The sequence below is a fragment of the Paraburkholderia sp. BL17N1 genome (assembly GCF_003634175.1).
GTDB lineage: Bacteria > Pseudomonadota > Gammaproteobacteria > Burkholderiales > Burkholderiaceae > Paraburkholderia.
This window is the reverse complement of record NZ_RBIW01000001.1, coordinates 1,609,886-1,665,738: the sequence shown is the minus strand read 5'-3', so window position 1 is coordinate 1,665,738 and position 55,853 is coordinate 1,609,886. Positions and strand designations below refer to the sequence as shown.

At 62.9% G+C, this 55,853-nt stretch carries 56 protein-coding genes and 1 pseudogene (2 of these 57 running past the window's edge); 24 read left to right on the top strand and 33 right to left on the bottom strand.

Annotation, left to right across the window (positions count from 1 at the left end):
* Positions 1–1,755: the 5' portion of an NADP-dependent malic enzyme gene (locus B0G82_RS07310; RefSeq protein WP_106286048.1), read on the bottom strand. It extends 528 nt beyond the left edge of the window; the window shows 1,755 of its 2,283 coding nt (coding positions 1–1,755); its start codon is at positions 1,753–1,755; its stop codon lies off the left edge, out of view.
* A 313-nt stretch (positions 1,756–2,068) separates the two neighbouring features.
* On the bottom strand, positions 2,069–3,301 hold the full coding sequence (locus B0G82_RS07305; protein ID WP_121307061.1) for an MFS transporter: 1,233 nt from the start codon (positions 3,299–3,301) through the stop codon (positions 2,069–2,071).
* A 375-nt stretch (positions 3,302–3,676) separates the two neighbouring features.
* On the opposite strand from B0G82_RS07305, the gene B0G82_RS07300 reads away from it, so the two are divergent.
* Positions 3,677–4,363: an orotate phosphoribosyltransferase gene (locus B0G82_RS07300; RefSeq protein ID WP_007179868.1), complete on the top strand. Its 687-nt coding sequence runs from the start codon at positions 3,677–3,679 to the stop codon at positions 4,361–4,363.
* A 92-nt stretch (positions 4,364–4,455) separates the two neighbouring features.
* Here the strand turns inward: B0G82_RS07300 and B0G82_RS07295 are convergent, their stop codons facing one another.
* Positions 4,456–5,145, bottom strand: coding sequence for a response regulator (locus B0G82_RS07295; RefSeq protein WP_106286050.1), 690 nt, complete (start codon positions 5,143–5,145; stop codon positions 4,456–4,458).
* A 265-nt stretch (positions 5,146–5,410) separates the two neighbouring features.
* On the opposite strand from B0G82_RS07295, the gene B0G82_RS07290 reads away from it, so the two are divergent.
* The 6 genes from B0G82_RS07290 (at position 5,411) to B0G82_RS07265 (ending at position 12,222) form a co-directional block, all read left to right on the top strand.
* Positions 5,411–6,013, top strand: a complete 603-nt coding sequence (locus B0G82_RS07290; protein WP_121307060.1) for a YbhB/YbcL family Raf kinase inhibitor-like protein — start codon at positions 5,411–5,413, stop codon at positions 6,011–6,013.
* 214 nt (positions 6,014–6,227) lie between these two features.
* Positions 6,228–6,800, top strand: a complete 573-nt coding sequence (locus B0G82_RS07285; RefSeq protein WP_116143809.1) for a flavodoxin family protein — start codon at positions 6,228–6,230, stop codon at positions 6,798–6,800.
* Positions 6,801–6,984: 184 nt separating this feature from the next.
* Positions 6,985–7,932, top strand: coding sequence for an N-acetyl-gamma-glutamyl-phosphate reductase (argC, locus tag B0G82_RS07280; RefSeq protein ID WP_121308636.1), 948 nt, complete (start codon positions 6,985–6,987; stop codon positions 7,930–7,932).
* 492 nt (positions 7,933–8,424) lie between these two features.
* Entirely contained in the window at positions 8,425–9,855 is a 1,431-nt protein-coding gene (locus tag B0G82_RS07275; protein WP_116143807.1) for a DUF2957 domain-containing protein, read from the top strand.
* A gap of 125 nt (positions 9,856–9,980) precedes the next feature.
* Complete coding sequence (locus B0G82_RS07270) at positions 9,981–11,225, top strand: DUF2957 domain-containing protein (RefSeq protein WP_121307059.1); 1,245 nt, start codon at positions 9,981–9,983, stop codon at positions 11,223–11,225.
* Positions 11,226–11,397: 172 nt separating this feature from the next.
* Positions 11,398–12,222: an OmpW family outer membrane protein gene (locus B0G82_RS07265; protein ID WP_121307058.1), complete on the top strand. Its 825-nt coding sequence runs from the start codon at positions 11,398–11,400 to the stop codon at positions 12,220–12,222.
* 271 nt (positions 12,223–12,493) lie between these two features.
* Here the strand turns inward: B0G82_RS07265 and B0G82_RS07260 are convergent, their stop codons facing one another.
* Positions 12,494–13,129, bottom strand: coding sequence for a LysE family translocator (locus B0G82_RS07260; RefSeq protein WP_116118461.1), 636 nt, complete (start codon positions 13,127–13,129; stop codon positions 12,494–12,496).
* Between the two features lie 82 nt (positions 13,130–13,211).
* The gene (locus B0G82_RS07255; protein ID WP_121307057.1) at positions 13,212–14,081 is read right to left on the bottom strand and encodes an NAD(P)-dependent oxidoreductase; all 870 of its coding nucleotides are present in this window, start codon (positions 14,079–14,081) and stop codon (positions 13,212–13,214) included.
* A 94-nt stretch (positions 14,082–14,175) separates the two neighbouring features.
* On the opposite strand from B0G82_RS07255, the gene B0G82_RS07250 reads away from it, so the two are divergent.
* Together B0G82_RS07250 and B0G82_RS07245 are read left to right on the top strand one after the other, a co-directional pair.
* Positions 14,176–14,931: a Mut7-C RNAse domain-containing protein gene (locus tag B0G82_RS07250; RefSeq protein ID WP_116143801.1), complete on the top strand. Its 756-nt coding sequence runs from the start codon at positions 14,176–14,178 to the stop codon at positions 14,929–14,931.
* Between the two features lie 134 nt (positions 14,932–15,065).
* Positions 15,066–15,344: a hypothetical protein gene (locus tag B0G82_RS07245; RefSeq protein WP_106286058.1), complete on the top strand. Its 279-nt coding sequence runs from the start codon at positions 15,066–15,068 to the stop codon at positions 15,342–15,344.
* Positions 15,345–15,498: 154 nt separating this feature from the next.
* Here B0G82_RS07245 and B0G82_RS07240 read toward each other — a convergent pair whose 3' ends face one another.
* A complete protein-coding gene (locus B0G82_RS07240) occupies positions 15,499–15,708 on the bottom strand; it encodes a hypothetical protein (RefSeq protein WP_106286059.1) in 210 nt (69 codons plus the stop codon).
* A 371-nt stretch (positions 15,709–16,079) separates the two neighbouring features.
* On the opposite strand from B0G82_RS07240, the gene B0G82_RS07235 reads away from it, so the two are divergent.
* A complete protein-coding gene (locus tag B0G82_RS07235; protein ID WP_121307056.1) occupies positions 16,080–17,012 on the top strand; it encodes a DMT family transporter in 933 nt (310 codons plus the stop codon).
* Positions 17,013–17,100: 88 nt separating this feature from the next.
* Here B0G82_RS07235 and B0G82_RS07230 read toward each other — a convergent pair whose 3' ends face one another.
* The 7 genes from B0G82_RS07230 to B0G82_RS07200 form a co-directional block, all read right to left on the bottom strand.
* Positions 17,101–17,352, bottom strand: coding sequence for a hypothetical protein (locus tag B0G82_RS07230; protein ID WP_116143796.1), 252 nt, complete (start codon positions 17,350–17,352; stop codon positions 17,101–17,103).
* Entirely contained in the window at positions 17,349–17,555 is a 207-nt protein-coding gene (locus B0G82_RS07225) for a hypothetical protein (RefSeq protein WP_116143794.1), read from the bottom strand. The genes B0G82_RS07230 and B0G82_RS07225 overlap by 4 nt, the downstream gene beginning before the upstream one ends.
* A gap of 588 nt (positions 17,556–18,143) precedes the next feature.
* Positions 18,144–18,830: a DUF2242 domain-containing protein gene (locus B0G82_RS07220; protein ID WP_121308635.1), complete on the bottom strand. Its 687-nt coding sequence runs from the start codon at positions 18,828–18,830 to the stop codon at positions 18,144–18,146.
* A 156-nt stretch (positions 18,831–18,986) separates the two neighbouring features.
* Entirely contained in the window at positions 18,987–19,640 is a 654-nt protein-coding gene (locus B0G82_RS07215) for a transglycosylase SLT domain-containing protein (protein ID WP_116143792.1), read from the bottom strand.
* Positions 19,641–19,753: 113 nt separating this feature from the next.
* Entirely contained in the window at positions 19,754–20,824 is a 1,071-nt protein-coding gene (locus B0G82_RS07210) for a cytochrome c peroxidase (RefSeq protein WP_241974661.1), read from the bottom strand.
* Positions 20,825–21,027: 203 nt separating this feature from the next.
* A complete protein-coding gene (locus B0G82_RS07205) occupies positions 21,028–22,257 on the bottom strand; it encodes an alkaline phosphatase family protein (protein ID WP_241974513.1) in 1,230 nt (409 codons plus the stop codon).
* A 146-nt stretch (positions 22,258–22,403) separates the two neighbouring features.
* The gene (locus tag B0G82_RS07200; protein WP_241974512.1) at positions 22,404–23,387 is read right to left on the bottom strand and encodes a YafY family protein; all 984 of its coding nucleotides are present in this window, start codon (positions 23,385–23,387) and stop codon (positions 22,404–22,406) included.
* Positions 23,388–23,501: 114 nt separating this feature from the next.
* Between B0G82_RS07200 and B0G82_RS07195 the strand changes: the two genes are divergently transcribed.
* The 3 genes from B0G82_RS07195 to B0G82_RS07185 all read left to right on the top strand — a co-directional run bounded on the left by B0G82_RS07195 (position 23,502) and on the right by B0G82_RS07185 (position 25,252).
* Positions 23,502–24,149, top strand: a complete 648-nt coding sequence (locus B0G82_RS07195; RefSeq protein ID WP_121307052.1) for a glutathione S-transferase family protein — start codon at positions 23,502–23,504, stop codon at positions 24,147–24,149.
* Positions 24,150–24,328: 179 nt separating this feature from the next.
* Positions 24,329–24,589, top strand: a complete 261-nt coding sequence (locus tag B0G82_RS07190; RefSeq protein WP_121308634.1) for a DUF6723 family protein — start codon at positions 24,329–24,331, stop codon at positions 24,587–24,589.
* A gap of 60 nt (positions 24,590–24,649) precedes the next feature.
* Complete coding sequence (locus B0G82_RS07185) at positions 24,650–25,252, top strand: copper-binding protein (protein WP_121307051.1); 603 nt, start codon at positions 24,650–24,652, stop codon at positions 25,250–25,252.
* A 4-nt stretch (positions 25,253–25,256) separates the two neighbouring features.
* On the opposite strand, the gene B0G82_RS07180 is transcribed toward B0G82_RS07185, so the two are convergent.
* The 6 genes from B0G82_RS07180 to B0G82_RS07150 form a co-directional block, all read right to left on the bottom strand.
* Entirely contained in the window at positions 25,257–25,634 is a 378-nt protein-coding gene (locus tag B0G82_RS07180; RefSeq protein WP_106286077.1) for a response regulator, read from the bottom strand.
* 418 nt (positions 25,635–26,052) lie between these two features.
* The gene (gene glmS, locus B0G82_RS07170; protein WP_116143782.1) at positions 26,053–27,870 is read right to left on the bottom strand and encodes a glutamine--fructose-6-phosphate transaminase (isomerizing); all 1,818 of its coding nucleotides are present in this window, start codon (positions 27,868–27,870) and stop codon (positions 26,053–26,055) included.
* A 69-nt stretch (positions 27,871–27,939) separates the two neighbouring features.
* Positions 27,940–29,301, bottom strand: coding sequence for a bifunctional UDP-N-acetylglucosamine diphosphorylase/glucosamine-1-phosphate N-acetyltransferase GlmU (glmU, locus tag B0G82_RS07165; RefSeq protein WP_121307050.1), 1,362 nt, complete (start codon positions 29,299–29,301; stop codon positions 27,940–27,942).
* A gap of 126 nt (positions 29,302–29,427) precedes the next feature.
* Positions 29,428–30,447 (bottom strand): tRNA 2-thiocytidine(32) synthetase TtcA, encoded by a 1,020-nt coding sequence (gene ttcA / locus B0G82_RS07160; protein ID WP_121307049.1) that lies wholly within the window; start codon positions 30,445–30,447, stop codon positions 29,428–29,430.
* A gap of 3 nt (positions 30,448–30,450) precedes the next feature.
* On the bottom strand, positions 30,451–30,846 hold the full coding sequence (locus B0G82_RS07155) for a dihydroneopterin aldolase (protein WP_012434647.1): 396 nt from the start codon (positions 30,844–30,846) through the stop codon (positions 30,451–30,453).
* A 90-nt stretch (positions 30,847–30,936) separates the two neighbouring features.
* On the bottom strand, positions 30,937–31,755 hold the full coding sequence (locus B0G82_RS07150) for an SDR family oxidoreductase (protein WP_116118472.1): 819 nt from the start codon (positions 31,753–31,755) through the stop codon (positions 30,937–30,939).
* A 13-nt stretch (positions 31,756–31,768) separates the two neighbouring features.
* Here B0G82_RS07150 and B0G82_RS07145 point away from each other — a divergent pair, with 13 nt between their 5' ends.
* The 3 genes and pseudogenes from B0G82_RS07145 to B0G82_RS07135 form a co-directional block, all read left to right on the top strand.
* Positions 31,769–32,959: a class I SAM-dependent methyltransferase gene (locus tag B0G82_RS07145; RefSeq protein ID WP_121307048.1), complete on the top strand. Its 1,191-nt coding sequence runs from the start codon at positions 31,769–31,771 to the stop codon at positions 32,957–32,959.
* Between the two features lie 22 nt (positions 32,960–32,981).
* Positions 32,982–33,176, top strand: coding sequence for a DUF2905 domain-containing protein (locus tag B0G82_RS07140; protein ID WP_012434650.1), 195 nt, complete (start codon positions 32,982–32,984; stop codon positions 33,174–33,176).
* A gap of 210 nt (positions 33,177–33,386) precedes the next feature.
* Positions 33,387–34,349 (top strand): annotated as a pseudogene (locus tag B0G82_RS07135) (IS4 family transposase); the annotation flags it as partial.
* Positions 34,350–34,376: 27 nt separating this feature from the next.
* On the opposite strand, the gene B0G82_RS07130 reads toward B0G82_RS07135, so the two are convergent.
* On the bottom strand, positions 34,377–35,642 hold the full coding sequence (locus tag B0G82_RS07130; RefSeq protein WP_116148735.1) for an IS256 family transposase: 1,266 nt from the start codon (positions 35,640–35,642) through the stop codon (positions 34,377–34,379).
* Between the two features lie 26 nt (positions 35,643–35,668).
* Here B0G82_RS07130 and B0G82_RS07125 point away from each other — a divergent pair, with 26 nt between their 5' ends.
* Entirely contained in the window at positions 35,669–36,001 is a 333-nt protein-coding gene (locus tag B0G82_RS07125; protein WP_241974511.1) for a hypothetical protein, read from the top strand.
* Positions 36,002–36,123: 122 nt separating this feature from the next.
* On the opposite strand, the gene B0G82_RS07120 is transcribed toward B0G82_RS07125, so the two are convergent.
* The 4 genes from B0G82_RS07120 to B0G82_RS07105 form a co-directional block, all read right to left on the bottom strand.
* Positions 36,124–37,356, bottom strand: a complete 1,233-nt coding sequence (locus B0G82_RS07120) for a multifunctional CCA addition/repair protein (protein WP_121307047.1) — start codon at positions 37,354–37,356, stop codon at positions 36,124–36,126.
* The gene (locus B0G82_RS07115; RefSeq protein WP_106284852.1) at positions 37,353–38,006 is read right to left on the bottom strand and encodes a glutathione S-transferase family protein; all 654 of its coding nucleotides are present in this window, start codon (positions 38,004–38,006) and stop codon (positions 37,353–37,355) included. The genes B0G82_RS07120 and B0G82_RS07115 overlap by 4 nt, the downstream gene beginning before the upstream one ends.
* A gap of 26 nt (positions 38,007–38,032) precedes the next feature.
* Positions 38,033–38,986, bottom strand: coding sequence for a complex I NDUFA9 subunit family protein (locus B0G82_RS07110; protein WP_116143768.1), 954 nt, complete (start codon positions 38,984–38,986; stop codon positions 38,033–38,035).
* 82 nt (positions 38,987–39,068) lie between these two features.
* The gene (locus B0G82_RS07105) at positions 39,069–41,036 is read right to left on the bottom strand and encodes a lytic transglycosylase domain-containing protein (RefSeq protein ID WP_121307046.1); all 1,968 of its coding nucleotides are present in this window, start codon (positions 41,034–41,036) and stop codon (positions 39,069–39,071) included.
* 77 nt (positions 41,037–41,113) lie between these two features.
* Between B0G82_RS07105 and B0G82_RS07100 the strand changes: the two genes are divergently transcribed.
* Entirely contained in the window at positions 41,114–41,656 is a 543-nt protein-coding gene (locus B0G82_RS07100; protein WP_241974510.1) for a 5-formyltetrahydrofolate cyclo-ligase, read from the top strand.
* A gap of 43 nt (positions 41,657–41,699) precedes the next feature.
* On the opposite strand, the gene B0G82_RS07095 is transcribed toward B0G82_RS07100, so the two are convergent.
* On the bottom strand, positions 41,700–42,212 hold the full coding sequence (locus B0G82_RS07095; protein ID WP_106284849.1) for a winged helix DNA-binding protein: 513 nt from the start codon (positions 42,210–42,212) through the stop codon (positions 41,700–41,702).
* A gap of 207 nt (positions 42,213–42,419) precedes the next feature.
* Here B0G82_RS07095 and pxpB point away from each other — a divergent pair, with 207 nt between their 5' ends.
* The 6 genes from pxpB (at position 42,420) to B0G82_RS07065 (ending at position 48,985) form a co-directional block, all read left to right on the top strand.
* Positions 42,420–43,073, top strand: coding sequence for a 5-oxoprolinase subunit PxpB (gene pxpB, locus B0G82_RS07090; protein ID WP_106284848.1), 654 nt, complete (start codon positions 42,420–42,422; stop codon positions 43,071–43,073).
* The gene (locus B0G82_RS07085) at positions 43,070–44,122 is read left to right on the top strand and encodes a biotin-dependent carboxyltransferase family protein (RefSeq protein ID WP_116118478.1); all 1,053 of its coding nucleotides are present in this window, start codon (positions 43,070–43,072) and stop codon (positions 44,120–44,122) included. The genes pxpB and B0G82_RS07085 overlap by 4 nt, the downstream gene beginning before the upstream one ends.
* Positions 44,123–44,220: 98 nt before the next feature.
* The gene (pxpA, locus tag B0G82_RS07080) at positions 44,221–44,973 is read left to right on the top strand and encodes a 5-oxoprolinase subunit PxpA (protein WP_106284846.1); all 753 of its coding nucleotides are present in this window, start codon (positions 44,221–44,223) and stop codon (positions 44,971–44,973) included.
* Positions 44,974–45,261: 288 nt separating this feature from the next.
* Positions 45,262–46,011, top strand: a complete 750-nt coding sequence (locus B0G82_RS07075) for a DUF969 domain-containing protein (protein WP_121307045.1) — start codon at positions 45,262–45,264, stop codon at positions 46,009–46,011.
* Positions 46,008–46,964 carry a DUF979 domain-containing protein gene (locus B0G82_RS07070; protein WP_121307044.1) on the top strand — a complete coding sequence of 319 codons (957 nt, stop codon included), beginning with the start codon at positions 46,008–46,010 and terminating at the stop codon, positions 46,962–46,964. Before B0G82_RS07075 ends, B0G82_RS07070 begins: the two co-directional genes overlap by 4 nt.
* A 215-nt stretch (positions 46,965–47,179) precedes the next feature.
* On the top strand, positions 47,180–48,985 hold the full coding sequence (locus B0G82_RS07065; protein ID WP_121307043.1) for a tetratricopeptide repeat protein: 1,806 nt from the start codon (positions 47,180–47,182) through the stop codon (positions 48,983–48,985).
* 70 nt (positions 48,986–49,055) lie between these two features.
* On the opposite strand, the gene B0G82_RS07060 is transcribed toward B0G82_RS07065, so the two are convergent.
* The 8 genes from B0G82_RS07060 to B0G82_RS07025 all read right to left on the bottom strand — a co-directional run.
* Positions 49,056–49,313 (bottom strand): BrnA antitoxin family protein, encoded by a 258-nt coding sequence (locus tag B0G82_RS07060; RefSeq protein ID WP_106284858.1) that lies wholly within the window; start codon positions 49,311–49,313, stop codon positions 49,056–49,058.
* 14 nt (positions 49,314–49,327) lie between these two features.
* A complete protein-coding gene (locus B0G82_RS07055) occupies positions 49,328–49,660 on the bottom strand; it encodes a BrnT family toxin (RefSeq protein ID WP_241974508.1) in 333 nt (110 codons plus the stop codon).
* A 172-nt stretch (positions 49,661–49,832) separates the two neighbouring features.
* Positions 49,833–50,996 (bottom strand): TraB/GumN family protein, encoded by a 1,164-nt coding sequence (locus tag B0G82_RS07050; protein ID WP_121307042.1) that lies wholly within the window; start codon positions 50,994–50,996, stop codon positions 49,833–49,835.
* On the bottom strand, positions 50,989–52,008 hold the full coding sequence (locus B0G82_RS07045) for a peptide ABC transporter ATP-binding protein (protein ID WP_012434666.1): 1,020 nt from the start codon (positions 52,006–52,008) through the stop codon (positions 50,989–50,991). Before B0G82_RS07045 ends, B0G82_RS07050 begins: the two co-directional genes overlap by 8 nt.
* Entirely contained in the window at positions 52,005–53,009 is a 1,005-nt protein-coding gene (locus B0G82_RS07040) for an ABC transporter ATP-binding protein (protein ID WP_116143752.1), read from the bottom strand. The genes B0G82_RS07045 and B0G82_RS07040 overlap by 4 nt, the downstream gene beginning before the upstream one ends.
* Entirely contained in the window at positions 53,010–53,927 is a 918-nt protein-coding gene (locus B0G82_RS07035) for an ABC transporter permease subunit (RefSeq protein WP_121307041.1), read from the bottom strand.
* A gap of 6 nt (positions 53,928–53,933) precedes the next feature.
* Positions 53,934–54,944 carry an ABC transporter permease subunit gene (locus B0G82_RS07030; protein WP_121307040.1) on the bottom strand — a complete coding sequence of 337 codons (1,011 nt, stop codon included), beginning with the start codon at positions 54,942–54,944 and terminating at the stop codon, positions 53,934–53,936.
* A 138-nt stretch (positions 54,945–55,082) separates the two neighbouring features.
* Positions 55,083–55,853: the 3' portion of an ABC transporter substrate-binding protein gene (locus tag B0G82_RS07025; RefSeq protein WP_121307039.1), read on the bottom strand. 858 nt of this gene lie beyond the right edge of the window; the window shows 771 of its 1,629 coding nt (coding positions 859–1,629); the start codon falls outside the window, past its right edge; its stop codon occupies positions 55,083–55,085.

Genomic DNA, 55,853 nt, shown 5'->3' with positions numbered 1-55,853 from the left:
CAGCAGATTCATCGCGGCGAAGTTCTGCACGTTGTCCGCCTTGCCCAGCACCTGCTCGATGAACTTCAGATGCGCGTGGTACTGGCCGATCATGCCGCAGATCATGCCGTCCGCTTCGCCAAGGCGCACGAGGATCGCGCCGATCAGCGTGTTGAACTTGCGCATCGCGGCCTTCGCCACGTCCGGCGTCACGCCTTCGCGCGCGCCAAGTTCGTGATAAGCCTGCCAGGATTTCTGATAGCGCGGATCGTCTTCCGGATCGACGATTTCGAAGTCGTCGCCGCACTTGAGCTTCGAGCCCATCTTCTTCAGACGCATCTCGATCACCGACGGACGGCCGACCAGAATCGGCTTGGCGATCTTTTCCAGCAGCACGAATTGCGCGGCGCGCAGCACGCGCTCGTCTTCACCTTCGGCGAACACGATACGCGCCGGCTCCGACTTGGCGGCCGCGAACACCGGGCGCATCACCATGCCCGTGCGATACACCGTCGTGCCGAGCTCTTCGCGATACGCGTCCATGTCCTTGATCGGACGGGTCGCGACGCCCGAATCCATCGCCGCTTGCGCGACAGCCGGCGCGATCTTGATGATCAGGCGCGGATCGAACGGCTTCGGAATCAGATACTCGGGGCCGAATTCCAGCGAGTGGCCTTCGTATGCCTTCGCGACTTCATCGCCCTGATCGGTTTCTTCGGCAAGCTCGGCAATCGCGCGCACGCAGGCGAGCTTCATTTCTTCCGTGATCGTGGTCGCGCCGACATCCAGCGCGCCGCGGAAGATGAAGGGGAAGCACAACACGTTGTTGACCTGGTTCGGATAGTCCGAACGGCCGGTCGCGATGATGCAGTCCGGGCGAACCTTCTTGGCGTCTTCCGGGCGAATCTCCGGTTCCGGATTGGCCAGCGCGAGAATGAGCGGTTGCGTGCCCATTTCGGCGACCATCTCCGGCTTGAGCACGCCGGCGCTCGAGCAGCCGAGGAACACATCGGCGCCGCGGATCGCGTCAGCCAGCGTGCGTGCCTCGGTGTTCGCCGCGTAACGTTCCTTCGAGGGATCGAGGTTGCCGCGGCCTTCGTAGATCACGCCCTTGGAGTCGGTGACGAGAACGTTCTTCTTCGACAGGCCCAGGTTCACCAGCAGGTCCAGACACGCAATCGCGGCGGCGCCCGCGCCCGAACACACCAGCTTCACTTCGTCGAGCTTCTTGCCCACCACTTTCAGGCCGTTCAGGATCGCCGCCGAAGCGATGATCGCGGTGCCGTGCTGATCGTCGTGGAAGACCGGAATCTTCATACGCTCGCGCAGCTTCTTCTCGATGTAGAAGCACTCGGGCGCCTTGATGTCTTCGAGGTTGATGCCGCCGAGCGTGGGCTCCAGCATCGCGATGGCTTCGACCAGCTTGTCCGGATCGGACTCGGCGAGTTCGATGTCGAACACGTCGATGCCCGCGAACTTCTTGAACAGGCAACCCTTGCCTTCCATCACCGGCTTCGCGGCGAGCGGACCGATGTTGCCGAGGCCGAGCACGGCGGTGCCATTCGTGATCACGCCGACCAGGTTGCCGCGCGAGGTGTACTTCTGCGCGTCGAGCGGCTCGTCGTAGATCGCCATACAGGCCGCGGCGACGCCCGGCGAGTAAGCCAGCGACAGATCGAGCTGGTTCGATAGCGGCTTGGTGGGCGTGACCGAAATCTTGCCGGGTTTCGGATTCTGGTGGTATGCGAGAGCGCTTTGCTTAAGTTGTTCGTCCATTTTTTGGCCTGCGAGACGTAAGTAATTGGGCCCGGCACACCGCACCGTCAGCGTCGCGTGCATCTATCGAATGGATAATCGATTGAGGCGGTTTTCGCTTGCGCCGGTTGGGCGCCGCGTCGAACCTCGCCGGAGGACAGGACGATGCGGAGTGCTTCGCGGGTCGGTTAGTGTACACCCCGAACGAGACGATGCACTGACCGGTTAACCATGCTCACCATCGGCGAAACAGCGCGTACGCATTGCTGCGGCGCCGCATTCGACGGCCTCGTTGCGGCTTGTCATTCGCAGGTCATGGACCGGCCGTTCGCACTCACTCGAGCTCGGCGCCGCGTCGTTCGGGAATCAGGAATAGTGTCGCCAAGATGTCGAGCAGGTAAATCGAAGCGAGCAAAGCGAGCGCCGCGCCGAACGAATAGCGCGCGGCCAAGGCGCCCACCACCACCGGTCCGAAACCGCCCACCGCGCGGCCGGCATTGAACAGCACGTTCTGCGCAGTGGCGCGCGCATCGGTCGGATAAAGCTCGGAGATCAGCGCACCGTAACCGCCGATCATGCCGTTGACGAACACGCCCATCGCCGCCCCGCCTATCAGTAGCGCCGTCGGCGTGCTCAGGTGAGCGTAGACGAACACCATCACCATCGCGCCCGCCTGATAGAACAGGAATGTCGGCTTGCGGCCGAAGCGGTCGGCGGCGATGCCGAACAGCCAGATGCCGCACGCCATGCCGAGAATTGTCGCGGCGGTCCACAGTCCGGATTTGGTCAGCGAATAGCCGAAGGTTTTGGACAGATAGCTCGGCAGCCAGATCATCAGACCGTAATAGCCAAAGTTCTGGACCGAACAGAGAATCGCCACGCCAATGCTCGCGCGCGTGGTGCGACGGTCCGCCACCAGCAATTTCAACGGCGGCTTGCGCATGCCGCGCGCCACGCGCTCGGTAAAGAGCGCCGGTTCTTCGACGCGGCGCCGCACGAAGAACGACACCACCGCCGGCAACAGACCGAGCGCAAACATGCCGCGCCAGCCGATCACCGGCAACAGCATCGGCGTCAGCAATGCCGCCGCCAACACGCCGAGTTGCCACCCCAAGCCGACATACGACGACACGCGCGCCCGCTGCGACGCCGGCCACGCTTCGGCCACCAGCGTCATACCGATGCCGAACTCGCCGCCGAGCCCGATTCCGGCAATGGTCCGGTACGCCAGCAGATCGGCATAGCCTTGCGCCAGCGCGCATAAGCCGGTGAACACGGCAAAGATCAGAATCGTCCAAGTCAGCATGCGCACGCGGCCAAAATAGTCGCTCAGCACGCCGAAGATCAACCCGCCCGCCACCGCGCCGATCAGCGTCCAGGTGACAAGCGAGCCGGCCTGCGCCGAACTCAGATGCAGATCGGCGGCAATCACTGGCAGCATGAAGCCGAGGATCAGCAGATCGAAGCCGTCCATCGCGTAGCCGAGCACCGAGGCGATCAACGCCCGGCCGGCATAGCCATTTCTCACGGATGCGCGGGCTTCGGCGGCGGAGGGAGCAAGGTTCATTGAAAGCATTCCGTAGGTCGAATGGGCGGCAACGGCGGCAAGCGCCCAAGAAATTCGCGCGAGTGTAAAGGCGCCCCCAACGGCCCACAAGCGAACCAAAAAGCACTCGTCGAGGCGAGCGCCCAACGCGGCCCGTCGGTCCCCGGCAAGCTCGCGCGAGGCGTCCGTTATGACCGTCATTCGCCGCCGCCACGCACGAGAGGCTCCTCGGAAGGGCCTGTTTCGGGTAAAATGTCGGCCTACGCGCGCAGCAAAAACCGGCCTGCACTCCACTGACCGGCCGCGTATTCCGCCCAGCATGGCGCGGAATACCACGCTTGCTGCGCCACCGGGCCCCGCGCCCGCTTCTCCCCGCTCACACCCAAGGATCCGCCCATGACAGGCTTCGATCGCCAGACGATCTCCGACACGACCGCCAAAATGCTGCTCGAAGTGCAAGCCGTGCACTTCAACGCGGAGAAACCGTACATTTTCACGTCCGGCTGGGCGAGCCCGGTTTATATCGATTGCCGCAAGCTGATCTCGTATCCGCGCGTGCGCCGCGGCCTGATGGAAATGGCCGAGACCACGATCCTGCGCGACGTCGGCTATGAGCAGATCGACGCGGTCGCCGGCGGCGAAACCGCCGGCATCCCGTTCGCGGCATGGCTGTCCGATCGCCTGATGGTGCCCATGCAATACGTGCGCAAGAAGCCGAAGGGTTTCGGCCGTAACGCGCAGATCGAAGGCCTGCTGACCGAAGGTCAACGCGTGCTGCTGGTCGAAGACCTGACCACGGACAGCCGCAGCAAGATCAACTTCATCAACGCGCTGCGCACCGCCGGCGCCACGGTGAACCACTGCTTCGTGCTGTTCCACTACAACATCTTCAAGGAAAGCGTGTCCGTACTGAAAGACATCGACGTCGATCTGCACGCGCTTGCCACGTGGTGGGACGTGTTGCGCGTCGCGAAGGAAAACAAGTACTTCGACACCAAGACGCTCGACGAAGTGGAAAAATTCCTGCACGCACCGGCTGAGTGGTCGGCGGCGCACGGCGGCGCAACCTCCACGCCGCAGTAAGCTTCGCCGCCTCGCGCGGATCGAATAAAAAGGGCGCCTGTCTTAACGACAGGCGCCCTTTTCTATTTTTGCCTTAGGCCTCGCGTGCGACCTTAAGACGCTCCGCTGTTGTCTTCGGTGGAATGCGACGACAGGTTCAGCAAGCCATTGCTCTGCGCGTACTGGAACAGTTCGGAATCCCGTTCGATGCCGAGCTTGCGCATGGCGGTGTTCTTCTGCGTGCTGATGGTCTTGATGCTGCGGTTAAGGTGCTCCGAGATCTCCTTGATCGTCATGCCCGACACGAACAGGCGCACCACTTCCAGCTCGCGTTTCGACAACATCACTTCGTCGTTCTTGCCACCCGCATTCATGCGCAATGTATCGAGCGAGGCTTTCACCGACGGGCTCATATATTCCAGGTTGCGGCTGACGTGCTGCACCGCGAGCCCGATGTGGCTGAGATCGTCCGACTTGTTGACGACGGATGTGACGCCGAGTTCGCTCAGCCGCTTGAGCAACGCAGCGTTCTCGAGCATCGTCAGGACGACGATGGGAAGCTTGGGAAAATTGCGGCGCAGATAGCCGATCAGCGGCAAACCGTCGCCGTATTGACCGCCGGGCATTGCCAGATCCGTGACGAGCACGTCACAGGCAATGGTCTGCAGCACCTTGATCAACTCGGTTGACTGCCGCGCACGCGCGACGACCTGTAGACCGGGAAACTTGAGCAAAGCCTGTTCGGCGCCGAACAAAATAACCGGATGGTCGTCAGCGACCACAACCCTGACTGGATCTTGCATTGCCCTCCCCTCGACAGATGAACCACTCTGCAAAACTTCCGACATGTCTTATGTATTCTAGATGCTGAAACGGGTAAGGGCGCGGGCTGCCTCCGCGCGGAAAATTCCTCCGACTATAGCCGATTCTGGTCTGCAAATTCCACCAGGCGGCAACAATGATGCGTCGTAGAGCTAATGTTAGACTTGGATCGACCTTGAGGCACAAAATAGGGACAATAACCATCGCGAGGATAACCGCCTCGCGCCCTCACAGGAGAACCGGCACATGCGCTCGCGTTGCCTGGTTGTTTCGATTGCTTCGCCGTTCCGCCGTCTGCCGTCGTTCCCCTGCGCCATGCTGGGCCTCGCACTTTTGGCTGCGCATGGGCCTCATGCTCTTGCCGAAGGCGCGTTTGCGCTGACCAGCGCGAGCTTCCACGCGGGCGGCACCGTGGCGGACGCTCAAGTTTTCAATCAGGACGACTGCAAAGGCGGCAACCGCTCACCGCAGCTTTCGTGGCACGACGCGCCGCCCGGCACGCGCGGCTTCGCGATCACCATGTTCGATCAGGATGCGCCGGGCCGCGGCTGGTGGCACTGGTCGGTGGCGGGCATTCCCGCCACGGTCAACAGCTTGCCGGAAAACGCCAGTTCTTCCGGCTTCCTCAGCAAACTCGGCGCGGTCGAAGCACGCAACGACTTCGATACCGACGGCTATGGCGGTCCCTGTCCGCCGCCGGGCAAGCCGCATCGCTACATCATCACCGTTTATGCACTCAGCACCGTCGACCTGCGCCTTGCCCAAGGCCGTCCCGCGCTGATGTTCGATCATGAGATCGGCACCACCACGCTCGGCTTTGCGCGGATGGTGGTCAATTACGGGCGCTGATTGCGCCCTCGCGGCGCAGCCGGTCGCATGCAAACTGCGCCGCCGCGGCTGGCGTACGGCTTGCGTCGTATTGCCGCCCGCGCGGGAATTCAGTCATCGGCGCACGCTAAGGTGCGGCCTGGCAGGGTGCGGCGTGCTCACCGTCGCGGCACCGCCGCGGGTGCGCACCACTGCCGTGCTCGACCCATCCTCTTTCACTTTGCTGGAGCGTCTCATGTCGAAGATCGTCATCGTTTATCACAGCGGCTACGGCCACACGAAGAAAGCCGCCGAGTCCGTGCTGGCTGGCGCCCTCGAAGCCGGCGCGGACGCGAAACTGTTGCCGGTCGGCGAGATCGACGATGCAGCGTGGGCCGAACTGGCTGCGGCCGACGCCATCATCTTCGGCGCGCCGACCTACATGGGCGGCCCTTCCGCCGACTTCAAGAAATTCGCCGATGCAAGTTCGAAGCCGTGGCTCGAGCAGGCGTGGAAGGACAAGATCGCGGCCGGCTTCACCAACTCCGCGACCATGAACGGCGACAAGTTCTCGACGATCCAGTACTTCGTCACGCTGGCCATGCAGCACGGCATGATCTGGGCAGGCACCGGCATGATGCCGTCCAACACCAAGGCGGCGACTCGCAACGACCTGAACTATGTGGGCGGCTCGACCGGCCTGCTCACCCAGTCACCGGCCGACGCTTCGCCAGAAGAAGCGCCGCCCACCGGCGATCTCGAAACAGCGCGGATGTTCGGCGCACGCGTGGCCGCGGTCACGGCGCGCTGGATCGCCGCGGCCCACTGAGGCCCGGACTGCCGCGATCCGGCCGGCATCGGCTTGCATCTACCGCACAACAGGTCACGCCGATGTCATGTTCGGCGCGCATCGTCGTTTTTTCACCCCTTTTGCGCGTCCGGCGTCATCACGTCATAAAATGACGTTCCGGCGCGGTGTCGCGCCCCGTTTCCAGCAAGCCAGTGAGAGCGAGATGAGCACGAAAGTTTTTGTCGACGGACAGGAAGGCACGACCGGACTGAAGATTTTTGAATACCTGTCGCAACGCGCCGACGTAAAGATCCTGCGTATCGAAGAAGCGAAGCGCAAGGACCTCGAAGAGCGCCGTCGTCTCATCAACGCGTCGGACGTCACGTTCCTGTGCCTGCCGGATGTCGCCTCGCGCGAATCCGCTTCGCTGGTCCAGAACGATCGCACGGTGCTGATCGATGCCAGCACCGCGTTCCGCACGTCCGCCGACTGGGCTTACGGCCTGCCCGAACTAGCCCGCTCGCAACGCGAGCGTCTGCGCACGGCGAAACGCATTGCCGTGCCGGGCTGCCATGCTTCGGCCTTCGTGCTCGCCATGCGTCCGTTGGTCGAGGCCGGCGTGGTGGCGCCCGAGTTCGCTGCGCACGCTTACTCGATCACCGGCTACAGCGGCGGCGGCAAGAAAATGATTGCCGACTACGAAGCCGGCGGCAACGACAAGCTCAAGAGCCCGCGTCCGTACGCGCTCGGTCTCACGCACAAGCATCTGCCGGAAATGGCCGCGCATACCGGCCTGAAGTCGGCGCCGATCTTTACGCCGATCGTCGGCGATTTCTATAAGGGTCTCGCGGTCACCACCTTCTTCTCGCCGAACCAGTTGGCGAAGAAAGCCACGCCGCAGGACGTGCAGGCGCTGTTCGCCGAGTACTACGCGGGCGAGGCGTTCGTGCACGTCGCACCGTTCGACGCGGAAGCGAACCTCGACAGCGGCTTCTTCGACGTGCAGGCGAACAACGATACGAACCGGGTCGACCTGTTCGTATTCGGCAATGAAGAACGCTTCGTGACCGTCGCGCGTCTGGACAATCTGGGCAAGGGCGCGTCGGGCGCGGCGATCCAGTGCATGAACCTCGCGATCGGCGCCGCTGAGGAAAGCGGCTTGAAACGCTAATCAGGTTGCAATTGCGGACGGTAATTCGCCGTCAATCAATTGAAAGGCCGGTCTGCAGCAGACCGGCCTTTTTGTTTTAAATACGCACCATTCAAAATCCCCTTTCCGCGATTAATCAGTACTAGCCCGTATTTCTTAAAAAATAAAAATCGGACTATCCAACAATTCGCCGGTAATTCATTCCGAATATCGACGCAGGGCGCATAGTTTTCCGCCTAGGGAAACTCCGGATTTTTTCGCGAACGGTCGTTCGCAGATGATAGAGCCATTTTGCCCGAAGCCTTACCTGGAAAGGGAGTGCGACGAAACAACGTTGCCGCCATTCAGGCCAAAAATCCTTTTCCGTTTAAAAGACCCGCAGACGTCCACGCGGTGCGCGTGCCCCAAAAATTGCGCTGTTTGAATCGGTCTTTTTAGACGGCTCATTCAATTGACAGCCATTATCCGCGCAGCGAAATTAGTTCGCACAATTACATGAAGGGAGACAGCTGCATGTCGCATGCCATTACTCGAGGCCTCGCGCTGGCCATTGCCACGGCCCCATTCCTGATCGCTTGCGGCGGCGGCAAGGCCGACAATCCAGGTCCGATCAACGCACCGCAATGTTCGGGCGCGAGTTGCGGCGTGCAAGGTCCGCCCGCCTCGGGCGCCGGCGCGGCAGCGTTGTGCCCGGCGACGGCCGACATCGTCAAGAGCACCTTCCTGGGTGGCGCGGGCAGCGGCGAAGTGGTGCAGCTGAACATTGACGCGACGGCGATGACGTACACGCTGAAGTGGCTCAAGTCGCCGATCCCGCTAACCAGCGCCGATGTCACGATCACGCGCGAAGGCACTCAGATTACCGGCGCGGTAATTCATCCGCCAACGGGCATGCTGCCGACCGCGGAGCAAACGCGTTGCGCATTCATTCTCGGCAAAGGCACCGGCACCGCGCCTGCCAACGGCACGACCTACACCACGCCCGACTTCGTCAATAACCCGAATCCGCCGATGATCCTGGTGGGCCAGGGCGTGGCCGGCGGCGGCATTCCGGGCGCGACCGTCGAGTACGACGGACTGACCATCATTCCTGGCATCATCGATCACGTCGGCGCAGTCCCGAACCGGCACTTCGATTTCTATCCGTTCCTCGGCTTCGCCAGCACGACGAACGACGTCACCAAGCTGGCCGGCACTTACAACGGTCTGCTGTATCACCTGGTGCCGTCGGGCTCGTACGCGGCGACGGCCACCAACACGGTCGAGACCTTCGACGCGGCCGGCAACTGCACGGGATCGAATCCGGCGAACGCAGCCTTTACGCCGAGTTCGAGCGGCTGCCTGACGACCGGCACGGCGTGGACCGCTAATAGCAGCGGTTACTTCGACAGCCAGAATGCACCGCAGATCGGCACGCAGCTCAAGCTGCCGCCGCTGAATCAGCCGAGCGGCGTGTCCGCGTCGGCGCACATGATTCTCGGCCAGGTGAACGGCGCCACGGTGCCGCTCGTGATCCGCACGGGCTCCGTGAATCTCGGCACCGCCCCGCTGCACCTTGACGCCAAGGTCGACGACGAATCCGGTATCGCGATGCTCGCCGCCGCCACACCGCTTGCCTCCGGCGGCTTCGACGGCGGCTACGTCGGTGCGGACTCCAACTTCAAATACACCGCGGCGTTGATCCAGGGCGGCGTCGGCACCTTCATCAATCCGTCGACTTCCGCCGGGGAAGACGGCTTCGGCCTCGGCTACGGTTTGCCGAGTCCGGGACTGGTCGGTGTCCAGCAGGCCAACGGTCAAAAGGGCCTCGCGATCTCGTCCGGCGGCCTGTATGCGATCGAGATACAGGGAACCGTCAATGGCGGCGTAGCGCCGACGTCGCAACTCAGCAGCACGGCTTCGAGCGCGCCTTATTTTGGCATCGGAGCGCAAATCAGCAAGTAAATCACGCGAGTGAGCCGCGCAGGTAAGCCACAGCGGACCGGCAGCGGGCGGCATGAGAGACAAATAGCAAAAAGGTGGCGGGACTGGGAGCCGGCCACACACAACGAAAAAATTCTGGAGGCGGTATGAATTGGAGAATCCTTTCGGTGCTCGCTCTTGCAGCACCGTTGTTGGGGGCGTGCGGCGGCGGCGGCGGAGGCGACGGCCCAGTGACGGAAGTCCGTCTGTGTCCGGCGTCGCTGGACTACGGCACGGTGTTCACGGGCGGCGGCGGTGACGGCGAACTGGTCAAGCTGCAGCTCGATACGACCAAGATGACCTGGCAGGTCAACTACATCGAGTCGCCGATCCCGGCGACCACCGGCACGGTCGTCCCGACGCGCGCGGGCCAGACCGCCAGCGGCACTCTGACTCAGGAAACCCTGCTGCCGACCAACAAGCTCAACCAGTGCGCGTTCCGCCTGAACGGCGCGAGTCTCGATCCGAATCGTCCGGCGCGGATTTTCGTCGGCGAAGGCGTGGCGGGCGGCACGATCCCGGGCGCGGAGATTTCGTTCGGCGGGATTCTTGGCGTGGGCGCCGTGCCTGATACCAAGTTCCCGTACTACCCGTTCATCGGCTTCTCGTCGATTGAAACGAATCTCGCGAACGTGGCCGGCACGTACAACCAGCTCGGCTATCACCAGGTGCCGTCGCAAAATTTCGCGCCGGTCGCGGTCGATTCGAAGATCACGATCAACGCGGACGGCACCTGGACCGAGTGCGACAACTCCGGCGTCAACGCGGGCAAGTGTCAGCAGCCGGGCAGCAACTTCGCGCCGGCGGCGGACGGCAGCGGCGCGTTCCAGACCAACAACTTCCTCGGACAGGCTAAACCGACCCTCGCGGCGACCCCGGAAGCACGCGGCTACATGATCGTCGGCAAGCTGCGCAACCAGCTTGTGCCGATCCTGGTGCGAGCGGGCGCGGCGAACTCGTCGGTGACGGTGCCGCAAAACGGCGCGCTCGGCCCGTACGCCGACGACGAATCAGGTATCTCGATTCTGTCGCCGCAAAGCGCGATCACGGTGAACTCGCAGAACGGAGAGTACATCGGCGTGGACAGCCAGTTCGACTACCGCACCACCGCGCTCGAAGGCACCGAGGCCACGCTGCTCGATCCATTCAACGCCTCGCAGGCATCGCTCGCGACGGCGCTGAATCTGGACTTCACGCAAGCGGTTCCGGGCGTGGTGACGACGACGCGAGTGGGCGCTTCCACCGGTACCACGCCGACCGGAAAGATGATCTTCACAGGTGGTGTGTTCGGCTACCTGGATCTGACCAACGCGGCCTCGCCGTACTTCACGATCGGCGCCTTCGTCCAGTAACGGACGCAGCACGCGCCGCCAATCCGCAACGTGGCGTTCGCGTCCCGGCTGCCGCGCAGTGTGACCGCGCGGCAGCTGGTGCCAAACGAATATGCAGCGCGCCGGCGTGGCCGGGAACCCGTCGCCGCTTGCTGCGCGCGATCGGCTTGAGCCGCGCCTCAGGAGGAACAAGATGAAAAAAATCTATTTCGCGTTACTGGCCGCTTGCCTGTCCGCCAGCGCGCACGCCCAGCATGCGGGCGACAACGTCGCCGTGCTCGGCTGGTTTCACGTGATGCCACAGGACTCGAGCTCGCCGCTCACCACCACCGTCGCGCCGACGCCGATCAACACGCCGCTGCGTCTGCCGAGTTCTTTCACGTCGCCCGGCACGAGTTTGTCGACCAGCAGCGCGGACACCGTCGGCCTGGTGTTCAGCCACTACCTTACCGATCACATCGCCGTGACGACGGTGGCGGGCGTGCCGCCGGTCTTCAAGATCTACGGGCACGGCACCATCAAACCGCCGGGACCGGCCGGCGCGCTCGGCCAGCAGGATCTGGGCGATCCGCAGGCCAACCCGATCGTCAAGAGCGTGCGCCAGTGGAGCCCGGCGCTGCTGTTCCAGTACTATTTCAATGCCCCGACGGCGCATTTTCGGCCATTTGTCGGCATCGGCGTGTCCTATAACTGGTTCTCCGACGTTCAACTGAGTCAGAACTTCATCCAGTCGACGCAGAACAACCTCGGCGCGGTGCTGGCTGCCGGCGCGGGCAAGCCGGGGCAGACGCAGGTGTCGGCGAAAGCGTCGTCGTCATGGGCGCCGGTGTTCAACGCGGGCCTTGCGTACAACATCACCGATCACTGGGGTCTCGTGGCATCGGTCACCTATATTCCGCTGAAGACGACCTCGTCGGTCATCATCAAAGCGGCGGACGGCACGGAACTGGGTGTGTCGAAAGCGGAACTGAAGGCCGACCCGATCATTTCGTTCCTCGCCGTCTCGTACAAGTTCTAAGTTCGGTCCTGACGCAAGAAAGCCGGCGGCCCTGCGCAAGGGTCAGCCGGCTTTGTCCTTTCTGGGAACTGGAAATTCGAGGCAAAAAAAAGCCCGCCTAAGTTGGCGGGCTGAATCCATATCAGAGGAGACATGGAGGAGACAAGACAAACTATAGCAAACGGCTTGGTGCGGCGCAACATACTAATTAGGGTAGACCCTCGACGTTGCAAATACACAACATCTCGCCAAATGTCCCGTCGTCTCCGCGGCGCCGCGCCTCGCCTCGCGCTCAGTGGCGCACCAGCGCCATCATCGCGCCGAAGCCAACGAACACACCGCCCGTCAGCCGATTGAACATGCGGGCGACGCTGCGGCTCTTCAATTTCGCGCCGATGCGTGTGCCGAATCCCGCGTACACCAGATACCAGCTCACCTCGATCACGGCGAATGTGGCGACGAGTACGCCAAACTGCGGCAGTTTCGGCTGCGCGGCGTCGATGAATTGCGGCAGCAGCGCCGCAGCGAACAAAATCGCCTTGGGATTGCTGCCTGCGACCAGAAAGCCGTTGCGAAACAGCGCGAAGCGCGAGCGCGCGGGCTTTGCGGCGAGTTCGTCGGCATTGTCGGCGGCGGCTTCGTCAGCCGGCGCGCGCCACGCCTTGATGCCGAGATACACGAGGTAAGCGGCGCCGATCATCCGCAGCGCGTTGAACATGGCTGGCCACGCCGCGAGGAAAACACCGAGACCCGCCGCCGACACCGCCAGCATCGACACCAGCGCCGACAGGCAACCGGCCATGGTCGCGCTGGAACGGCGCAAGCCGTGCTGGGCGCCGTGCGTCATCACGAGCAACATGTTCGGACCGGGAATCGCCGAAACGACGAAGACAGTGGCGACGAATAGCCACCAGGTATGCAGACTCATGGGAAGCACGGCGGATAAGGGAACGGGCGGCTATTATGCCCGCCCGCGTCCTTCACTGCCGCCCGTCAGTTGTTTTTAGCTTTTAGCGCCCGGCTCGCCGCGCGGCGACCTGGCCCAGCACCGCGAAATCCTTCTCGCCGTCGCCGTGAGCCACGGCTTCGATCAAGCTATCGCGCACCACGCTGGCGATCGGCAGCGGCGTCGTCACGGCGTCGGCAGCGGCCAGCGCGAGACGAATGTCCTTCAGACCGAGACGCGCCTTGAACAGCGCCGGCTCGTAGCGCTGCTCCGCGATCAGTTTGCCGTAGCCGGAATAGACCGGTCCCGGAAACAGGCCGCCTGTGATGACGTCGAGGAAATCCTGCATGGCGACGCCGTGCCCAGTCACCAGCGTAGCCGCTTCGCCAAGCGTTTCGACCGCCGCGCCGAGCATGAAGTTGGCGGCGAGCTTCATGACGTTCGCCTGCTGCGGCAGCGAACCGATCCGCCAGGTCTTCTGGCCGATCACGTCGAAAATCGGCTGAACACGATCGATCGATTCGGCCGGTCCGCCGGCCACGATAGTCAGCTTGCCCGCCGCCGCGACATCGGGCCGGCCCAACACCGGCGCGGCGACGTAGTTGACGCCGCGCGACGCGTGCGCCGTCGCCAGTTCCTCGGCCAACGCCACCGAGATCGTCGCCATGTTCACGTGGATCAGCCCGCGCGGAGCGTGTTCCAGCAACGAAGCGGTGATGACTTCGCGCAAGGCGCTATCGTCGGCGAGCATGGAGAACACGGCGTCGCCCGCAAACGCTTCGGCCGGCGTCGCAACGACCTGCGCGCCTGCGTCGGCGAGCGGCTGCGCGCGCTCCGGTGAGCGGTTCCACACGCGCACCTGATGCCCGGCTTTCAACATGTTTGCAACCATCGCGGCGCCCATCTCGCCGAGACCGATAAAACCGATGTCCATCTGTCGCTCCGTCTTCTAAAGAACTGGAAGTAAAACACACCCATGCGACACGTGCAGGACAGCGCGCAAAGAAACGCGGTGCGATACTGCGGTGATGGTGACCGCGACATTCCGCTTCTACGAGGAGCTGAACGATTTTCTCGCCCGGCCGTTGCGCCGGCGCGCGTTCAGCTACGCCTGCGCGCCGGGCGCCACCGCGAAGCACATGATCGAAGCGCTCGGCGTGCCGCACACGGAGGTCGAACTGATTCTGGTCAACGGCGAGTCGGTCGGTTTCAATCATCCTCTCGCGGACGGGGATCGCATAGCCGTTTATCCGAAGTTTGAAGCGCTCGATATCCAGCCGCTCCTGCGCGTGCGCGAACGGCCGCTGCGCGTGGTGCGTTTTATCGCCGACGCGCATCTGGGCGGCCTCGCGCCGCTTCTGCGGCTCGCCGGCTTCGACACGTTGTACGACAACCACTATCCCGACGCCGACATCGAAGCGCTCGCCGCCGCGCAGCAGCGCATCGTCCTGACACGCGACCGCGAGTTATTGAAACGCCGCAGCATCACGCATGGCTGCTACGTCCGCACGCTCAGGCCGCGCGAACAACTGCGCGAAGTGTTTGAACGGCTCGATCTGGCCGGCAGCGCGCGGCCGTTCCGCCTATGCCTGATGTGCAATGTGCCGCTGCGGCGCATCCCCAAGGAAGAAGTCGGCGCGCGTGCGCCCGACGGCGTGCTGGAACGGCACGCGCAATTCGTTACCTGCGACGTGTGCCGTCGAGTGTTCTGGGAAGGCACGCATTGGCAAAGAATGCGCGCGCTGATGGACAGCGTGGCTGCCGCGCCGGGCCAGTCCGTTTGAACCTGCAACGAGGTTCATGCCGGTTCTGAACAGGCGTGCCACGCCGTGCGCGCGGAACCGAACGCCGCGCGCTCGCCCGAGGTCCGGCGCGGTGCGTACAATGCGGGATTACTTATCTGGCAGAGGCCTTCCGAATGGCGATGAAAAAAACCGACCTTGAAAAGAACAAGGCACTCAAGCTGAACAACGCACTGAAGCTGTCGACCGCCGACCGTTTCGGCAAGGCCGCCGCGGCCGAACCGAAGCTCGATCGCCGCGAACAGCGCAAGCTCGATCAGGCGCAGGGCCTCGTCGCGTTTGCGTGCAAGCTGAACGGCGATCTGGTGACCGAGCTGAAAGAGCGCGCCGCGACCCACCCCGAAGGCATGACCGGTTTGCTGAACGAAGTCATCAAACGCGGCCTTGCCGGCTAATCGCCGCAACAAAAGCTGCCCCAAATGCAAGAAGGCCAGAGCTCGTGCTCTGGCCTTCTTGCTTGCGACACCTGCATCCGGCCGTGCTGCACTCGCCAGCATGCGGCGCCGTGCGATCGACCGGCGAAGCTGGCCCGAAGAATCGGGCAGCAGCTTAGTTTTGCGTGCCCTTGTCGTTCGTGCCAGCAGCCGAAGCGGCTGCCGAAACCGGAGCGCGCTTGCCGTGCGTGTTCAGCTTCTTGACGTGATGCTTCTTCGGCGCGCTTGCTGCAGCAGCCGGTGCTGCGTCCGACGCTTGTGCGAAAGCTTGAACAGAAACCAGCGCGATCGAAGCGGCTGCGAGCGAGACGATAACTTTTTTCATGTGTTGTTCCCCAAACCTGGACGACTGAGTCAATGTGAATGAATAAGCTGCACGGTGAAGCAGACAGGGCTTGAGGCGCCTTCCCGCTCCCCGCGGGAGAGTATTACCCAGTGTAGGCGGTTTGTCATGCCCAAAACTCGATATGTATTTTCCGGGAGACAGCTTGCTTTCGACCGGCTTTCACTCATTAAGCGGCTCGTACCAGGGGATTCACCTAGACCGCCTGGAACGAGGTTACGCGGCAAGCTAGCGTTCTCCAAAAGGGTCGGCAGACACGTGATTTAGCGGTGCGCGCCCATATCGGGCTTTTCCGCGCACGTGGATAAAATCGACGCCTGCCCGTCACGACAACCGAATTACAAAGACCACCGTTGAAAGCCGAAACCCGCCAACACCTGCGTGCCAATGTCCTGATGCTGATCGCCGCGATAATCTGGGGTTCCGCGTTCGTCGCGCAACGCCTGAGTCTCGATGCGATCGGCCCGTTTCTCTTCACCGGCCTGCGCTTCCTGCTCGGCGCGCTCGTCGTGCTCACGCTGATCGTTTGCGTGCGGCGCCCGGCACTCGCTGAACTGTGGAATCGCGAACCCGGTGGCGCACATGAGCTACTCGGCGCGGGCGTCCTGCTCGGCGCAGTGCTGGCCGCCTCGATTTCATTGCAGCAGATCGGCCTGCAATACACGAAGGTCGCCAACGCGGGTTTTATCAGTTCGCTGTACGTAGTGATCGTGCCGCTTCTCGGCGTGCTGTTCCGACATCGCACGGGAATCGGCACGTGGCTCGGTGCGGCGCTCGCGGCCGCGGGCATGTATTTTCTGAGCGTCAACGAACATTTCTCGATGCTGTACGGCGACTGGTATCAGCTCGCCGGCGCGCTCGTGATCTCCATTCAGATGATGCTGGTCGGACGTTTCGCGCTGCGCCACGACACGCTGATGCTCGCGCTCGTTCAGTTCGTGACGTGCGGGCTCGCGTGCCTCATAGTCGGTCTCGCCATTGAACCCATCAGCCTCGCGGTGATCGTGCGCGCCGCGCCGACCATTCTGTACGGCGGGGCGCTGTCGGTCGGCGTCGCCTATACGATTCAGGTGGTCGCGCAAAAGCATGCGGCGCCGTCGCACGCGGCGGTGATTTTCAGCATGGAGGGCGTGTTCGCCGCGCTTGCGGCGTGGGTCGTGCTCGGCGAAACACTGTCGGCACGCGCGCTGTTCGGATGCGCGCTGATGCTCGCGGGTTTGATCGTGTGTCAGGTGATGCCGGCGTGGCAACGCGGGCGTGACCGCGTGCCTGGCGCGTCGTCTTGAGGATGGCGCCAGTCGCCGGGTTCGAAAAAAAGCGATGCGCACAAAGTATTTGCGCAGGCGGTCGGTGTCGCCAGCTTGCTCGCCGCCTTCAGGCCGCCCGCGGATGCGCAAGCAAAGCCGGTGTATCGGCGGTCGGCGGAAATACACACCAGCAGCCGTCGTCGTGACGAAAGAAGAACAGCCCGCGCGAGCCCGCCTGAAGCGAAGTCGCGACGCGCACATAACGCCGGCCTCCCAGGCGGGTGCGGCTGAATTCGGTGACATGAACCGGCGCCGAAGGCTCCGGCGCAAGCCACTTCTCGACCAGAAACCGCAACGATTGCTCGCTTGCCGTTCTCATGATCTGCTCCGGGCGGGCTTGTCCTGATGCGGGTCGCGCGTGGCGTCGGTGCCGTCGTCGGTGTCGGCGACCTCAGCTTCGTGTTCAGAGGAGGCGAGCGCGATGGCCCGATTGGTGGCTGCCGCCCGCAACGTGCTGCAGTGGGTGGCATGTCGGATATCCGACAGAAGACGGACAAGCTGTCGTGCTGTTCTGCGTTTCATTACACACCCCCGCACTGCACCAATAACTTCAGAAAACACTTTAACTCTATGCCTGGATCGGGCGTTGCCGAAATGGTTTTGACTAAATAGCAACAGTTGCGCTTGCAAAAAGAGAGACGCAATCTTTGTACCGTCCGTCTTCAATGTGCGCGTGCGGCGAGGGGCGGTCTGTACGCTGGCGAGCGCTTGGACAGGTTGAAAAACTTGCCCGGCATCTATTGGAAAAACGACTTCAAACGCGAGTTATCCACATTTCCCTCTGAATAACTTCGGGATAGCGCATGGAACAGCCTGTGTGCGGAATCTTGATAAGACGGTTCGCGAGGCAAGTCGCATCAGAGTTATCCCGGTTTGGTAGTTTTTCTACAGGCGTGATCCGCAGGGTTATGGAGTTCGCATGACGTTGATGCGACGGAACAATTAGGAGTTATCCACAGAAGGGGTTAACCCTTGTTAACTATTACTACATATGTATACGTATGAAGTAAAAGACATAGGATAAGTGATGGATCGCGATGTGATTGAAGGCTGATCGGATCTTGACCAGCCTCGAGACCGCGAACTTCCGGCAGACGAATCAGGGCAGGTTCAGGGCACTACGCCGGCTCCGCTCGCCGGTTGCACGGAAGCCGCCTTGCCGATCGCATCGGGCATCTCGGGAACGGGCAACGGCGCAGTTGTCTCAACCGGCACCGGCAGGAGACGGGTCTCGATGCGATTACTGACGACCGGCTGAGTGCGCACCACCGTTTGCAGATAGTGGTCGACGAGTCCGAAGAAACGGTCGTAGAACTTGCCTGACGGAACGGTCTCGCTGGAAATCTTGACCATCGCATCGCTGTTCGAGCGGATCGGCAGCGACAAGGAACCCAGCACGCTCAGCCCGACGCTCGCCGACGTATCGCTTTTCTTCAGCGCAAAGCCGTTTTGCACGGCATTGACGTAGACGATGCTGGTGTCGCTCGCCTCTTCGCCCGGCGTGCAGACCACATGAAATTCGACGACCACGTGGGTGTCGCCCGTCGGCTGGAAGTTCTTGGTGCCGTCGACGGTGTCGTTGCGCGTCATCGTCGTCAGATAGCCTTGGCTCAGGAGCGCCCGGCGCGCCGCCTCGCAACTATCCGTCGTGCTCGAATTGAAATTGCGCGCATACGGGCTCGCGCCTGTTTCGAACAATTCCTGCTGGAATTTAGGCTGCGGCGTGCTGCTACAGGCGGCAAGGGTCAACAGGCCGAAACACGCGGCGGCTGTGAGTCTGAAAAGCGAGGTCAACATGGTCGATCGGAAGAGGCGCTGCATCAGCGCGAATGGGAATGCATTGTAGAGCGGTTCCGAACTGTGCGTAAAAAGCGCGCAACGGGTGTCTTTCCGGACGTGACAGAGCATCGCGGCAGTTGCGACGCCGCGGTATGAAAAGAGACGGAATGTCGCTTAGCGCGACGTCGTGTGAAGTCCAGTCGCCGACGTCGCCGTGCCGTTCAACCCGGCGGCATTGACGGCCGGAACCATAAACGCATTGGCCCAGTTGCCCGGCTCCGTGCAACGGTCAGACGTGGGTCGTGCAGCGCACATTCCGGCCTGCGCGTCCGATTGCTGCGCACCGTCTTGCGACGGGGCGACCGCCGCAAAGTCTTCGACGCGCAAGCTCACTTTCTGCGCGTACGCTTGCGATCCGCCGTAGCTCTTGAGCGCGGCGTTCATGTCGCCGTTGGCCGAGCGCATGTAGCCGTACAGAATCGCCGAGCCCACTTCGATGTTCGCGGTCGGCTCGGTGAGGTCCTTGACGTTCCTCAACAGTCCGCGGTGCGCGCCAGGCACGACCTGCATGAGCCCGGTCGCGCCGTTGGCGCCCTTGGCCTTTTCCTTGAAGCGGGATTCGATCGATATGATCGCCAGCAGGAGCGCCGGCGGGAGGGAATATTTCGAGGCGGCGGCTTGCACCGCGTCGGAAATCTTTTGAGCCTTTTCCTTTGCCAGACCGAATTTTTGCGTCAGATACGCGGACATGCGGTCTGTGTTTTCGTCGGCCGTCGCGGTCTGCATCAGTCCGAGCGAAAGCACGATCAGGCAAAGTAACCGGCTCATAACGGTGGACGGGGAAAAAGGGGATCCGGCCATTATAGCTCTGCCCCCAAATAAGCCCTAGAAAGAGCCAAAATTCGTCTTAGGAAGAGCGGGCGGCTCTTCATGGTTCGGGTTCAGTGCGAGAGCTTGGGCCCCAGCACGTAGCCGTCGTTCAACGTCGCCAGGAAGGCGGCGACGTCGTTGATATCGCGCTCCGACCAGACGGGGCGCTCGCCGGGTTTGCGTGTGAGCGGTTCGTCGGTCGTATCGACGTTCACGCGTAGCGCGACGGGCAAGTCGTTGAACTTGTCGATCTTGCCGTGCACGTCTTTTGGATACCACTTCGCCGGACTGGTATCGCGTTGCACGTAGAAGCGCAATGCGTCCTTCAGCGTGTGGAAGCGGCCGTTGTGGAAGAACACCTGACGCGTTGCCGTATTGCGCAGCGACACCGATTTGAAGAGCCCGCAATTGCTGCTGTCGCTCGACTGATCAGTTCGCAGCGGACCGCACAAGCCCATGTCGAAGTACTTCGGATCGGCATTCGCTCGCAACTCGGGATTGCGCGGCACGCCGAGCGCCTGGAAATTGAAGTCGGTGAACAGCGGATGAGAACCGTCGGCGCCCATCTGATCGATATGGCAGGAAGCGCAATTGCCGCCCGCCGGATTGTCGAACAGCTTCTTGCCTCTCAACTCCTGTGCTGTTAGTTGCAATTTACCGTCCAGATAATAGTCGAACTTGCTGCTGTACGGATGAAAACTCGGGTCCTCGAGTTCGAAGCGCTCGATCGCAGACATGGCTTGGGCGAACGCCTTGGCGCGGTCGACGAAGATGTTCTGGCCGAACACTTCCTTGAAGCGCGCCGCGTACGGCGCCTGCTCCAGTTTCGCGAGCACGGCGGCCGGATCCTTGTTGGCCATCTCGTTCGGATTGAACAGGGGGAAGCTCGCCTGATCGTGCAGATGGTTGAAGCGCCCATCCCAACCGAAACCGCCCACCGGCGCATTGTCCGTTTCGCTCAGACGCTCGGAGAGGCTCGCAGCCTGCGCGTGGCTCCACATCGGCGTACGGTTCAACACGTAGCGCAGGCTCGGCACGGCGCGCGTGCCTTGCGAGTGCATATCCGCCCCACCCAACTGCGCCGCGAGCCCGTTGGGCGGCCCATACGCATGCGACGGACTATGGCAGCTCGCGCACGACATCTTGCCCGAGACGGACAACGTGGCATCGAAGAAGATCAGCTTGCCAAGCGCGGCGGCATCGCTATAGACAGGCTTCGTGTCGGCCGTCGCGGCAGCCGCCGCGGCAACGGGCAGCAGCGTTGCAACGAGCAGAGCAGCGAGCCCCGCCCATTGCGCGCCGAAGCGCTCGGTCAATCGCATTGCAGAAAACAGCATCGAATCGCTTACAGGTTCGTGAAGATGTCGCCGCCGAACCCGACGAGGCCGGCCTGTCCCGCATAACCGAGGTGGTCCAGCTGGAAGATGTCTTCGATGCTCTTGAGCATCGAATAATGGTTGTACTGCACCGTCGAGACCGTGCCCGGCTTGATGAACTTCGAGATCATGACCGCGCCGGTCTGGTCGCCGCCGAAGCTCTGCTTGGTCAGGTTGATCGTCAAACCCTTGTAAGTCAGCGACGAAGTCTGCGGGAACGCCGGCAGATTCGGACCTGGCTGCTGGCTACAGCAGGTCGCACCGGAAAATATCAGGTCCTCGCTCGTGCCGGACTGCGTCACCGTCGCGTAGCTGCTTTCGTCGAAGTTGATGATCAGCAGGCCGTCCTGCTGGAACGCGGGCGAAGCCGTGATAATCGGCACCCACTTCTGCAGGAACGTGTTGGCACTCGTCAGGCCGCCCGGCTGACCGTTCACGCACGGCGCGTCGTGGCCGTCGTCGCACAGGTTCGGGGTGATCAGGTTGAAGTTGGCGGTGGTCGCGATCGACTGCAGATCGGTCGTCAGCTTGTTCAGGTTGACCACATTCTGCCCGCAGTCCGGCGAATCGATGATCGAGTGGAAATACATGAACGGGTTGTGACGCGTCGCGTACTGATCGCCCAGCGGCACGGCCGCGCTCGGCGCTTCCGCGGACTGCGTCAGGTCGGTCGTGTTGAGCGTCGGATGGCCGCAGGTCGCGGCTTCCCGCGCCGGGTCGTTGCCCATGTCGCCTTCATAGCCCTTCCACGTGTAGCCCGCGGCCTTCAACTGGTCCGGCAGCGTCTTGATGCTCGCCGGATAGACGCAGCCCGACCCGATCGCCTGGCCGTCGGCGGTCACGCCCGTGAGTTTGTAGTCCTGGAAGGTGATGCAATCGTTATCCGTTTCCGGCGTCGGCGCCTGACCGCTGATCATCGAAATGTAGTTGTCGAGGCTCACGTGCCCCGTGCCGTAGTACTGCTGCACCATCGCGCCCTGCGAGGCGAGAGTCTGCGAGAGATACGGCGCCTTGCTGTTCGCGCCAAAGGTGGTCGCGTAGTTTTCGTTCTCGAGCGTGATCACGAAAACGTGCCGGATCTGCTGTTGCCCGCTCAATTTCAGCGACGAAGACGACGATCCGCACGCCGCGACGATCAAGCCGATCAAGGCCGCGCAGACGACCATGAGAACCGCACGCAACCCGCTGCGTTGTGACATGTTTTTGCCCTTGGGGATTGGAGTTTTATTCGCGGGCAAACTGTATGCAGCGTGTATGACGTCACTGTGAATGCACTCGCATTGTTGCCGTATGCCGGCCATCTCACGCGCCGTATGACGCGTGTACGCAGGATGCCGTCACGTCGTCATTGCGCGTAACGGAGATGCAGCGCCGCCGCAACTTCCGACATCTGCGCGCGCAGCTCGGGCGGCGCCAACACCTCTGCCTCGGTGCCGAAGCGCAGCAACTCTGCGCACGCCTGCCTCACCGAACCGACGGGCAGCGTCACGGTGCGCCAACCATCGGTGGGATCGGGCTCGCCGATGATCGCCGCCGAACGCGCGAACGGCGACGTGAAAACGTCGAGCATCCGCATGCCCCAAGGCGACAGACGCAGCGTCGCTTCGCTCGCGTGCATTTCTTCGGAGAGACGCTGCGTGCTGTCCTGCCAGTAAGTGGCAAGATCGAACGCGGGCGGCCGTTCGAACGTCTCGTCCAGCAGGTTCAATTCGAGAATGCGCGAAATGCGGTAGATGCGCACATCCTGCCCGACGCGCCCGACCACGTACCACGCGCCGCTTTTCAGCACGATGCCGAGCGGTTCGATCCGGCGAAACTTCTCGGCTTTCCAGCTCTGATAGCGAATCTCAAGCGGATGCTGCTCCCACACCGCACGCGCGATCGACGGCAGATGGGCAGGCTCGTCCGCGCCCGAAAACCACGCCGGGGCGTCGAGATGAAAACGCGAGCGCATGCGCTCCGCGGTCGAGCGCAATTCGACGGGCAGAGCGGCCAGCAACTTGGTCTGCGCACCGGCCATCACCGCACCCAGGCCGAGCGCCTGCATCGGGCCGGGCAGGCCGCCGAGAAACAGCGACTCCGCTTCCTGCGAGGACAAGCCGTTCAGCCGCGTCCGGTAGCCGTCGAGCAGGCGGTAGCCGCCTTCCGCTCCGCGCTCGCTATGCACGGGGACGCCCGCAGCGCTCAGGGCGTCGATGTCGCGATAGATGGTGCGCAACGACACCGCGCATTCATCGGCGAGGAACTGCGCGGTGACCCGGCCACGCGCCTGCAGCGTCATCAGGATGGAAAGAAGGCGGCTCGCTCTCATGCGGACAAGTGTAGTCATACCTGACACAAACTGACAGGTAGGCACGCTTAGGATGAACGCATCTCCGGCGCCTTGTCGGGCTCTCAAGCCCGGTTTTTTCGTCCACCACGCTCATTCGGGAAAGCTCAAACCATGACCACGGATCGCACGATCACACTGTTCCACTCGCCGCAATGCCGCTCCGTCAGCGCGCTCACGCTGCTCGAAGAGCTTGGTGCGCCTTACCAGTTGAAGGTACTTAACATGAAAGCCGGCGAGCAGCGTAAAGCGCCCTATCTCGCCATCAATCCGCTCGGTAAAGTGCCGGCGATTCTTCACGGCGACGCGCTGATCACCGAACAGGTCGCCATCTTCATCTATCTGGCCGATCTGTTTCCTGAAGCCGGACTCGCACCGGCGCTCGACGATCCGTCGCGCGGACCGTATCTGCGCTGGCTGGTGTACTACGCGGCGTGCTACGAACCAGCGCTAGTCGACAAGGCGATGAAGCGCGACCCCGCCCCGCCCTCCACGTCACCCTATGGCGATTTCGACTCGATGATCGGAACCGTGACGAGCCAGTTGCAGGCCGCGCCCCATCTGCTCGGGGACACGATGTCGGCAGCGGATATCTTGTGGGGCATCGCCTTGCATTGGGGGATGATGTTCAAGCTCGTCCCCGAAACGCCGGTCCTGCTCGAGTATGTCGAGCGCATCTGCTCGCGGCCGAGCTTCGTTCGCGTGAGCGAGCGGGACGCGGCGCTGGCGGCCGAGCACGCGGCGGCAGTCAAAGACGCCTGACCAGACTCGCGGGCGGCTTCGCCGCCAACCGTCGCCCGGTGCGCAAGCCGCCTCGCCGGTCGAATCCGCCCGGCTTTGAGACAATGGAGGCCGCCGGCGAATATCCTCCCCGGACAACCGGGTGTAGGCTTGGCGTTTCGTGCCGCTGCCGGCCCATCGAACAAGAGATGTTTTCAGGTATGAGCAAGACCGCATTCATTCCCAGCGTCCCCGCAACGTCGGACGACGACTTCGAAATCTCGGCCACGTCGAAGCTGGCCGGCTACCGGCGTTTCTTCGGCGTGTTGAAAGTGGTTCGAACCACCGACGGACGCGTGCTGTTTCCGTTCGACGGCGCGCCCGAACTCGGGCCGTACGCGACCAAGCTCGAAGCCATCGCGGCGGCGCAGGTGTATGGCGAACATATTGTCACCAGCGATCTGGCGCGGCCGGAGTTGTAGGCGCGAGTGCGTGGCCGTTGCGGGGTTGGCCGTTGGCAGTGATCACTTCGGGAGCAGCAAATGACCTGTGCGCGCAAAGTCGGATCATCGGCCGCAGTCGTGTGGCGGGCGGCCTCTCTCGTGAGCGTGCTCGCCGCCATGCTCTGTCAATCCAGTTTCGCGCAGGACGCGAGCGTTCCCGCCGGACAGCAGGCGCTCGGACGCGCCGAGGTGGTTCACGCACAGGTTCGCGTCGTCGCGATCAATACCGCCACGAATAGCGTCACGCTGCGTGGTCCGCGCGGCAATCTCGCCGACGTCGACGTTAATCCTTCCCTGGCCGATGTCGGCCGGCTCAAGGTCGGCGACAAGCTCAACGTTGCTTATCAGCAAGCGCTGCTGCTGAACATCGACAGGCTCGCGACCCAAGGTGTGCGCGAGCGGGTGGAGACGACCGCGGCAATACCGGCGTCGGCAGGTTATGCGTCGTCGGCGCATAGCGTGACGGTTGTCGCGACGGTGACGAAGATCGATCGCAAGAGCCGCATGGTGACGCTGCGTGGCCCGAAGCATCAGCAGGTGCTCAGGGCCGCGAAGGGTATTTCGCTCGATGGCTTGAAAGTCGGCGATAGCGTGCGCGCGGAATTCGTTTCGGCGGCGGCGGTGGAGCTGGTGAGGGAGTAGCGACCTATCGCTGCCGTTGCCGATGCGTAACGTGGTCGGCAAGCAGCCGATGCATCGTGGCCAATAAAATTGGCCCCTCCACCGGCTTACGAAGAAACCCATCGTAGCTGACGAAAGCAGGTGGACTAGGCTCTCCGGAAACCAGAATGAAAGCGAAGTCTGCTAATCCGGGAAGTGTTCGCAACCGATGGCAAAACTCGCTGCCCGACATGACCGGCATCCGCCAGTCCGCGACCACGATATCGACTGGGGCTTCAATGAACATGGCCAAGGCCGACTGGCCGTCGCCGGCGCACCTTACTTCAAATCCATCACCGGCACAAATGGCGCTCCATGCGGCCAATGCCTCCTCGTCATCGTCTACCAGCAGTACGCTTGCCATACCCATTCGTCCGAGTCGCCATATTCGTTTGGCAACTCGATGGCGGCCAAAGTTCACACGGCCGTTCAGGCTCACCTCAATCGTCTCGAATGCAGTAAAAGATACTGAGTGGAACAGCTTCGCTAAGATCGATCGACGAAGTGGATGCGGCGCTAGGCGCGTTGACTGCTCATTTCCTGCAAGAAGGGAACGTCGTGACGTATGGCGATGAACTCGGCGAATTCATCGTCGTACCGGCTCAAATTGACCGCGGCAGAAGGACCTAAGTCGGGCTCCTTGAGCGATTGCACTTATATGCGTGGGCTCAAAGGCCGTCGGCAACGAATAAGATGCCGTAAAGCGCGAAGCGCTTCTACCCGTGAGGTAGAAGCGCTTCGATTACATGCTAACAACAACCGTCAACGACCCAGCCCGGCAATCACTCCACCGTCACCGACTTCGCCAGGTTCCGCGGCTTGTCCACATCCGTGCCCCGCGCACATGCCGTGTGATACGCCAGCAACTGCAGCGGCACCACATGCAAGATCGGTGACAACAAACCATAGTGCTCCGGCATCCGGATCACATGCAGACCTTCGTCATTGACGATCTTCGTATCCGCATCCGCGAACACATACAGCTCGCCGCCGCGCGCGCGCACTTCCTGAATATTCGACTTCAGCTTTTCCAGCAGCGCGTCGTTCGGCGCCACCGTCACCACCGGCATCGCTTCCGTCACGAGCGCGAGGGGCCCATGCTTCAACTCACCGGCCGGATAAGCCTCGGCGTGAATATACGAGATCTCCTTAAGCTTCAGCGCGCCTTCGAGCGCGATCGGATAATGCAGGCCACGCCCGAGGAACAGCGCATGTTCCTTGCGCGAAAACTCTTCCGACCACGCGATGATCTGCGGCTCCAGCGCCAGCACGCTATTCAACGCCGCAGGCAAGTGGCGCAGCTGCTTCAGGTATTCCGCTTCCTGCTCTTCATTCACACGACCGCGCATCTTGCCCAGCGTCGCCGCCAGCACGAATAGCGCAACCAGTTGCGTGGTGAACGCCTTGGTCGACGCCACGCCGATTTCGCGGCCCGCGTGCGTCAGGAACGAGAATTCCGTCTGGCGCACCATCGCGCTCGTACCGACGTTGCAGACCGCCAGCGTATGCTTGTGACCGAGTCCCTGCGCATGCTTGAGCGCGGCGAGCGTGTCCGCCGTTTCGCCCGATTGGGAGATCACCACCACCAGCTGCTTCGGGTTCGCCACCGACTCACGGTAGCGGTACTCGCTGGCAATTTCCACCTGAGTCGGAATCTTCGCGATCGATTCGAGCCAGTACTTCGCCGTCAGCCCCGAGTAGTAGCTCGTGCCGCACGCCAGAATCAAAAGGCTGTCGATCTCCGCGAACACTTTGCCCGCGCCCTCGCCGAACAGCGATGCATCGAACGAATCCGCTTGCGGAATCGTGTCCGTAATCGCGCGCGGCTGCTCGAAAATTTCTTTCTGCATGAAGTGGCGATAAGGACCGAGTTCGACCGCGCCGCCATATGCCGCTACCTCACGCACTTCGCGCGGCGTTTCATTGCCGTCGCGATCGGCGATTCGCACGCCCTCTAGCGACAGTTCGCACACGTCGCCTTCTTCGAGGAAGATGAACCGTTCGGTGCTGCCCGCAAGCGCCAACGCGTCCGAGGCGAGGAAGTTCTCGCCCTGGCCGAGCCCGACCACCAGCGGCGAACCCTGCCGCGCGCCGACCACGGTATGCGGCTGGTCCTTATGCAACACAGCGATCGCATAAGCGCCGTGCAATTGCCCGACGGTTTCACGCACCGCCGCGAACAGATCGCCGCGATACATGCTATGAATCAGATGCGCGATAACCTCGGTGTCGGTCTGCGAGACAAACGTATAACCCTTGCCACGCAGCATTTCACGCAGCGATTCGTAGTTCTCGATGATGCCGTTGTGTACCAACGCCAGAGTATCTTTCGAGAAGATCGGGTGTGCGTTGTCCGTGACCGGTGCACCGTGCGTCGCCCAGCGCGTGTGGGCGATGCCCGTGATGCCTTCGAGGTGGCTCTCGCGCACCTGCTCGTCGAGATCGGCCACGCGCGCCACGCTGCGCGCGCGACGCGGACCGTTTTCGCCGAGCACGGCCACGCCGCACGAATCGTAGCCGCGATATTCGAGGCGACGCAGTCCTTCGATCAGGACGGGAACGATGTTACGTTGCGCTACCGCGCCGACAATGCCACACATGGCTCATTCCTTTTGAGTGCTCTAGGTGCTGGATTTCAATGAGCGCGCCTGTTACGCGCACCATGCCTATCAGCTCTTCTTTTTGGTCGGACGCACGTAGCCCGTTTTGCTCGTTTGCGTCTTTTCGTTCAGGGCCAGCGCGTCGGCTTCGACGTCCTTCCAGACCGTGGTGCCCGCCGCGATGGTCGCGCCGCGCTTCACGCGCACCGGCGCAACCAGTTGCGTATCCGAACCGACGAACACGTCGTCTTCGATGATCGTGCGGAACTTGTTCGCGCCGTCGTAATTGCAGGTGATGGTGCCCGCGCCGATGTTCACGCGCGCGCCGATATCCGCGTCGCCGATATACGTGAGGTGGTTCGCTTTCGAACCGCGGCCCAACACGGCGTTCTTCACCTCGACAAAGTTGCCGACATGCGACTCGTCGTGCAGCGACGCGCCGGGGCGCAAGCGCGCATACGGTCCGAGCACGGCATTCGCGCCGACTTCGGCGCCCTCGATGTGCGTGAACGCGTCGACGCGCGTGCCGGCGCCGATGCTCGCATCGCGGATCACGCAGTTCGGTCCGATGGTGACGTTGTCAGCCAGCGTCACGCGGCCTTCGAACACGCAGTTCACGTCGATCGAGACATCGCGGCCGCATTCGAGCGTGCCGCGCACATCAAGCCGCGCCGGATCGGCGAGCGTTACGCCCGCGACCAGCAGCGCATCCGCCACGTTGTGCTGATGAATGCGCTCGAGTTCGGCAAGCTGCTGCTTGCTATTTACGCCAAGCGTTTCCCACTCGTCTTCCGGCTGCGTGGTCACGACTTCGAGTCCGGCTTCGATTGCCATCTCGACTGCGTCGGTCAGATAGAACTCGCCTTGCGCATTGTCGTTCTTCAGCGCGGCAAGCCAGCCGCCCAAACGCTCCGTCGGCGCGACGATGATGCCGGTGTTGATCTCGGCAATCTCGAGCTGCTCGGGCGTGGCGTCTTTCTGCTCGACGATGCGTGCCACCTTGCCTTGTGCATCACGCACGATCCGGCCGTAGCCGCTCGGGTCCGCGAGCGTGACGGTGAGCACGCCGTAACCACCTTGCCCCGCACGCTCGGTCAGCGCCTGCAGTGTGCCGGCGCGCGTGAGCGGCACGTCGCCGTAAAGCACCAGCGTGGGCGCGGACGGATCGAGCAGCGGCAACGCCTGTTGCACCGCGTGCCCCGTGCCGAGCTGCTGTTCCTGCACGGCGAACTGCACGTCCGGAGCGGCAACCGCTTTGCGCACCGCTTCGGCGCCATGGCCGATCACCACGACGAGATGCGTGGGCTTGAGCGTGCGAGCCGTGTCGATGACGTGAGCGAGCAGCGGCCGGCCAGCCAGGGGATGAAGCACCTTGGGAAGCGCGGACCGCATGCGCTTGCCGGTGCCTGCCGCCAAAATCACAATGTTCATGGCACGGCAAATAGACGAGTTTGGAGGCGACGATTCTAACACGCACCCTCTAGCGAAAAGGGCCGCTGTGGCGGCCTCGATGTGTACTGCAATGTGCGGAAACGCCCATACCACGGGCGTTTTTTGTCAAAGATCGTCGAACTGGACGATGGAAATCGACTTTGTTGCGCCGGGCATTGCGCTTTCTCCGGCATCGGTCGAACACGGCTCTTCGTCGAAGGCGATATCGCCTTGCGGATCGGCCTCGCCGGTCGCTCGCAGGCCCGCGAACGGGAACAGCTTGTGGTCCATCAAATGCGAGGGCACGACGTTGGACAAGGCATTGAACATATTTTCGATGCGTCCTGGGAAGCGCTTCTCCCAATCGCGCACGAGCGCCTTCATTTCCGCGCGCTTCAGATTCGGCTGACTGCCGCACAGGTTGCACGGAATGATCGGGAATTCACGCAGCTCGGCGTACTTCTCCAGATCTGTTTCCTTCACGTAGGCGAGCGGGCGAATCACGATATTCTTGCCGTCGTCCGATTGCAGCTTGGGCGGCATGCCCTTCAGCTTGCCGCCGTAAAACATGTTCAGCAGCAGCGTTTGTAGAATGTCGTCGCGATGATGGCCGAGCGCGATCTTGGTCGCGCCGAGTTCGCCGGCCACGCGGTAAAGAATGCCGCGCCGCAGTCGCGAGCATAGCGAGCAGGTAGTCTTACCCTCCGGCACCAGCCGCTTGACGATGCTGTACGTGTCCTGATTCTCGATATGAAACGGAATGTCGAGCTGCTTCAGGTACTCGGGCAGCACGTGCTCGGGAAAGCCTGGCTGCTTCTGGTCGAGGTTCACCGCGACGATATCGAAGTTGATCGGCGCGCGCTCGCGCAGCCGCATCAGAATTTCGAGCATCGCGTAGCTGTCCTTGCCGCCCGACAGGCACACCATGACCTTGTCGCCGTTCTCGATCATGTTGAAGTCGACGATTGCCTCGCCGACCTGGCGCGCGAGCCGCTTGAAGAGCTTGTTGTTCTCGTACGCTTCCTTCTGCTCACGGCGCGTGAGCGGCGTCTTGGCGCGCGCGGCGGCTTGCCCGGCCTCGCTTGCATCGGCAGGCGAGGCGGTGGCGACGGTCGCGGCGCCGTTCAGGATTTCCGGAGCATTCATGGCTCAATCCTCTTTGATACGGAAGACTTCGACGCCCACCGCGTCGCAGTCAGGATAAACGTCCGGCTTTTCCGTCGACACGCGCGCGGCCCGCACTTGCGGATGCTCGAGCATGGTCTTGACGAGGTCGTCGCAAAGCGTTTCCTGCAAGTGGATGTGGCCTTGCTCGACCCGGCGCGAAATGGTGGAGCGCATGAAGTCGTAGTCGACGACTTCGTTCAGCTTGTCCTGAACCGGCGTGGACAGCGCGAGCGGCACGAACAGTTCGACGTTGATCACGACGCGCTGTTCGCCGCGCTTTTCGAAGTCGTGCACGCCGATGTTGATATGCACTTCGTAATTGCGCAGAAAGAGCCGGCGGCAATCGGCGAGCCGGGGATGCGAAAGAGCGGCAAACATGTTCGTTCCAGTCGAAAAAGGCGTGCGGAGCACGCAAAGGGACGCTTCACAGCGCGGCGGCCGCCGCTGATACGGCCGGCCGCGCGCGCTTCAGGCGCCCGTCAAAAACATAACGTCGCGCGGCAGGGGCACGAGGTGCTGCCCGCCGTCGACCACCAGCGTCGTTCCGGTGACGCCCGCTGCATCCGCGAGATACAGCGCGGCGGCGACAATATCCTCGGCCCGCGACGCGCGGCCCAAAGGCGTAGTACGGTGAGCGGCGGCGAAACCGTCCGGCGTTTGATCGCCGGATTGCATCGTCAGACCGGGCGCCAGCCCGACCACGCGCACTTTCGGCGCCAACGCCTGCGCCAGCGCGACCGTGGCCGTCTGCAACGCCGCCTTGGTCAGCGTGTACGACAGATAGTCCGGGTTCATGTTGTACAGCTTCTGATCCAGCACGTTGATGACGACGCCGCGCAGGCTTTCGTCGGTGCGCGCGGCTTCCGGCGTCGCCTCGAACAGCCTGCGCGCCAGCACCAGCGGCGCGGCGACGTTCATCGCGGTCAGCTTCAGCAGCAGGTCGTAACCGACGGTCTGCGCCGTGTCTTCCTCGAAGCGCGACGCATTGTTGACGATACACGACGGCCGGCCCAAGGCGTCGATACAAGCCGGCAAAAGGCGTTCGACCTGGGCCTCATCGCCCAATTCGGCCTGCAAGGCGACAGCCCGGCGGCCCAAGGCGGTGATTTCAGCGACCAGTTCGCCCGCTTCCTCGCGCGAAGCGCCGTAATGGACGGCCACGTCCCAGCCACGCGCGGCAAAGCCGAGTGCGAGTGCCCGTCCGATACGGCGGGCGGCGCCGGTAATCAGCACGACGCGCGGCGTGTCGGGCGCGCGGGGGGCGGCGGTGTCCAGAGAGGCGGTCATTTACAATGCGAGGATGAATCCCAAAGCTCACCAACCCGATAGTTTACCTGCTCCCGGCCCGAGCGCGCTTGCGCAGTCCGAAGCGCTGGTCGCGCAGATCCGTACGGAGCTCGACGCCGCCAACGGCTGGTTGCCGTTCGACCGCTACATGGAACGTGCGCTGTACGCGCCGGGACTCGGCTATTACAGCGGCGGCGCCCGCAAATTCGGGCTGCGCGGCGACGACGGCAGCGACTTCGTTACCGCCCCGGAGCTGTCGCCGCTGTTCGCCGCGACGCTGGCGCGCCCGGTGGCCGAGGCCTTGCAAGCGTGCGGCACGCGCGACGTGATGGAATTCGGCGCCGGCACGGGCAAACTCGCCGCCGGCGTGCTGAACGCGCTCGACGCATTGGGTGCGGAATTCAACAGCTACTCGATCGTGGATCTGTCCGGCGAGCTGCGTGAACGCCAACGGGAAACGATTGAAGCCGTCGCGCCCACGCTTGCCGCCAAAGTGCGCTGGCTGGATGCTTTGCCTGAGCGGTTCGAGGGCGTGGTGATCGGCAACGAGGTGTTGGACGCGATGCCGGTGCGGTTGTTTGCATTCAACGGCGGGGCCTGGCTCGAGCGCGGTGTGGTGTGGCGCAACGAGGCGTTCGCGTTCGACGACCGGCCTGTGTCCGCCGCGGCGGACCTCGCGCTGCTGTCGGAAATCGAAACCGCCGGCGAAGACTACGTGACCGAGACGCACGACGCGGCGAGCGCATTCACACGCACCATCTGCACGATGCTTGCGCGCGGCGCGGCCTTCTTCATCGACTATGGTTTTCCGCGTCACGAGTATTACCATGCGCAGCGCGCACAGGGCACGTTGATGTGTCACTACCGGCATCGGGCGCATGGCGATCCGTTCCTCTATCCGGGGTTGCAGGACATCACGGCGCATGTGGAATTTACCGGCATCGCCGAAGCGGGCGTCGAGACGGGCGCGGATTTGCTGGGCTTTACGTCGCAAGCGCGGTTTCTGCTGAATGCCGGGATTACCGACGTGTTATCTGAAATCGATCCTGCGGATACAGCGAGATATTTGCCTGCGGCGAATGCGGTGCAGAAGTTGTTGTCGGAGGCGGAGATGGGCGAACTGTTCAAGGTGATCGCGTTTTCTCGCGGACTGGATGACACGCTGCAGGCGTTTTCCAGCGGCGACCGGTCGCATACGTTGTGAATTTTTGCTTCAGGAGGCGGCCATGATTCGCTGGCTGTTGACTACCTTTATTGCGGTGGCGGTGTTGTCGTCCTGCTGGCCGTGGCTTAGGAAGATTGGCATTGGGCGCTTGCCCGGTGATGTGACTTTGCGGATTTTTGGGCGGGAGTATCCGTTTCCGTTTATGTCGACGTTGGTGCTTTCTATGGTGTTGTCGATTGTTGCCAGGGTTTTGTAGGGTGGGGGTTTTGCCTTTGGCGGTGGGGGGCTTTCTTTTTTTCTGATTGCCTTGGGGTGTTGGCCTTTCCTTGCTTTGTTTGTGGTCTATTGGCGTTGCCCCTGTGCGGGGCAATGCTCTCAACTTAAGCCTCGAAGGGCTTGTATACAGGGCGTTAGCCCTGTAAACTTCATCGCATAACTCACTGATAAATCAACGATATGAACTCAAATACCAGCGTCCTCAAGGCTTCTGGCTGAGTTCTCCGAATTCCTGTTCGATCCGGCGCTCGCCGATCGCGTGCGTCGTTCTCCCACCGCCTTTACCCGCAATCGCACACTGACCTTGCCGCGCATGGCCGCGCTGATGATGTCGGGCATGTGCGCCAGTGTGCAGGCCGAACTTGACGCGCTATTCGGCGCACTGGGAAGCCGCGGCGGGCGCACCCGCGCTGTCAGCGCACAGGCCTTCAGCAAGGCGCGACGGGGCGTGTCTGCCGAACTGTTCGAGCTGGCCCGCGCCCGCCTGATCTCGCTGGCCCAACCCCATATCGATTCGATGCGCTGGCACGGCCTGAGGCTGGTCGCCGCTGATGGCAGCCGCCTGCGTGTGGGCACGCGTCGCGGCCATGAACTGCGCGCCGATCACTACGCGTTTGCGCTATTCCTGCCGGGTTCCGAACTGACCCTGCACGCTGCACTTCATCCCGCCGACGGCGGCGAGCGGCAGATGCTGTTCGAAGCCCTCGATGTGCTGCAACCGCATACCGACCTGCTGCTGCTCGATCGCGGCTATATCGGCAACGCGATGGTGGCCGCGCTCGCACAGCGCGAAATCCCGTTCTGCATGCGCGTCGATGCGCGTAACTGGAAATGCGTCAGCGCCTTTGCCCGCAGCGGTAAAGCCGAGCGTGTGGTGACACTGGACGCGCCCAGCGAACTGGATGCCCGCGACTATGAACTGGCGCGTACGCCCACCACTGTTCGCCTGATCCGCGACGTCACGCCGGGCGGTCGCGTGCGGGTGCTGATGACCTCGCTGCTCGATGGCGGGCGTTATCCGGCGGCATCGTTCGGCGCACTCTATCACCAGCGCTGGCGGGTCGAGGAAGCGTTCAAACGACTCAAGCACCGGCTGCGGCTGGAAGCCGTCACAGGCCTCGATTACCTGGCGTTACAGCAGAGCCTGTCCGCATTTTTGTGTGCGAGGCGGTTAGCGGAGTTACCCGCGTGCGTTGGTAAAACGCTCTCCAAACAGAATAGCGAACTGGTTCATGGCGGAGGACCAGTCGAATGCCGCCCGTACAGACTTCGCCAGCACGTTGCGCAATGCCAGCCACAATAGCTTGATGGCGGCCTCGTCGTTGGGGAAGTGGCCGCGGGTCTTGATGATCTTGCGTAGTTGCATGTTCAGGCTCTCAATGGCATTCGTGGTGTAGACGACACGGCGTATGTCGGGCGGAAACACGAAGAACGGTGTGACGTTCTCCCACGCCCGTCGCCACGACTGCACGATGGTCGGATACTTCGCGCCCCATGGCCCTTCGGCAAAGGCCTCCAGGGCCTGCTGCGCGGCCTGTTCGTTCGCGGCGGCATAGACCGGACGCAGCGCTGCGGCGACGCCTTTGCGGTCCTTGTAACTGGCGTATTCCAGGCTGTTGCGGATCAGGTGCACGATGCAGGTCTGCACGGCCGTGCGCGGGTACGCCGTGCCGATCGCCTCGGCCAGCCCCTTCAGGCCGTCGACCACCGCGATCAGGATGTCCTGGCAGCCCCGGGTCTTCAGTTCATTGAACACCTTCAGCCAGAACTTCGCACCTTCGGTCTGCTCGATCCACAGGCCGAGCACGTCGCGCTGGCCGTCGGCCTGAATGCCCAGCGCCAGATACACCGCCTTATTGCTCACCACACCGTCACCACGGATCTTCACGCGCAGCGCGTCGAAGAACACCACCGGGTACATCGGCTCAAGTGGACGGCTTTGCCAGGCAAGCGTTTCGGCCATCACCTCATCGGTGACCGAACTGATGAAGTCGGGCGAGACCTCGGTGCCATAGCTTTCGGCCAGAAACGCCTGGATCTCGCGCACGCTCATGCCGCGTGCGTACATGGCAATGATGCGTTCGTCGAAGCCCGTGAAACGGCGCTCGTGTTTGGGAATCAGGATCGGCTCGAAGCTGCCTTCACGGTCGCGCGGCAGATCGACCCGCACCGGGCCACGCTCGGTGATGACTGTCTTGCCGCTGGCGCCGTTGCGTTCATTGGTCTGCTCCGCAGGCTTGGGCTGGCCGGGCCGGTAGCCCAGATGCATGTTCATTTCGGCGCCCATCGCGCGCTCGATGAGCGCCTTGTTGAACGCCAGCATCAGGTCCTGAACCTCGGCGGGCGTCATCGGACCCTTCACCAGTTCATCCAGCAGCGCTTCAGGCAGTTCAGGCAGCGGCCCGCGGGCCGCTGCCTGAGACGCGACGGTGCGTTTCTTTTTCATCGGCATATCCATGACCTTGATCCCTCATGATATGCCCCGCCCACGAAATTACGGATAGGTCCTTACAGCAGGACTTCGGCGCAAAAATCCTCGCCGACAACCTGTTCACCCTGCTCAGCGATCTCGATGCGCCGCACGACGACAGACATGCCAGCCGTCCTAACCGGGTGTATGCACTGGGCGCACTCAAGCCCATCCTCGGCGCGTGTCTTCTGCGCATCCAGCGCTGCCTGGACGGCCTCGCCGGTGTGCTGGAAATGATCCAACAGACCCGATGCCGGATACAGCCCTCACGCTCCTATACAAGACCACCCAGAAAAGCCAAGCCCCACTTCCACCTCGCGTACAAACTTGCTTGATGCAGCGGAGCTTAAGTTGAGAGCATTGCTGTGCGGGGCAACGCCAATAGACCACTAAAAATTCAAGCAAAGGCCCAACACCCCAAGCATAACGAAACCCAACAACCGAGCCGCCCCAACCCTCATGCAATAGCCAACTCCACAGCCCGCACCCGCTCCTGATGCACAGCATCCTTAATCCCAGCAGGCGCATCAGCAAGCCGCTTAGCCACAGCACCGGCATCGACGCCACGCGCAGCGACAAGAGCGACTCTCAACCTCTCAGCCTGCGGATACTCCCGCATCTCAAACCCCAACCGCCCGCGAGCATCCGCCTCACACGCCTGCAAGGCTTCAGCAAACCGCGCAGGTTTCCGAATCGCATCACTACGCTCAAGCAACCTCACCAGCGCGGCAGCGCCCATTTCCATCACGCGATGAATATTGCCATGCTCCCGCGCGACCAGCACCGCAAGATCGCGGCAGTCGTTCGGCACCCGCAACCGCTCGCATAACGGCTTCAACAGATCCACACTGCGCGCCTCGTGGCCGATATGCCGCGGCAACACGTCTTCCGGTGTGGTCGCCTTGCCGAGATCATGCGCCAGCGCGGCAAATCGAACCGGCAGCGCGTAGCCCTGCTGCGCGGCATGATCGACCACCATCATCACGTGCACACCCGTATCGACCTCAGGGTGATAATCGGCACGCTGCGGCACGCCAAACAGCGCGTCAATCTCGGGCAGAATCCGTGCCAACGCCCCAGACTCGCGCAGCACCTCGAACATCCGCGACGGTTTCTTCTCCATCAAGCCGCGCGACACTTCCTGCCACACGCGCTCGGCCACCAGCGCATCCACTTCGCCGTCAGCCACCATCTTGCGCATGAGCGTCAACGTCTCCGGCGCGACAGTGAAATCCACAAAGCGCGCCGCAAACCGCGCGATCCGCAAAATCCGCACGGGGTCTTCGAGAAACGCGTCGCTGACGTGACGAAACAGGCGAGCCTGCAAGTCACCCTGGCCGTTGAACGGATCGATCACCGGGCCGGTCAACTCGCCGTCCGGACGCACTTCACGCGCCATGGCGTTGATGGTCAGGTCGCGGCGCGCCAGGTCTTCCTCGAGCGTCACGTCCGGCGCATAAAAGAACTGAAAGCCGTGATAGCCTGCCGCCGTCTTGCGCTCCGTGCGGGCGAGCGCGTACTCCTCGTGCGTCTGCGGATGCAGGAACACCGGAAAATCCTTGCCGACCGGCCGGTAGCCTTGCGCCACCATCTGCTCCGGCGTCGCGCCGACCACCACGTAATCACGGTCCTGCACGGGAACGCCCAGCAACTCGTCGCGAATCGCGCCTCCTACAGCGTAGATGTTCATGGGCATACGTCTAGGTAGGCAACCGCGTGCGTTTCGTTCAGCGCGTCGTCGATCCACGCCTTCACCGCCGGCAGTTCGGTTACGCGCCGCATATAAGCTTTGGAGACTTCCGACAACGCGGGTTGCCACGTGTTAAAGCGCATCACGACTGGCGCGTACATTGCGTCGGCAATGCTGAACTCGCCGAACAAAAACGGGCCGCCGTAAGCGTCGAGACAGTCGCGCCAGATCGCCTCGATTCGCGCAATATTTGCCAACGCGCCCGGCGTTGCATTCTTGCCCGGAAACGACGCGCGAATGTTCATCCACATGTCCGAGCGCAATTCCCCGAAGCCCGAATGCATTTCCGCGCTCACGCTACGTGCGCGGCTGCGCGCCGCCGCGTCGCGCGGCCACAGCGCATGTTGGGGAAAGCGCTCGGCCAGCGTTTCGGCGATCGCCAGGGAATCCCATGTGGCGGAACCGTCGTCGTTGACCATGCAAGGGATCTTGCCCGGCCCCGACGGCGCAAGCGCGAGCACTTTCGCGTTGGTGTCCGGCTGATTCAGATGAATCAACACTTCCTCGAACGGAATGCCGAAATGTTTGAATAGCAGCCACGGCCGCATCGACCATGACGAGTAGTTCTTATCACCAATAAGCAGCTTCATGCTTTGCACAAGGAATGAGAGGAAATTTAACGTCCCGCGCTGGCGCGGAATGCGTCGAAACGTGAACGCGTCGACGCGCCGGTCAGGTAGATCGGCGCGATCGTTTCGATGCTGGCCGGCTCGATGCCGAGTTCGGGCGCAAGCGGTCCGCTCAACACGTTGTCGACTTTCATCGAATCGAGATTGTCGCGCGAGATCACCGGTTCGCCTGGCGCCATTTCGAAGGTCAGCGCCTGCAGCCGCGCGAACGCTTCCGGCAGGCGGATGATGCGTGCATGCTTGCCGATCACATCGCCGCAATATTTGACGAGATCTTCGAGCGAGTAAACGGTCGGGCCGCCCAGTTCATAGGTGCGTCCGCCGGCGGCGTCGAGATCGAGCACATTGACGATCGCCTTCGCCACATCGCCGACATAGACTGGCTGGAATTTCGCATCCGGCATGGCAAGCGGAATCACCGGAAACATCCGTTGCAACATGGCGAACTTGTTGAGGAATTGATCTTCCGGGCCGAACACGACGGAGGGCCGGAAAATCGTCCACGCCAGATTCGCGGCGTGCACGGCCTTCTCGCCGTCGCCCTTCGAGCGTGTGTACATGCTCGGCCCGTTCGGGTCGGCGCCAAGCGCACTGATATGAAGCAGCCGGTGCACGCCCTTGCCTTCGCATGCGGCGACGATTTTGGTCGGCAATTCCACATGCATCCGCGCGAATTCCGGACCGTACGGCGTGCCGCGTTTGCCGTGCAGCGTGGCCACCAGATTGATCACGCAATCCGCGCCTTCGACGAAGCGCGCGAGCTGAACCGGATCGAACACGTCCGCTTCGATCACGTCGATGGGCAAGAGGGTGAGATGGCGGGCGTTGTAGCGCCGCCGGGTGGCGATGCGCACGTCTTTGCCCATTTCGACGAGGGCGTTGACGAGATGGCTGCCGATAAAACCGGAGCCTCCAATGATCGCAATGGCTTTATGTCGCATTTTCGACTCCCTGGTGGAAGCCGCGGCAACGGCTGGCGTGGCGCGCCGCCGCCTCTGAATGAAGCGGCGGCGGCACGGCGCTTTACGGCGCGATGTAACCCAGACGCGCCTTCAGCGATTGCGGACGGCCTTCGAACAATGCCGCGTAGTAGACCGTGTTGGACAACACATTCTTAACGTAGTCGCGCGTTTCCTGGAACGGAATCGCCTCGGCGAAGATCGCGCCTTCCACCGGATGCTGCAAGGACTGCCGCCAGTTGCGCGGACGGCCGGGGCCGGCGTTATAGCCCGCGGTGGCTAACACGGCCGATCCATCGAACTGATTGTAGATCATCGACAGATAGTTCGTGCCGAGCAGGATGTTGGTGTTGATGTCGTTCATCTGCTCGCGCGAGATCGGACCGAGGCCGATCTTCTTCGCGACCAGTTGCGCGGTACCCGGCATCAATTGCATCAAACCGCTCGCGCCGACTTCCGAGCGCGCGTTCATGATGAAGCGCGACTCCTGGCGAATCAGGCCGTAGGCCCATTCCACATCCAGGCCATTCGACTGCGAATCGCGCTCGACGATATCCTTGAACGGCGACAGATACCGCAGCGAGAAATCATGCTCGCTCTTCGTGCGGTCCGCGGTATTGACGGTGCGGTCGTACAGCTCGATACGGCGTGCGTATTCGGCGGCCGCGATCAGTTGCCGGTCGCTCATGGTGCGCAGCGGCCAGTTCCATTCGCGATTGCCTTCGAGCCGCAGATTCAGCGCGTAGAAACGCTGCGCCAGATCGAAACCGGGCGTATTGCCGGCCTGCTGCACTTCGGCGTCGCTCACCGTGGTTTTCGGCGGGACCGTGATCTTCTGGCCCAACTCTTCCGCCGCCAGTTGGCCGTAGAAGTTATAGCCCTGCGAGATCGACTCGAATTCCTGGTTGGCCGTGGTCGTGTCGCCGGCCTGCTTGAGCGCGCGGGCATGCCAATACACCCACGACGGCTGATTGCGCAGCGCAGCAGGCATCTGTTCGATCGACCAGCGCACCATCGTCCAGTCGCCCGCGAGCAAGGCGGTGCGGGTGCGCCATTCATAGGCGGGGTTCGACAGCGGCGCATTCGCCGACAGGCGATACCAGTCCACCGCGCTCGGCATCTGTTTAGCGGCCGCCTGATAGGCAATCGTGCCCCAGCCGATGGCGCGTTCGGGCGAGCTCAGCGACGGCGCCACCGACGCGAACGTGGCTGCGGCCATGGCCGGATCGTTGCGCGCCATCCGCGTGATGGCCAGCAGCGCCAGTTGATGCGACTGCGTATCCGGACCTACACCACGCGCCAGCAGCAACGGCGGCGTAGTGGTGGCCTGATTGAACAGCACCGGATCGGGTGGCTGGTTGCTGAGCGCGTCGACGAGCTTCGCGCCCGTGTTGGTGTAGTTCTGTTCGTAGGCGAGGCGAATCTGCTGCCACACGTCGGCGGAAGTGAACTGCTGGTTGATGGACAGCGAGGTGATCAGATCGACGCAGCCGTCGCCGTACCACTTCGGATCGACCAGTAGCGCGCGCGCCGCGTCGGCCACATTCTCGCCGCGCGAGGCACGCGATTCGAGCGCGTAGCACTTCACCTGCGTGTCGTCGTTCAGCACGAAGCGGGCGTATTGCTGATCGAAGTTGCGCCAGTCGTGCCGCGCCCCGAGCACCGTGAGGTAGTCGTTGCGCATGCGGTCGGCGATCGCCTGGCCGTCGTACTTCTGCAGGAACGCCAGCACCGGCGCGTCCGGCGCGTCGATCCGCGCGTGGCCGCTCGAATCGAACAACTGCGGCTTGATCTGGAAGTACTCCAGATACGAAGGCGCCGGGTAGCTCGGGATCATGGCGGCCAGTTGCGCGGCGCGCCCTGCGTCATTATTGCGAGAGGCTTCGCGCAATTGGACGAAGATCTGGTCGTCGTTCGTGAGTTGCGAAAGGGGAAGGGGCTTGACGGCGGAGGCCGTGCTGCACGCGACGAGTGCCGCAGCGGCAAGCGCCAGACCGGCCGCGCGATATACTCGGTAAAGGCGTTTTGACATCGTTGTTTCTGGAGCGCGAATTGAACCCAAGCATAGCATGCAACCCTGCCGCGGAATCGAAAAAGGCGCTGCGGAAAATGCTATTGGAAGCAAGGCTGCAAGCCGCTTCCGAGCCGGCGCACAATACCGCGCTCGCGCGGCACCTGCTCGATGCATTGAAGCAGTACGGCGTGCACAGCGTGGGATTTTACTGGCCGCTCGCCGGCGAGTTCGACGCGCGCCCCGCTATCTCGGTCTGGCTCGCGGCAAATGCGCAACGCGAGGCGAGTCTGCCGGTCGTCAAGGAACGTAGCGCCCCGCTTGAGTTTCACGCATGGACCCCCACCACGCCGATGAGGATAGGCCATCACAAGATCGGCGAGCCCACGTCCGGGCGGATTGTGATTCCGCAACTGCTGTTCGTGCCGTGCGTGGGCTTCGATTCACACGGCTACCGGCTCGGCTACGGCGGCGGCTATTACGATCGCACGCTGGCTGCGTGGCCCGGGGAGACTCGGCCGATCACGGTCGGCATCGCGTATGAAGCATGCCGCACACAGTCATTTCTACGCGAAGTCCACGACATTCCGCTCGACCTGATCGTCACCGAGGCTGCACTCTATCCGCGCCCGGTGGACTGAGCATCTGGCAAGCGCCGCGCTGCGGCAAACAGACAGCCCTGCGTTATAAAGACGCCGCCGCCCGCGCCGCCGTGTCGTAAAGACCTGACGCGTTGCGCATCAGTTGCGCCGCTTCGCCGATCTGCTCGTTGGTAAGACCGCTTTCCTTCAGCGTCGAAATCAGACAGCTCTCGCGCACCTCGCGATATTTCAGACAGAGCTCGCGGCCCGCATCGGTCGCCGAGAAAAACACTTCCTTGCCGGTCTTTTCGCTTTTTACATACCCTCTAGCTACGAGCTTCTTCAACGCGTAAGTGGCGACGTGCGTGTCCTCGATGTTCAGCACGAAGCAGATGTCCGCCAGCTTCTTGCGTCGCTCGCGATGGCTGACGTGGTGCAGCAGCGAGACCTCGATCGCGGTCATGTCCTTTTCGCCGGCCGCCGACATGCAGCGCACCATCCATCGGTTGAATGCATTGCCCGCCATGATGAGCGCGTACTCGAGTTCGGACAGTTCCGCGCTGGTCTCGGACACGAGATGTTCCGAGGAGACGATCTTGGTGGGATGGCGCGACATGGTGACGATTCTCGGCAAACAGGTTGGGAAGGTGTCGGGAGTGTACGACGCGCGTTCGCTCCCAGGGAGCCTGGCACAAACGCTTATTGAGAAATTGTTGATATTTTATTGATAATGTACGCTTCAACCGTCGCCTGCCCGATGTCGATAACCGATCAGAGGGCGTGCCGTGCCCGAATCCTCCGACTCGACCTGGGCCCTTGATCCATGAGCCAACCTAGAATTTTTCCGCTCGGCGATGCCGCGCTAGTCTGCGAGGCGCCGCCGCCCGCCACGCTGGAATGCCAGCGGCGCGTGTGGGCGGCCGCCGAGGCCGCGCGCGACTGGCCGCATGTGCTGGAGGTGGTGCCGGGCATGAACAACCTCACGCTCGTCTTCGACCCGCTCGAAGCCGACCGCGACGCGCTGGTGAGTCATCTTCAAGCGGCGTGGGATGCGGTGAGCGACGCGCCCGCGCCGGGCCGCGAAGTTGAGATTCCGGTGCAGTACGGGGGCGAGTTCGGCCCCGATCTGCAAACGGTCGCCAATCACACGGGCTTGAGCGTGCGCGAGGTCGTCGAACGTCATTCGCAGGGCGAGTACGTGGTGTTCTTTCTCGGCTTCCAGCCGGGCTTCGCCTATATGGGCGGCCTCGAAGCCGCGCTGCATACGCCGCGTCGCGCGTCGCCGCGGCTCGAAGTGCCGGCCGGCTCAGTCGGCATCGGTGGCGAGCAGACCGGGATTTATCCGGCCACTTCGCCCGGCGGCTGGCAGTTGATCGGCCGCACCGAGCTGCCGCTGTTCGACCCGGCGCGCCGGCCGCCCACGCTGTTGCAGCCGGGCGACCGGGTGCGCTTCACGATCGCGGGGATACACGCATGATCGATGTGATTCGCGCGGGTCTATTGACCACGATTCAGGATCTCGGCCGCCACGGCTACCGGCACCTCGGCGTCGCGATGGGTGGCGCGCTCGATCGTCTGTCGCTCGAAGTCGGCAACCGGCTGGTCGGCAACCGGCCCGATGCGGCGGGTCTGGAGATCACCTTCGGCCCGACCGTGCTGCGCTTTCTGCGCGCCACGCGGGTCGCTATCACCGGCACCGAATTCGGCGCAACGCTCGACGGCAAGCCGGTGTACTCATGGTGGAGCCTGCCGGTGCAGGCCGGCCAGGAGCTGGTGCTCAATGCGGCGAAGCGCGGCATGCGCGGCTATGTGTGCGTGGCGGGCGGCGTCGACGTCCTGCCGATGCTCGGCTCGCGCAGCACCGATCTGGCCGGCCATTTCGGCGGACTCGGCGGCCGCGCGCTGCGCGACGGCGACCGCCTGCCGGTCGGCGCGCCGCCACAGCGCGGCCATCTCGGCTTTACCTCCGAGGCGCCGGAATTCGGCGTAAAGGCGCCCGCCTGGTGCAAGTTCGTGCTGGTGCATGAGCCGCTGCGGCGCGGCCGTCATCCGTCGGGCGTGCCGTGGGCGGTGCCGATCCGCGTACTGCGCGGGCCGGAATACGAGAGCTTCACCGATGAAGCCCACGAGTCGTTCTGGTCCGATGAATGGCTCGTCACGCCGAACAGTAATCGCATGGGCTACCGCCTCGCGGGCACCGAACTCAAGCGCACGCGCAAGGCCGATCTGCTTTCGCACGCTGTGCTGCCCGGCACGATCCAGGTGCCGCCGAACGGCCAGCCGATCGTGTTGATGAGCGACGCGCAAACCACCGGCGGCTATCCGAAGATCGGCGCGGTGATTCAGGCCGATCTGTGGAAGCTCGCGCAAGTCCGCCTGAACGCCGCGGTCCGCTTCATCCCGACGACGCCCTACGAGGCGCGCCAGGCTCTACTGGACGAACGCACGTATTTGCGGCAGATCGACGCCGCAATCGCAATGCATGAAGAACGCTGCGCACGGCAAGCGGCCGTCGCGGCACTGTAACGATGAGCGTCTCCAAGCCGGCGCTTTGCGCCGGCCGCCGAGGGAGCCCAGGAAAACCCGCGGCACCCCGGCGTTTTGTTGAAAAGTAGAGGAACACCATGGAAATCGATTTGAACGCCGATCTCGGCGAAGGCTGCGGGTCCGACGAGGCACTGCTCGACCTGGTCAGCTCGGCCAACATCGCGTGCGGCTGGCATGCGGGCGGCGCCAATGCGATGCGCGACTGCGTGCGTTGGGCGGTGGAGAAAGGCGTGTCGATCGGCGCGCATCCGAGCTTCAACGATCCGGAAAATTTCGGCCGCAAGGAAATGGATCTGCCGGCCAACGACATCTACGCGGGCGTGCTGTATCAGCTCGGCGCGCTGTCGGCGATTGCCCAGGCTGAAGGCGGGCGCATCGCGCACGTCAAGCCGCACGGCGCGCTGTATAACCAGGCCGCGCGTGACAACAAGATTGCCGACGCCATCGTCTCCGCAGTGCACGATTTCGATCCGTCGGTGGCGGTGTTCGCGCTGGCCAACAGCGGACTCGTGACGGCCGCGCGCAACGCGGGTCTCGTCGCCGTCGAAGAAGTCTTCGCCGATCGCGGCTATCGCGCGGACGGTTCGCTGGTGCCGCGCAAAGAGCCCGGCGCGCTGCTCGACGACGAAGACGAAGTGCTGACGCGCACGCTCGCAATGATTCGCGAGCAACGCGTGCAGGCCGTGGACGGTCAATGGGTGTCGCTGAACGCGCAGACCATCTGCCTGCACGGCGACGGGCCGCATGCGCTGGCGTTCGCGCGGCGCATTCGCGGCGCGTTGCAGGACGCGGGCATCGAGGTCCACGCGGCCGGTGCGGCGCGCGCCTGAAGCGCTGGCCAAAGCGTCGCCAGAAGTGTCGCCAGAAGCGCGAGCCGGACAGCGCGATTCAAACCTCGTGCACCTTGCAACGCCCCGCTTCAAGCGGGGCGTTTGCCAGGTACAGGACACATTGCAGTACCCGCAGTCGATCAGCAGGCGCAGGTGTAAATGCAGGTGTAGTTCGAAGCAAACGCGGCCGTCAAGAGCCGTGGCAACAAGACGGCGTCTGGACGACCAGCCGCCGGCCCACGTTAGCCGTCACAAGCGGCGAGGTTGAAACCCTGTTTGGAGATCCAGATGCAGACAACAGTCAGTCTATGGCCGCTCATTGGCGTGGCCGTCATCATCGTCGGCTTTTTATTGCGGTTCAATCCGATGCTGATCGTGGCGGTCGCCGCGGTCATCACGGGCCTGGCCGCGCACTTCCCGCCTGAAAAGATTCTCGCCGATATCGGCACCGGCTTCATCAAGACCCGCAATATCCCGCTGATCATTCTTCTTCCGCTCGCCGTGATCGGCTTGCTTGAACGGCACGGCCTGCGTGAACGGGCGCAAACTTGGATCGGCAGCATCAAGGCCGCGACCGCAGGGCGACTTCTGATCGTCTATCTGCTGGTGCGCGAGCTAACCGCCGCGGTCGGCCTGACTGGGCTCGGCGGCCATCCGCAGATGGTGCGTCCGCTGATCGCGCCGATGGCCGAAGGCGCGACCGAAACCCGCTTCGGCAAGATCAGCGACGCGGTGCGTTTCAAACTGCGCGCGTTCTCCGCCGCGACCGACAACGTGGGCCTCTTCTTCGGCGAGGACATTTTCGTCGCGTTCGGCGCGATCGTGCTGATGACCACCTTCCTCAAGGAAGCGGGAATCATCGTCGAACCGATTCACGTGGCCGTGTGGGGCATTCCGACCGCCATTTGCGCGTTTCTCATTCACGGCTTCCGCCTGTATCTGCTCGATCGCAGGCTCGAACGCGAACTGCGCGGCAATGCCACGGCGAGCAACGCCGCCGGTTCGTCGACGCAATCCGCGGCAGGAGACAAAGCATGACATTCACGATCACCTATCTTTTCTGGCTGCTGGGCCTCGTGCTGCTGGTAGTCGGCGGCATGATCGTCACGGACAAGGATCATCCGCGCCGTTTCACCGCCGGCGGCTTCTGGATTCTCTACGCGCTGATCTTCCTGATCGGCGATAAGCTGCCGCCCGCCGTGGTCGGCGTGCTCGTGATCGTCATGGCGCTGATTGCCGGCTTCGGCGGCGTGACCGCGGGCAAGCCCAGGGTGCTGTCGCTCGAAGCGCGCAAGGCGAGCGCCGCGCGTCTGCGTAACAAGCTGTTCGTGCCCGCGCTGACCATTCCGGTCGTCACCGTGATCATCACGCTGTCGGCGAGCCATCTGGTGTTCAACGGCATGCCGCTGATCGAGAAGGCGAACGTCACGCTGATCGGCTTCGGCATCGGCTGCGTCATCGCGCTGGCAATTGCCTGCGTGATGACGCGCGACACCGTCGGCCAGTCGATGAAGGAAGCGCGCCGCCTCGTCGACGCGCTGTCGTGGGCCGCCGTGCTGCCGCAGATGCTCGGCATGCTCGGTCTCGTGTTCTCGGATGCGGGCGTCGGCAAGGCCGTCGCGCATGTGACCACGGCGTACATCAGCCTCGACTACCGCTTCATTGCGGTGGCCGTGTACTGCATCGGCATGGCGCTCTTCACCATGGTGATGGGCAACGGCTTCGCCGCGTTCCCGGTGATGACGGGCGGCGTCGGCGTGCCGATTCTGGTGGGCGTGTTTCACGGCAACCCGGCCGTGATGGTCGCGATCGGCATGTTCTCCGGCTACTGCGGCACGCTGATGACGCCAATGGCCGCGAACTTCAACATGGTGCCGGCCGCGCTGCTGGAACTGCCGGACAAGAACGCGGTGATCAAGGTGCAGATTCCCACTGCGCTGACCTTGCTGATCGTGAATATCTTGCTGCTGAACTTTCTGATGTTTCTGTAGGACTCGCACCGCTGATGTCGATAAACACCGACGTATCGTCGGACCGCTCTGCGATGCGTTGGTGAAATGGACTCACTGGAACGCCTGGATGCGACCGAATTAGGATGCGTCCGATCGTCGGGAAATGGGGGGCGACCATACGATGCTGGACGCTCTCCCATCCACACGCGGCGGCGCGCGCAGCGCGCACCGCCGACGCTCTCCCGCAGGTTTCCATGGAACATCGATCCCAGCCTGATCGCGCGCGCACCGAACCGCCGCGCGCCGCTTACCTCGCCTCATTGATCGACGCCGCGCTCGAAGCGCATCAAGCCGGCCGGCTCGACGCCGCCGAATCCCTCTATCGCGAAGCCCTCACGCTCGATCCCGGCCATACGGGCGCGCTGCACTACTTCGGCGTGCTGCAATTCCAGCGCGGCGATCATGACACTGCTGCCAGCTTGATGAGTCGCGCGCTCAAACTCGACCGTCACGACGCCGCCTGCTGGAGCAACCGGGGACTCGTGGCCGCCGCACTCGATCATCTCGACGAAGCAATGATCTGCTACGACCAGGCGCTGCAAATCCAGCCGGATTTCGCCGATGCGCGCAACAACCTCGGCGTCGCACTGCAAGCACAAGGTGACTTCAATGAAGCGATCGAACAGTACCGGTTGGCGCTGGCCTCGAATCCCACGCTGCTCGACGCGCGTCTGAACCTCGGCACGGCGCTCAGCAAGCTCGCGCGTTTCGACGAAGCCCTGGTGTGCTATCACGAGGTCTTGTCGCTCGACCCGACGTCGGCGGAAGCGCACTTCAACGTGGGCAATGCGCACAAAGCGCGAGGCGATCACGGCGCGGCAATCGCCAGCTTCGAGCGAGCCCTCTCGCTGCGCGCGAATTACGTGGAGGCGCACATTAATCTGGGCAGCCTGATCGGTAAGCTCGGCGACTACGCGGGTGCTGAAGCGCATTACCGGCGCGCGGTCGCACTCAAACCGATTCCGACTCACCTCGTCTGTCTGGGTGGATCGCTCGGTGCGCAAGGCCGGCTGGACGAAGAGGAAGGCTTCTATCGCCGGGCGCTCGCACTCGACCCGGACTACGCGGACGCGCATCAGAATCTCGCGTGGCTATTGCTCAAGCGCGGCGACTATCGACAAGGCTGGGCTGAATTCGCGCTGCGCTGGCGCAAGAGCGACTATGACGCGATCGCGGTGCCGGGCGTCGCTGAATGGCGTGGCGAGCCGCTCGAGGGGCGTCGTCTGCTGCTGGTCGGCGAGCAGGGTTTCGGCGACCACTTCCAGTTCCTGCGCTTTGCGAGCGTGCTGGCCCAGCGCGGTGCGACGGTCGACCTGTGTGTGCGCGAGCCGCTACTGCCTTTGGTCCGACGCATCGCGGGCGTGCATCGCGCATTCAGCGGCAAACCCGACGATGAATACGATTTCTGGGTACCCATGATGAGCGTGCCGTCGTGTATCGGCATGGATGTCGCCGACATTCCCGCAGAGGTGCCTTACCTGTTCGCCGACAAAGCGAAGATCAAGGCATGGCGCAGACGGCTCGGCGCGACCGACAAGTCGAAGCGCAAAGTGGGACTGGTCTGGGCCGGCAGTCCCACATTCGGCAACGACCGCTACCGGTCGATGCAGCTAGCCGACCTGAGCGCGCTCAGCGAATTGGAGGACATTGCCTGGTACGCGCTGCAAAAAGGCCCGGCGCATGGGCAACTGGCCGACGCGCCGCCGGCATTCCGTGCGCACGATTTCACCGCCGATCTGCACGGTTTCGAAGACACGGCCGCCTTGATCATGAACCTCGATCTGGTGATCGCCGTGGACACTGGCGTCGCGCATCTGGCGGGAGCGTTGGGCAAGCCGGTGTGGTTGATGTTGCCCGCCAATTCCGACTGGCGCTGGCTGGAAGCACGCAGCGACTCACCGTGGTATCCGGGGATGAGGTTGTTCCGTCAACCGATGCTGGGGGATTGGGCGCCGCTGGTCGAAGAAGTGACCAGCGCACTGCGCGACGGCGGTTTCTAATGGCCACGCCGCGCTGAGGCCCGCGGCCTGCGCGCGGCATCTCTGACGCCGGGCATCAACGAAGTGCGGCCTACGGACGCCGCCGCTGCTGCGCCAGCATATAGGCGCGCAACAGTTTGTTGATGCGCGTCTGATAACCCTGGCCCTGCTCCTTGAACCAGTTCAGCACGTCCGCATCCAGACGCATTGTCACGGCCTGCTTGGGCGGAACGTGCAACTCGGCGCGTTGAAAAAAATCGTCGCCGAGTTCGGGCACGTCGCTCGTATCGATTTGCGCGTCGCCTGTTTTGGCGAGTCGCTTCCAGTCTGTTCCCGATGCCTTAACCATCATTTCACCTCTGCTCATGCTTGACTGCCACAGTGCCCGTCAATGCCAGACACGCTGCTTGTAGTGCTTGACCTCATGCCGCGAGGCCTTGCGTGCCGAAATGATCCGGATCTCACGTCCTCAACCCGTTCGACATACACCACAACGCCCACAATGTTTGCGATCCAGCCCATCGCGAACCAGCGGTCTTCGCCGTAGTCTTCCCGCTGGTCCAACGCCGTGAGTAACGGGTGATTGAACACGTCGATAGCATCCTGAAAATCGATACCGTGTTTGCGAATGTTGATCTGATTTTTGATTTCGTCCCATTCAAACAGCACGCGCCACCTGTATTGACGTTTGTACATACATCATAGCATGCAAAGGGCCGCTATGGCTGCGTGTGCCGCGAGCATTTTGCGGCATACGTGTACGTCGGACTGGGTGCTTCGAAGACCGGTTCCTATGATGGCCGAACGGCCGATCCGGTTTAGGACGTTTGAGTCGTTACGTGCATTTCGTGCTCGGTTCCGATGAACCTCACCCCGCCTCGACCACGAATCCGTGCTGCCGCAAAAGCTGCAGAACGCCCTTGCGGCCGCCAAGATGCAACGCGCCGATCGCCACGAATACCGGCTTGTTCGGGGCGGCGATCAACAGCATCTTCGAGACGAAGCGGCGGTTGCGGTCATAGACGATCTTGTTGTCGATCGAATCGGAAATGCGTTTGTCGCGGGCCAGCTTTTCGGATTTCGCGGCCTGCCAGGCGGCGATCGCATCCGCATCGCCGACACGCCAGAGACGATGCAAGGTCCGCACGTCCGCGACATTTTCTGCCGGCGTCTGCACCAGATCCTGCGCCAGCATCTCGCGCTGCTGCGCGAGCGTCAGCCCTGTGAACGCGCGCATCTGCTGCGATAAAGTCTCCAGACCGACAATCTTGCCGCGCGTGCGCAGATACACGTTCTGCAGTTGCGCTTCCGACCCGTACTCGGTCTGTAGGCCGGCACTCAACGAATCGTAGGTTTCGACCAGCAACGAAGCGAGCCACGGCCGCATCTTCTTGATGGCGTCGAGTGCCGCCGGGTTGCCGTGCAGCCGGAGGGCGAGCTTGCGCCACAAAGGATCAGGCAGCAGTCCCGGCAGACAGTCGCGTTTGCAGACGCCGTACTTAGAGACGTCGTCTTGCGAAACCAGCAGTTCGTCGGGTGAGAGTTCGAGCGCCAGCGTCGGCGAGGCGGCTAGCGCGCCGAGGATCGGGGCACGGAAAGGCTGATCGGCAGGGTAGTCGGCGGGATCGCCGACATGCAGTGTGCCCAGCACGTAAATGGTGGTCGTGCCGCGTGTCGCGGCATAGAACGGCATGCGCGCCGGTTGCGCCCGCACCGGGCCGCTCGCGGTGGTGCCTGGCAAGGCAGGCGGCGAAGCGGGCGGCGGATTGGAGCCCGGCACGCGGGCGCGCGGCGGAGCCGGCATGTTAGGCACCGGCAGCGCCGGGCGCCCGGCCTGCGCGGGCGCATTGGCAGCCGCGCCGGCGGCATGCGCGACGCCGAACGAGTCCATGCCCAGATGAAATACAGAACAAACGACAAAGAGCGCGGCACCCGCCAGTGCACGCGCCCTCCAGCGCCGCGTTGAAGCGGCGTTCAAGCCGCCGTCACGCAAGCGGCGCGCAAGACGACGCGCCGCCAACCCATCAGGCATCCACGTCCCCCACCTCCTCGGCGCGGTGACACGACACCTGGCGGCCATCCACTTCACGCAGCTTCGGTTCTTCGCTGCGGCAGCGGTCGATCACGTACGGGCAGCGCTGATGAAACGTGCAACCCGACGGCGGATTCAGCGGCGACGGCATTTCGCCTTGCAGCTTGATCTTGATCGTGCGATCCGCCTCGAAGATCGAGGGCGTGGCCGACATCAGCGCGCGCGTGTACGGATGACGCGGGTTCGAGAAGATCCGCTTCTTGTCGCCGAGTTCCGCCACGCCGCCGAAGTACATCACCATCACATCGTCGGCGATATGCTCCACCACCGAAAGATTGTGCGAGATGAACACGTAGCTGGTCTTGAACTGTTCCTGCAAATCCATGAACAGATTCAGAATCTGGGCCTGGATCGACACGTCGAGCGCCGAGACCGGTTCGTCGGCGACCACGATCTGCGGGTCGAGAATCATCGCGCGCGCAATCGCCACACGTTGCCGCTGACCGCCGGAGAACATATGCGGATAGCGCTTCGCATGTTCCGGACGCAGGCCGACGGTGCGCATCATCTGCGCGATCCGTTCGGCGCGCTCGGTCGCGCTCAGTTGCGTGTTGATTGCGAGCGGTTCGCCGAGCGTCTGCTCGACGGTCTTGCGCGGATTGAGCGAGGCAAACGGGTTCTGGAACACCATCTGCACGCGCCGGCGCAGCGCCGCGATCTTCGCGTGATCGGCGCCGGCCACGTCTTCACCGTCGATCAGCAGACGGCCCGCGGAGGGCGCTTCGATCATGGTCAATTGACGCGCGAGCGTCGATTTGCCGCAGCCGGATTCGCCGACCACCGCCAAAGTCTTGCCGCGTTCGAGCGCGAACGAGACGCCGTTGAGCGCCTTCACCGTGCCCGACGCGAACATGCCGCGCTTGACCGTGTAGTAGCGCGCCAGTTGCTCCGCGACCAGCACGTGGTCGCCCGCATGGTCGGACTGGCGCCGCGTTTCGAGTACTGCGTTCATCGTGCGCCTCCATGGGTGTGAACGTTGGCGTCGCCGCTCAGGTTCAAAGGTTTGATGCAGCGCACGCGCGCCACTTCAGCGTGACCTTGCATCGGCGCAAGCGCGGGCCGCGCTTTCAGGCAGTCGTCGACGACATACTTGCAGCGCGGCGCGAACAGACAGCCTTTGGGACGGTCGTCGCGGCCCGGCACCATGCCCGGCAACGCGGCGAGCCGCACGGCGCCGACATTGTGCTCGGGGATCGCCGCCAGCAACGCTTCCGTGTAAGGATGATGCGGCGCGGCGAAGATGTCCGGCACTTTGTTCGTTTCGATCACTTCGCCAGCGTACATGACCGCGACGCGTTGCGCGACTTCGGACACCACCGCGAGATCGTGCGAGATCAGCACGAGAGCCATGCCGCGTTCTTTCTGCAGCTTGATCAGCAACTCCATGATCTGCGCCTGGATCGTCACGTCGAGCGCGGTGGTCGGTTCGTCGGCGATCAGCAGTTTCGGGTTGCAGGCAATCGCCATGGCGATCATCACGCGCTGGTTCATGCCGCCCGACATCTGATGCGGAAACGAGCCGATACGTCCTTTCGGGTCGGGAATGCCCACCTGATCCAGCAGTTCCAGAGCGCGTTTGTCCAGGGCGCTGCCGCGCAAGCCTTCGTGCAGCTTCAGCACTTCCTTGATCTGATACCCGACGGTATAGCTCGGATTCAGACTGGTGAGCGCGTCCTGGAACACCATCGCGATGTCTTTGCCGATGATCTTGCGGCGTTCCTTCGCCGATGCCTTCAGCAGGTTTTTGCCGTTGAAGGTGATTTCGTCGGCGGTGACTTTGCCCGGCGCGTCGATCAGGCCCATCAGCGCCATCATCGTCACGCTCTTGCCCGAACCCGATTCGCCGACCACGCCGACCACTTCGCCCGGCGCGACATCGAGGTTGATCCGGTCGACAGCTGGCAGGCCGTTGAAATTCACCGCCAGATTGCGGATGGTCAATAAGCTAGACATTTAGGCCATCCTTTTCAGTTTGGGATCAAGTGCGTCGCGCAGCCCGTCGCCGAGCAGATTGATCGCGAGCACCGAGATCAGGATGGACAGACCCGGCATGGTGACGATCCACCAGGCGCTGTCGATGTAATCGCGCGCCGAGGCCAGCATCGCGCCCCACTCCGCCGACGGCGGTTGCACACCAAGGCCGAGAAAACCGAGCGCCGCGGCATCGAGAATCGCCGACGAAAAGCCTAACGTAGCCTGCACGATCAGCGGCGCGGTGCAGTTCGGCAGCACTTGCGAGAACATCAAACGCAAAGTGCCGGCGCCCGCCACGCGCGAAGCCGTCACGTACTCTTTCTGCAACTCGCCCTGCGCCGACGCGCGCGTCAAACGCACATAGCCCGGCAAGGCGACGATCGCGATCGCAAGCATCGTGTTGACGAGACCCGGACCGATGATCGCCACCACCGCTACCGCGAGCAGCAGCGACGGCAGCGCGAGCAGCACGTCCATGATGCGCATGATCGGCGTGTCGGCCCACTTCTCGAAGAATGCCGCGATCAGACCGAGCACGACGCCCGGAATCAGCGCAAGCACCACTGAGACGAAGCCGATCCAGAACGACAGCCGCGCGCCGTACATCAGACGCGAGAGGATGTCGCGGCCCGCTTCGTCGGTGCCGAGAATGAACTTCCAGTTGCCGCCCTCGAGCCAGGCGGGCGGAATTTTCACGAAGTCGCGGTATTGCTCGATCGGACTGTGCGGTGCGATCAACGGCGCGAAGATCGCGATGATGATCAGCACGAGCACGATGACGCCGGCGCTGACAGCGCCGCGGTTACGTGAGAAATTCGCCCAGAATTCACGGGCGGCGATAGCGCGGCCACTGGGCGGCGTGACCGACTGGGGGACTGTATTTTGAATGTCTGCCATTTCGGTTTACCTCGTATGGCGGATGCGCGGATTCAGCACGCCGTACAACAAATCGACGACGAGGTTCACGACGATCACCAGCGTGGCGATCATCAGGATACCGCCCTGCACCACCGGATAGTCGCGCCGGCCGATCGCGTCGATCAGCCACTTGCCGATACCCGGCCATGAAAACAGCGTCTCGGTCAGCACCGCGCCCGCGAGCAGCGTGCCGACCTGCAAGCCGATCACCGTCACCACCGGAATCAGCGCATTGCGCAACGCATGCACGACGATCACGCGTCCCGGCGACAAGCCCTTCGCGCGCGCGGTGCGGATGTAGTCCTCGCGCAGCACTTCGAGCATCGACGAACGCGTCATGCGCGCGACGACCGCCAGCGGAATCGTGCCGAGCACGATGGCCGGCAGGATCAGATGGCTGAGCGCGGATTTGAACGCGCCTTCGTCGGTGGACATCATCGCGTCGATCAGCATGAAGCCGGTCACGTGCGGAATGTCGTATTCGACCGCGATGCGGCCGGACACCGGCGTCCAGCCGAGCTTCACGGAGAACACCATGATGAGGATCAAGCCCCACCAGAAGATCGGCATCGAGTAGCCGGTCAGCGCCGTGCCCATCACGCCGTGATCGACCACCGTGCCGCGCCGCAAGGCCGCGAACACGCCCGCCGGCAAGCCGACGATCAGCGCGAACAGCATCGCGCAGATCGACAGTTCGACGGTAGCGGGAAAGCGTGCGAGGAATTCGCCCGTCACGCTGGTGTTGGTGATGATCGAGGTGCCGAGGTCGCCGTGCAGCGCGCGCCCAATGTAGTGGACGTACTGCATCGGCAGGGATTCGTCGAGCCCGAGGCGGTGCATCGCCGCGGCGTGCATGGCGGGATCGACGCCGCGCTCGCCCATCATCACTTCGATGGGGTCGCCCGGTATCAGGTGAATCAGCGCGAACGCGAGGATCGTGATGCCGATGAAAGTCGGAATCACCATGCCGATGCGGCGCAAAACAAAGCGGAACATGGTTCGTCCCTATGGTCTTGGTGAAGAAAAAACGCAACCGGCGACGAGGGCTCGTGACCCCGGTCGCCGGACCATTTCGACCAGTTTTCTAACCGTGCGAAAAGCGTACTGCGCAAATTTTACGACTAGCTCGACGAATTACTTGATGCTGACGCCGTCGAAACGCGCATAGCCGAGCGGTTCGATACGCATATCCACGACCTTCTTGCTAACAGGCTGGTACACCGTGGAGTGAGCGATCGGCGAGAACGGCAGTTGCTGCGCGAAGATCTGCTGAGCCTGCATGTAAGCCGTCGTGCGCGCGCCTTGATCGGACGTGACGCGACCCTTCTGGATCAGGTCGTCGAACGGCTTGTAGCACCACTTCGAGAAGTTGTTGCCGTTCACTGCTTCACAGCCGAGCAGCGTGCCGAGCCAGTTGTCCGGATCGCCGTTGTCGCCGGTCCAGCCGATCAGCATCGTGTCGTCCTCACCTGCGTGAGCGCGCTTGATGTACTCGCCCCACTCATAGGTGACGATCTTCGCCTTCACGCCGATCTTGGCCCAGTCGGCCTGGATCATTTCCGCCATCAGGCGGGCGTTCGGGTTGTAGGCGCGTTGCACCGGCATCGCCCACAGCGTGATGTCGAAGCCGTTCGGATAGCCGGCCTTGGCCAACAGGGCCTTAGCTTTGTCCGTGTCGTAGGACGCGCTCTTCAGGTTCTTGTCGTACGACCATTGGGTCGGCGGCATCGGATTCGTGGCGGCCTGGCCTGCGCCCTGGTACACCGAGTCGATGATCGCCTTCTTGTTGATCGCCATGTCGAGCGCCTGACGCACTTCGACCTTGTCGACCGGCTTGTGCGTCACGTTGTACGCGAGGTAGCCGAGGTTGAAGCCCGGTTGCGACGGCATCGCGATGTTCGCTTC

Coding starts and splice junctions, on each gene's coding strand:
- B0G82_RS07305 (WP_121307061.1), bottom strand. CDS start 3,301: ATGAACCTTGCTCCCTCCGCCGCCGAAGCCCGCGCATCCGTGAGAAAT.
- B0G82_RS07300 (WP_007179868.1), top strand. CDS start 3,677: ATGACAGGCTTCGATCGCCAGACGATCTCCGACACGACCGCCAAAATG.
- B0G82_RS07295 (WP_106286050.1), bottom strand. CDS start 5,145: ATGCAAGATCCAGTCAGGGTTGTGGTCGCTGACGACCATCCGGTTATT.
- B0G82_RS07290 (WP_121307060.1), top strand. CDS start 5,411: ATGCGCTCGCGTTGCCTGGTTGTTTCGATTGCTTCGCCGTTCCGCCGT.
- B0G82_RS07285 (WP_116143809.1), top strand. CDS start 6,228: ATGTCGAAGATCGTCATCGTTTATCACAGCGGCTACGGCCACACGAAG.
- argC (WP_121308636.1), top strand. CDS start 6,985: ATGAGCACGAAAGTTTTTGTCGACGGACAGGAAGGCACGACCGGACTG.
- B0G82_RS07275 (WP_116143807.1), top strand. CDS start 8,425: ATGTCGCATGCCATTACTCGAGGCCTCGCGCTGGCCATTGCCACGGCC.
- B0G82_RS07270 (WP_121307059.1), top strand. CDS start 9,981: ATGAATTGGAGAATCCTTTCGGTGCTCGCTCTTGCAGCACCGTTGTTG.
- B0G82_RS07265 (WP_121307058.1), top strand. CDS start 11,398: ATGAAAAAAATCTATTTCGCGTTACTGGCCGCTTGCCTGTCCGCCAGC.
- B0G82_RS07260 (WP_116118461.1), bottom strand. CDS start 13,129: ATGAGTCTGCATACCTGGTGGCTATTCGTCGCCACTGTCTTCGTCGTT.
- B0G82_RS07255 (WP_121307057.1), bottom strand. CDS start 14,081: ATGGACATCGGTTTTATCGGTCTCGGCGAGATGGGCGCCGCGATGGTT.
- B0G82_RS07250 (WP_116143801.1), top strand. CDS start 14,176: ATGGTGACCGCGACATTCCGCTTCTACGAGGAGCTGAACGATTTTCTC.
- B0G82_RS07245 (WP_106286058.1), top strand. CDS start 15,066: ATGGCGATGAAAAAAACCGACCTTGAAAAGAACAAGGCACTCAAGCTG.
- B0G82_RS07240 (WP_106286059.1), bottom strand. CDS start 15,708: ATGAAAAAAGTTATCGTCTCGCTCGCAGCCGCTTCGATCGCGCTGGTT.
- B0G82_RS07230 (WP_116143796.1), bottom strand. CDS start 17,352: ATGAGAACGGCAAGCGAGCAATCGTTGCGGTTTCTGGTCGAGAAGTGG.
- B0G82_RS07225 (WP_116143794.1), bottom strand. CDS start 17,555: ATGAAACGCAGAACAGCACGACAGCTTGTCCGTCTTCTGTCGGATATC.
- B0G82_RS07220 (WP_121308635.1), bottom strand. CDS start 18,830: ATGTTGACCTCGCTTTTCAGACTCACAGCCGCCGCGTGTTTCGGCCTG.
- B0G82_RS07215 (WP_116143792.1), bottom strand. CDS start 19,640: ATGAGCCGGTTACTTTGCCTGATCGTGCTTTCGCTCGGACTGATGCAG.
- B0G82_RS07210 (WP_241974661.1), bottom strand. CDS start 20,824: ATGTCGTGCGCGAGCTGCCATAGTCCGTCGCATGCGTATGGGCCGCCC.
- B0G82_RS07205 (WP_241974513.1), bottom strand. CDS start 22,257: ATGTCACAACGCAGCGGGTTGCGTGCGGTTCTCATGGTCGTCTGCGCG.
- B0G82_RS07200 (WP_241974512.1), bottom strand. CDS start 23,387: ATGACTACACTTGTCCGCATGAGAGCGAGCCGCCTTCTTTCCATCCTG.
- B0G82_RS07195 (WP_121307052.1), top strand. CDS start 23,502: ATGACCACGGATCGCACGATCACACTGTTCCACTCGCCGCAATGCCGC.
- B0G82_RS07190 (WP_121308634.1), top strand. CDS start 24,329: ATGAGCAAGACCGCATTCATTCCCAGCGTCCCCGCAACGTCGGACGAC.
- B0G82_RS07185 (WP_121307051.1), top strand. CDS start 24,650: ATGACCTGTGCGCGCAAAGTCGGATCATCGGCCGCAGTCGTGTGGCGG.
- B0G82_RS07180 (WP_106286077.1), bottom strand. CDS start 25,634: ATGGCAAGCGTACTGCTGGTAGACGATGACGAGGAGGCATTGGCCGCA.
- glmS (WP_116143782.1), bottom strand. CDS start 27,870: ATGTGTGGCATTGTCGGCGCGGTAGCGCAACGTAACATCGTTCCCGTC.
- glmU (WP_121307050.1), bottom strand. CDS start 29,301: ATGAACATTGTGATTTTGGCGGCAGGCACCGGCAAGCGCATGCGGTCC.
- ttcA (WP_121307049.1), bottom strand. CDS start 30,447: ATGAATGCTCCGGAAATCCTGAACGGCGCCGCGACCGTCGCCACCGCC.
- B0G82_RS07155 (WP_012434647.1), bottom strand. CDS start 30,846: ATGTTTGCCGCTCTTTCGCATCCCCGGCTCGCCGATTGCCGCCGGCTC.
- B0G82_RS07150 (WP_116118472.1), bottom strand. CDS start 31,755: ATGACCGCCTCTCTGGACACCGCCGCCCCCCGCGCGCCCGACACGCCG.
- B0G82_RS07145 (WP_121307048.1), top strand. CDS start 31,769: ATGAATCCCAAAGCTCACCAACCCGATAGTTTACCTGCTCCCGGCCCG.
- B0G82_RS07140 (WP_012434650.1), top strand. CDS start 32,982: ATGATTCGCTGGCTGTTGACTACCTTTATTGCGGTGGCGGTGTTGTCG.
- B0G82_RS07130 (WP_116148735.1), bottom strand. CDS start 35,642: ATGAAAAAGAAACGCACCGTCGCGTCTCAGGCAGCGGCCCGCGGGCCG.
- B0G82_RS07125 (WP_241974511.1), top strand. CDS start 35,669: ATGATATGCCCCGCCCACGAAATTACGGATAGGTCCTTACAGCAGGAC.
- B0G82_RS07120 (WP_121307047.1), bottom strand. CDS start 37,356: ATGAACATCTACGCTGTAGGAGGCGCGATTCGCGACGAGTTGCTGGGC.
- B0G82_RS07115 (WP_106284852.1), bottom strand. CDS start 38,006: ATGAAGCTGCTTATTGGTGATAAGAACTACTCGTCATGGTCGATGCGG.
- B0G82_RS07110 (WP_116143768.1), bottom strand. CDS start 38,986: ATGCGACATAAAGCCATTGCGATCATTGGAGGCTCCGGTTTTATCGGC.
- B0G82_RS07105 (WP_121307046.1), bottom strand. CDS start 41,036: ATGTCAAAACGCCTTTACCGAGTATATCGCGCGGCCGGTCTGGCGCTT.
- B0G82_RS07100 (WP_241974510.1), top strand. CDS start 41,114: ATGCTATTGGAAGCAAGGCTGCAAGCCGCTTCCGAGCCGGCGCACAAT.
- B0G82_RS07095 (WP_106284849.1), bottom strand. CDS start 42,212: ATGTCGCGCCATCCCACCAAGATCGTCTCCTCGGAACATCTCGTGTCC.
- pxpB (WP_106284848.1), top strand. CDS start 42,420: ATGAGCCAACCTAGAATTTTTCCGCTCGGCGATGCCGCGCTAGTCTGC.
- B0G82_RS07085 (WP_116118478.1), top strand. CDS start 43,070: ATGATCGATGTGATTCGCGCGGGTCTATTGACCACGATTCAGGATCTC.
- pxpA (WP_106284846.1), top strand. CDS start 44,221: ATGGAAATCGATTTGAACGCCGATCTCGGCGAAGGCTGCGGGTCCGAC.
- B0G82_RS07075 (WP_121307045.1), top strand. CDS start 45,262: ATGCAGACAACAGTCAGTCTATGGCCGCTCATTGGCGTGGCCGTCATC.
- B0G82_RS07070 (WP_121307044.1), top strand. CDS start 46,008: ATGACATTCACGATCACCTATCTTTTCTGGCTGCTGGGCCTCGTGCTG.
- B0G82_RS07065 (WP_121307043.1), top strand. CDS start 47,180: ATGGAACATCGATCCCAGCCTGATCGCGCGCGCACCGAACCGCCGCGC.
- B0G82_RS07060 (WP_106284858.1), bottom strand. CDS start 49,313: ATGGTTAAGGCATCGGGAACAGACTGGAAGCGACTCGCCAAAACAGGC.
- B0G82_RS07055 (WP_241974508.1), bottom strand. CDS start 49,660: ATGTACAAACGTCAATACAGGTGGCGCGTGCTGTTTGAATGGGACGAA.
- B0G82_RS07050 (WP_121307042.1), bottom strand. CDS start 50,996: ATGCCTGATGGGTTGGCGGCGCGTCGTCTTGCGCGCCGCTTGCGTGAC.
- B0G82_RS07045 (WP_012434666.1), bottom strand. CDS start 52,008: ATGAACGCAGTACTCGAAACGCGGCGCCAGTCCGACCATGCGGGCGAC.
- B0G82_RS07040 (WP_116143752.1), bottom strand. CDS start 53,009: ATGTCTAGCTTATTGACCATCCGCAATCTGGCGGTGAATTTCAACGGC.
- B0G82_RS07035 (WP_121307041.1), bottom strand. CDS start 53,927: ATGGCAGACATTCAAAATACAGTCCCCCAGTCGGTCACGCCGCCCAGT.
- B0G82_RS07030 (WP_121307040.1), bottom strand. CDS start 54,944: ATGTTCCGCTTTGTTTTGCGCCGCATCGGCATGGTGATTCCGACTTTC.